Annotated in this window: 37 protein-coding genes and 1 pseudogene; 17 read left to right on the top strand and 21 right to left on the bottom strand. The window is 66.5% G+C overall.

Annotation, left to right across the window (positions count from 1 at the left end; genetic code table 11):
* Positions 1-23 precede the first annotated feature (23 nt).
* The 16 genes from ABD283_RS12470 to ABD283_RS12395 all read right to left on the bottom strand — a co-directional run bounded on the left by ABD283_RS12470 (position 24) and on the right by ABD283_RS12395 (position 15,625).
* Positions 24-1,469, bottom strand: a complete 1,446-nt coding sequence (locus tag ABD283_RS12470; RefSeq protein ID WP_344225322.1) for an SCO6880 family protein — start codon at positions 1,467-1,469, stop codon at positions 24-26.
* A 6-nt stretch (positions 1,470-1,475) separates the two neighbouring features.
* The gene (locus tag ABD283_RS12465) at positions 1,476-2,900 is read right to left on the bottom strand and encodes a conjugal transfer protein TrbL (protein ID WP_344225321.1); all 1,425 of its coding nucleotides are present in this window, start codon (positions 2,898-2,900) and stop codon (positions 1,476-1,478) included.
* 44 nt (positions 2,901-2,944) lie between these two features.
* Positions 2,945-3,286, bottom strand: a complete 342-nt coding sequence (locus tag ABD283_RS12460) for a DUF6112 family protein (RefSeq protein WP_344225320.1) — start codon at positions 3,284-3,286, stop codon at positions 2,945-2,947.
* A gap of 108 nt (positions 3,287-3,394) precedes the next feature.
* Entirely contained in the window at positions 3,395-3,661 is a 267-nt protein-coding gene (locus ABD283_RS12455) for a DUF6112 family protein (RefSeq protein ID WP_344225319.1), read from the bottom strand.
* A gap of 6 nt (positions 3,662-3,667) precedes the next feature.
* Positions 3,668-5,332: a M23 family metallopeptidase gene (locus ABD283_RS12450; RefSeq protein WP_344225318.1), complete on the bottom strand. Its 1,665-nt coding sequence runs from the start codon at positions 5,330-5,332 to the stop codon at positions 3,668-3,670.
* A 14-nt stretch (positions 5,333-5,346) separates the two neighbouring features.
* Complete coding sequence (locus ABD283_RS12445) at positions 5,347-6,036, bottom strand: hypothetical protein (RefSeq protein ID WP_344225317.1); 690 nt, start codon at positions 6,034-6,036, stop codon at positions 5,347-5,349.
* A 50-nt stretch (positions 6,037-6,086) separates the two neighbouring features.
* Positions 6,087-7,103, bottom strand: coding sequence for a ParB N-terminal domain-containing protein (locus ABD283_RS12440; RefSeq protein WP_344225316.1), 1,017 nt, complete (start codon positions 7,101-7,103; stop codon positions 6,087-6,089).
* The gene (locus ABD283_RS12435) at positions 7,100-8,026 is read right to left on the bottom strand and encodes a hypothetical protein (protein ID WP_344225315.1); all 927 of its coding nucleotides are present in this window, start codon (positions 8,024-8,026) and stop codon (positions 7,100-7,102) included. The genes ABD283_RS12440 and ABD283_RS12435 overlap by 4 nt, the downstream gene beginning before the upstream one ends.
* A 95-nt stretch (positions 8,027-8,121) precedes the next feature.
* Positions 8,122-8,571 (bottom strand): hypothetical protein, encoded by a 450-nt coding sequence (locus ABD283_RS12430; RefSeq protein WP_344225314.1) that lies wholly within the window; start codon positions 8,569-8,571, stop codon positions 8,122-8,124.
* Positions 8,568-9,353, bottom strand: coding sequence for a DUF2637 domain-containing protein (locus ABD283_RS12425; RefSeq protein WP_344225313.1), 786 nt, complete (start codon positions 9,351-9,353; stop codon positions 8,568-8,570). The genes ABD283_RS12430 and ABD283_RS12425 overlap by 4 nt, the downstream gene beginning before the upstream one ends.
* Positions 9,353-10,318, bottom strand: a complete 966-nt coding sequence (locus ABD283_RS12420; protein ID WP_344225312.1) for a bifunctional DNA primase/polymerase — start codon at positions 10,316-10,318, stop codon at positions 9,353-9,355. The genes ABD283_RS12425 and ABD283_RS12420 overlap by 1 nt, the downstream gene beginning before the upstream one ends.
* The gene (locus ABD283_RS12415; protein ID WP_344225311.1) at positions 10,318-11,427 is read right to left on the bottom strand and encodes an ArdC-like ssDNA-binding domain-containing protein; all 1,110 of its coding nucleotides are present in this window, start codon (positions 11,425-11,427) and stop codon (positions 10,318-10,320) included. Before ABD283_RS12415 ends, ABD283_RS12420 begins: the two co-directional genes overlap by 1 nt.
* Before the next feature lie 250 nt (positions 11,428-11,677).
* Positions 11,678-12,592, bottom strand: a complete 915-nt coding sequence (locus ABD283_RS12410) for a helix-turn-helix domain-containing protein (protein ID WP_344225310.1) — start codon at positions 12,590-12,592, stop codon at positions 11,678-11,680.
* A 389-nt stretch (positions 12,593-12,981) separates the two neighbouring features.
* Entirely contained in the window at positions 12,982-13,818 is an 837-nt protein-coding gene (locus ABD283_RS12405; protein WP_344225309.1) for an SDR family oxidoreductase, read from the bottom strand.
* A 30-nt stretch (positions 13,819-13,848) separates the two neighbouring features.
* Complete coding sequence (locus tag ABD283_RS12400) at positions 13,849-14,640, bottom strand: ABC transporter permease (protein WP_344225308.1); 792 nt, start codon at positions 14,638-14,640, stop codon at positions 13,849-13,851.
* A 1-nt stretch (position 14,641) separates the two neighbouring features.
* Positions 14,642-15,625, bottom strand: a complete 984-nt coding sequence (locus tag ABD283_RS12395) for an ATP-binding cassette domain-containing protein (protein WP_344225307.1) — start codon at positions 15,623-15,625, stop codon at positions 14,642-14,644.
* A gap of 119 nt (positions 15,626-15,744) precedes the next feature.
* On the opposite strand from ABD283_RS12395, the gene ABD283_RS12390 reads away from it, so the two are divergent.
* From ABD283_RS12390 to mobF (ABD283_RS12380), 3 genes and pseudogenes are all read left to right on the top strand, one after another.
* On the top strand, positions 15,745-16,764 hold the full coding sequence (locus ABD283_RS12390; protein WP_344225306.1) for a helix-turn-helix transcriptional regulator: 1,020 nt from the start codon (positions 15,745-15,747) through the stop codon (positions 16,762-16,764).
* A 41-nt stretch (positions 16,765-16,805) separates the two neighbouring features.
* Complete coding sequence (locus ABD283_RS12385; protein ID WP_344225305.1) at positions 16,806-17,936, top strand: winged helix DNA-binding domain-containing protein; 1,131 nt, start codon at positions 16,806-16,808, stop codon at positions 17,934-17,936.
* A gap of 578 nt (positions 17,937-18,514) precedes the next feature.
* A pseudogene (gene mobF, locus ABD283_RS12380) lies at positions 18,515-20,188 on the top strand (MobF family relaxase); the annotation flags it as partial.
* 17 nt (positions 20,189-20,205) lie between these two features.
* Here mobF (ABD283_RS12380) and ABD283_RS12375 read toward each other — a convergent pair.
* The 4 genes from ABD283_RS12375 to ABD283_RS12360 all read right to left on the bottom strand — a co-directional run bounded on the left by ABD283_RS12375 (position 20,206) and on the right by ABD283_RS12360 (position 26,088).
* Positions 20,206-20,823, bottom strand: coding sequence for a M23 family metallopeptidase (locus ABD283_RS12375; protein WP_119932700.1), 618 nt, complete (start codon positions 20,821-20,823; stop codon positions 20,206-20,208).
* A gap of 94 nt (positions 20,824-20,917) precedes the next feature.
* The gene (locus tag ABD283_RS12370; RefSeq protein ID WP_259874953.1) at positions 20,918-21,778 is read right to left on the bottom strand and encodes an RCC1 domain-containing protein; all 861 of its coding nucleotides are present in this window, start codon (positions 21,776-21,778) and stop codon (positions 20,918-20,920) included.
* 39 nt (positions 21,779-21,817) lie between these two features.
* Positions 21,818-25,273: a MobF family relaxase gene (gene mobF / locus ABD283_RS12365; protein ID WP_344225304.1), complete on the bottom strand. Its 3,456-nt coding sequence runs from the start codon at positions 25,271-25,273 to the stop codon at positions 21,818-21,820.
* Between the two features lie 158 nt (positions 25,274-25,431).
* The gene (locus ABD283_RS12360; protein ID WP_344225303.1) at positions 25,432-26,088 is read right to left on the bottom strand and encodes a MerR family transcriptional regulator; all 657 of its coding nucleotides are present in this window, start codon (positions 26,086-26,088) and stop codon (positions 25,432-25,434) included.
* 103 nt (positions 26,089-26,191) lie between these two features.
* Between ABD283_RS12360 and ABD283_RS12355 the strand changes: the two genes are divergently transcribed.
* The 3 genes from ABD283_RS12355 (at position 26,192) to ABD283_RS12345 (ending at position 28,639) form a co-directional block, all read left to right on the top strand.
* The gene (locus tag ABD283_RS12355) at positions 26,192-27,082 is read left to right on the top strand and encodes an SDR family oxidoreductase (RefSeq protein WP_136651690.1); all 891 of its coding nucleotides are present in this window, start codon (positions 26,192-26,194) and stop codon (positions 27,080-27,082) included.
* A complete protein-coding gene (locus ABD283_RS12350; protein WP_068483897.1) occupies positions 27,079-27,516 on the top strand; it encodes an anthrone oxygenase family protein in 438 nt (145 codons plus the stop codon). The genes ABD283_RS12355 and ABD283_RS12350 overlap by 4 nt, the downstream gene beginning before the upstream one ends.
* A gap of 265 nt (positions 27,517-27,781) precedes the next feature.
* A complete protein-coding gene (locus ABD283_RS12345) occupies positions 27,782-28,639 on the top strand; it encodes an exopolyphosphatase (RefSeq protein ID WP_259874848.1) in 858 nt (285 codons plus the stop codon).
* 364 nt (positions 28,640-29,003) lie between these two features.
* Here ABD283_RS12345 and ABD283_RS12340 read toward each other — a convergent pair whose 3' ends face one another.
* On the bottom strand, positions 29,004-30,488 hold the full coding sequence (locus ABD283_RS12340; protein ID WP_344225302.1) for a recombinase family protein: 1,485 nt from the start codon (positions 30,486-30,488) through the stop codon (positions 29,004-29,006).
* A 113-nt stretch (positions 30,489-30,601) separates the two neighbouring features.
* Here ABD283_RS12340 and ABD283_RS12335 point away from each other — a divergent pair, with 113 nt between their 5' ends.
* The 11 genes from ABD283_RS12335 (at position 30,602) to ABD283_RS12285 (ending at position 43,279) form a co-directional block, all read left to right on the top strand.
* Positions 30,602-32,416 (top strand): ATP-dependent DNA helicase, encoded by a 1,815-nt coding sequence (locus tag ABD283_RS12335; protein ID WP_344225301.1) that lies wholly within the window; start codon positions 30,602-30,604, stop codon positions 32,414-32,416.
* Positions 32,417-32,603: 187 nt separating this feature from the next.
* Complete coding sequence (locus tag ABD283_RS12330; protein WP_344225323.1) at positions 32,604-33,173, top strand: sigma-70 family RNA polymerase sigma factor; 570 nt, start codon at positions 32,604-32,606, stop codon at positions 33,171-33,173.
* Complete coding sequence (locus tag ABD283_RS12325) at positions 33,166-33,831, top strand: hypothetical protein (protein WP_344225300.1); 666 nt, start codon at positions 33,166-33,168, stop codon at positions 33,829-33,831. Before ABD283_RS12330 ends, ABD283_RS12325 begins: the two co-directional genes overlap by 8 nt.
* Before the next feature lie 7 nt (positions 33,832-33,838).
* On the top strand, positions 33,839-34,855 hold the full coding sequence (locus ABD283_RS12320; protein WP_344225299.1) for an ImmA/IrrE family metallo-endopeptidase: 1,017 nt from the start codon (positions 33,839-33,841) through the stop codon (positions 34,853-34,855).
* A gap of 86 nt (positions 34,856-34,941) precedes the next feature.
* Positions 34,942-35,097 (top strand): hypothetical protein, encoded by a 156-nt coding sequence (locus ABD283_RS12315; protein ID WP_338197714.1) that lies wholly within the window; start codon positions 34,942-34,944, stop codon positions 35,095-35,097.
* Between the two features lie 61 nt (positions 35,098-35,158).
* Positions 35,159-35,428 (top strand): hypothetical protein, encoded by a 270-nt coding sequence (locus tag ABD283_RS12310; RefSeq protein WP_344225298.1) that lies wholly within the window; start codon positions 35,159-35,161, stop codon positions 35,426-35,428.
* A gap of 122 nt (positions 35,429-35,550) precedes the next feature.
* Positions 35,551-36,666 (top strand): CBASS cGAMP-activated phospholipase, encoded by a 1,116-nt coding sequence (locus ABD283_RS12305; protein ID WP_344225297.1) that lies wholly within the window; start codon positions 35,551-35,553, stop codon positions 36,664-36,666.
* Positions 36,653-37,648, top strand: a complete 996-nt coding sequence (locus tag ABD283_RS12300; protein WP_344225296.1) for an SMODS domain-containing nucleotidyltransferase — start codon at positions 36,653-36,655, stop codon at positions 37,646-37,648. Before ABD283_RS12305 ends, ABD283_RS12300 begins: the two co-directional genes overlap by 14 nt.
* A gap of 86 nt (positions 37,649-37,734) precedes the next feature.
* Positions 37,735-39,399 (top strand): ThiF family adenylyltransferase, encoded by a 1,665-nt coding sequence (locus ABD283_RS12295; protein ID WP_344225295.1) that lies wholly within the window; start codon positions 37,735-37,737, stop codon positions 39,397-39,399.
* A 153-nt stretch (positions 39,400-39,552) separates the two neighbouring features.
* Positions 39,553-39,927: a sulfate permease gene (locus ABD283_RS12290; protein WP_344225294.1), complete on the top strand. Its 375-nt coding sequence runs from the start codon at positions 39,553-39,555 to the stop codon at positions 39,925-39,927.
* A gap of 40 nt (positions 39,928-39,967) precedes the next feature.
* Positions 39,968-43,279 carry a hypothetical protein gene (locus ABD283_RS12285; protein ID WP_344225293.1) on the top strand — a complete coding sequence of 1,104 codons (3,312 nt, stop codon included), beginning with the start codon at positions 39,968-39,970 and terminating at the stop codon, positions 43,277-43,279.
* Positions 43,280-43,284: the final 5 nt, after the last annotated feature.

Below are 43,284 nucleotides of genomic sequence, written 5' to 3'. Positions count from 1 at the left end.
GGACGGTTCGAAAGAACCACTCACTAATGAGAACCGCCGGACCCCACACACCGTTTAACGGACAGACCCTCGCAGGAGGCCTGAATGGCGGCCTGTTCCATCGCTGCCACCCCCGCCTCGAGTTCCTCGACCGTGGGGGCGGATACCGAGATGAGGCCCGTGTAGCGCAGGACACCGTGTCCTGCGGTGAGGTCGGCCTCCTGCTGGAGCACGTCCTGGTACTCGGCGGTCTGGGAGGCGTCTTCGATCTGCCCGATCTTCGCCCGCTGAGCCTGATCGGAGATGTGCTCGACCTTCTTCTTACGAATATCCCTGGCGGCCTGATCGGAGCGCATCGGGGTGCAGATCAGCGAAAAGCTCCGTTGGATGCCGGTGGAGAGCAGCACTGGCGATAGGAAGCCGGGATAGACCAGCGAGCGGGGCCACTCGGAGACCCAGAGCACGGCGTGGTGGGCGGAGTCGGTGCGTAGGCGGGTCCAGGATTCGTTGACCGCGACAGGTCCGGCGGTGGCGAGGGATTGGCCGAGTTCGCCGTGGCGTTCCAGGGTGGCGGCGATCGCCGGATCATAGGCCGACCGGAGGATGACAGCGATCTCGCCGGGACTCAGCCATCCCGAGGGCGTCAGGTCAGCGGACCGGAGCGCGGCGACGAGGGTGGACATTTCTTGGCGCAGGACGGCGGCGGCGCCGCGGATGCCGCCGCCGGCGGTTCTGATCTGCCGTGCGGCGTTCTTCATGTCTAGCGACAGGCTCAGGGTCGTGGCGTGGCGTTCGCCGGCGGGTCCGGCGCGGTCGATCAGCTCGGCGTAGGTGGTCGCAGCCCAGGTGTCATCGGCGGTGCCGTGAGCGGCCCACCACTCCGCGAGTCCGGTGCCGGAGTCCGGCAGCGTCCGTTCCAAGACTTGGAGGGTGGCGATCCGGCCGGAGCGGCACACGGTGGCCAGGACGCGGCCCCAGGAGGTGACCCGTCGTTCCTGCTCACCCGGGTCGAGGAGCACGAACGCGGGATGGCTCACCTCGCAGACCACGGTGAGCGTCTGGGCATGGGGGTCATGGATCATCCCCGCGTTCGTTTCGGGGTCGGTGTACTCCCGCAGTCGCGCCATGTCACCGGGCAGCGCGAGGGTGCCCACAGGGCGGGGTGTGACGACACGCCGGCGATACAGGAGTTGCCCGCCGGTCGAACCCCAGAGCCACCAGAACGCGACTGGCAGCCATTCGACCGCGGGCCGGCCGGCGATGGGTATCCACGTCAGCGCGGCGGCGATCACCCAGATGGGAGCGGTGTAGGCGAGCAGGACGCCGCCCCCGGCATAGAGGGCTCCGACGATGGACAGGACGCCGGTGGCGAGGGTGATGAGCTGCGACAGGGACAGCCCCAACAACACCCCGCGGCGGGTGAGGCGGGAGAACTTCACCGGCACCAGCTCCGCCGAGGCGACAGCGCTCTCGTTCTGTTTGGTAGGCACGAGGGTTCACTCCTTCCCGGTGGGTTTGGGGGCCGGCGGTGGGGGCTGCTTCGGTGGACGCGCCTCCGACTGCGACGGTCCGCCGGTGGGTGTCTTCGGTGCCGGCGTCGATGGCGGGGGCGCCTGCACGGACGGCGAGGTGCTGCCGGTCTGGCCGGCGGAGTCGGCGGCGGCCTCGCCCTGGTTGCCGCGCGCCGTGCCGGCCTTGGGCCCGGCGGTCGCGGCGTCCTTGGCGACCTTCGCCGCCACCACGGCCGCAGCGGCGGGACCCGCAGCCGCAGCACCTGCGCCCGCGCCGGCTCCACCGCTTGCCCCGGCGCCGCCGCTCGCGGCTGCCTTCCCACCACCGGCCCCGGCCGACCCACCACCGCTGGATGCCTGCGGCTTCGGGTTCTTCGGCTCCGGTGGCTTCTTCCCACTACCGCCGTTGCCGCCTCCACCGGACTTGCTGTCGTCACCGCCGTCGAGGACCTTCTTCGGCTCCGCACCGCCTTGCGGCTTCGAGGGGGTGGGGACGGGCCGGTTGAGGGCGTTCTTCGCGTCCTGCTCGGAGCCGATGGCGTGGTACATGTCGAACCCGACGAAGCTGAGGAACTTGTAGGTCATGTAGGGGGCGAAGGCGGCCATCGCCATCAGCACGATCCCGGCGATCGGGTCCGCCACCGAGGACAGGTCGCCGTCGATCGGTGCCGACACCTGCGTGATGGCGACGAGGAACATCACGACCAGGACGAGCTTGGAGACGATCAGGGCGATGACGAACATCGCCCACTTGCTGATCCACCCCTTCGTCGCATCCCACGAGGCGCCGGAGAACGCGAGCGGTGCGAGGACAATCGCGACCAGCAGTAAGGCCTTGCGCACCAGCAGGGACAACCAGACGATCGCGGCTGCGCTGATCGCGAGACCGGCGAGGAAGATCGTGATGATCGCCCCGACGCCGGGGGCGGCGATGTTGATGCCCACCAGCCCGGCAGCGAGGAGGGTGATCTTGTCGCCCATCGACTCGGTGGTCTCCCCGGCGGCCTGGATGACCCCGATGCAGAGCTGGTCCACGATCTCCAGCAGCAGCGCGGTGAGGGTGATGACCACGAACGAGCCGAGCACAGATTTCGCCAGCCCGAGCGCGGCTCTGGAAAGGGCGGTGGGGTCGCGGCGGATGAGTCCGGTGATGAGTTGGAGGCAGAAGAACAGCAGCATCACGAACACGGCGATGCCGAACAGGATGTTGTAGACCGCCACGTACTCGTCGCTGGTGACGTCGACGAGGGTGGTGGTGTCGAACACCGTCCAGACGGCCTCGAACAGCCAGCCGGCGGCGGCGCCCATCGCTCCGGCGAGCCAGTCGAACGGGGCGGAGACCAGGCTGGCGGCGGCTTCGCCGGCGGTGTCGCAGACGGTCGAGACGAGGGGGATATCGCACACACCCACCGCAGATCACTCCCTAACGCAGAGTCGAAGGTTGGTGAGTGGGGTCAGACCTGCTGGCCGACGTCCCAGAAGAAGTTGATCAACGTGACGCTGGCGCCGCAGATGACGGCGGCGCCGCAGCTCACGAGGACGCCGATCTTCCCCCTGCCGGCCAGGTGGGGGTTGGAGGAGTTGGCGCCGAAGCCCCACACGATCGCGGAGATGATCAGGGCGAGGACGGAGAGGATGAGGCCGATCGTCATGACGGCGCCGACGATGGTGCGGAGCTGGCTGATGCCGGGCAGGCCGGTGTCGTTGGGGTCGATGTTGATGTCCATCGGCAGCACGGCCGGCAACGTGGTGGCGGCTGCGGTGGTGGTTTCGGTGAACAGGCTCAGGACGGTCATGACGGGGTGCTCCTTCGGGGCGTCGGCGAGACAGGGTTCTCGTCGATCAGGTGCACTGCCCGCCCCACACAGTCGGAGCCGATGAGGGGTCCGCTGGTGGGGCGTGGTTCAGAGTTGCTGGCCGAGGTCGATCAGCCAGTTCAGCCAGGCCACACCGGCGCCGGCCAGGACTGCGGCACCCAGGGCGGTCCAGGCGCCGATCCTTGCTTTGGTGGCGGCGGCGTGGTGGCCGTTGGCGGTCGACAGCGCCCACACGATGGCGCAGACGATGAGCATGAGCACGGCGATGATGAGCACGAAGGTCAGCAGCGCGCCGATGACCTCGCGTAGGTCACCGATGCCTTCCAGGCCGTCGAAGTCGGGGAACACGTCCATGTCCGATCAGCTCCCGGCCCGCACGGTGACATGCAGGTGCTCGAAGTGTCCGCCGGTCACATCGTCGGGGTCGTGCATGCCGCCGCCGTCGTATGGCCGCCACCCTTCGGCGTCGCGGGCGAGGGACCAGATCAGGCCGTCCCAGATCAGATACTCCACGCCCAGGGTTTCGGCGTGGTCCTTCATCCAGTTCGTGACCTCCCAGCCCAGTTCGCGCTGCTCGGCCGTCGGCTGCTCGCCGATGGCGTTGCCGAACGTTCCGTCACAGGCACGCCCAACCGGGTGTTCGGAGACGGTGCCGGGGCGGGGTGAGTAGCAGGCCCAGGAGGTGTCGGGGAACGCGGCGGTGGTCTGGGCGTAGAGGTGCAGCATCCGTGCGGTGATCTGCCCATCCGAGGTCGGGTCGTCAACCATGCGGTCGGGGTCGCCGTCGAGGGGGTCCGGTTCACCGCCGGGCGTACCGCCGCTGGGATCGCAGTCGCCGCTGGGTGCGCCGGTCTCTGGTTCGGGCAGGTCGGCGGCGTTATGGGTGTTGAGCCAGGCGGCGGGGTCGGTGTGCTCGCCGTTCGTGCCGCCGAGGCGGACCTCGAAATGCAGATGCGGACCGGTCGAGTTGCCGGAGCTCCCGGTGTCGCCGATGTGCTGACCCGCCGTCACGGTATCTCCGGCTTGGACGTGGATGCCGTGCTCCCACATGTGCGCATACGCCGTCGCCACCGTGGCGCCGCCGATCTGATGCTCGATGACGATCAGACCGCCGTAGCCGCCGGAGAACTCCGCCCCCGTCACGGTCCCATCCGCAGCGGCCAGGAGCGGGGTGCCGTCGGGTGCGGCGAAGTCGGTGCCGGTGTGGAAGGAGTCCTCGCCGGTGATCGGATGCACCCGTGGGCCGTACTCGCTGGTGAGCACCCAGGTGCCCTCGGGCATCGGGAACACCACCCGCGACGTGCCAGCCGCCACCGGCTGCGCAGCCGGGACAACAGCATCGCCAGCGGACGCGCCCGCGCCAGCAGTCGTTGTGGTGAGGTTGGACAGGATGATTTCGGCGACGGGCTCGTAGTTGCGGTACCGGTCCGGGTAGGCGGAGACTTCGACGGCTTGGGCGGCCTCGCCCTTGTCCATCTCCTCCCATCCGGGAATGTCCAGCAGCCCCCGGGGTGAGGGGTGGTTGGGTCCGGTCGTTCCGCCGAAGAACGCCTCAACTTGATAGGCGGGGTCCATCAGCTCCGCGACCGTGCCCCACCCGGACTGGGGGCGCATCTGAAACAGGCCCAGGGAGTCGTGGTCGGAGCCGTCGCCGTCGTTGGGGTAGTCCGCGGACTCGGGGTAGGCGCTGGTGTTGGACAGCATCCGCAGCGTGGACTCGGTCAGCGCCGTCATGAGCGCGATCACCAGCCCGTCACGGGTGATCCCGTCGATGCTGTTGCCGGTCTCGATGATCGTGGCCGCGTGGGTGAGCTGGGTCCGGTTCAGCGTGAACGTCTCACCATTCGCGGTGGTGACCTCCAGTTCGTCGGGGACGTCGCCCACGGTGACGTTCGAGCCGCCAGGGATGGTGCAGGAGCCGGTGGCGCTCAGAGCCGGGTTCATCACCACCCCGATTCCGATCAACACCAGCGAGGGGGCGAGGAGGACCAGAGCGAGGGCAGCGGTGGCGAGCTTCTTCAACACGACATGTCACCGACCTATCGGAGGGGGTTGTCGAGCTGGGACAGCCGCAGCAGGTGACAGGTGTCGTAGGTCGGGCCGCAGACCACGAACACCGTGAACTCCACCGAGTGTTCGGAGGTCACCTGCTCGTCGTTCCACAGGCCCTCGCGGTGGCGGGTGCCGTTGATCGTGACCGCGACCGTGCCGTCCGCAAGTTGGCCGGGCTGGGCCTGCTCCACCGCCGTGTCCCAGGCGTCGGGGACGAACGTGTTGTCGATGGTGAGGTGCTGGGCGGTGGCGTACTGGCGCAGCTCCAGCCAGGCGTCCCGGCTCGGGAGGTAGGCGGCGATGTCGGAGGTGAGCCCGGCCTGCTCCGCGCCGGTGGGGTCGCCGACGTCGAGGACCACGCTGGTGTAGTCCAAGGGCGTGAAACCCGAGGCGGTGTCCCACTCGAACAGCACGGTGGCGACGTTGCGGGCGAAGGTCTCCGGATCATCCGAGGCCCGCACGACCGGCAGCCGCGGCGTGGCCGTGGGCACCGGATCGGACGGTGCGGTGACACTCGGCTCAGGGCGGCCACCATCACCGTCCCTGCCCTGACTGGGCGGACCGACCAGGAGGCCGTAGACGCCCACACCGGCCAGTACGAGGACGATGATCGCCGCGGTGAGGGCGGCGATGAGCCGGCGGCGGGTCCGGGGTTCGGAGAGGTCGGGAGTCTTCATACCCGCCAGGTGCACCCCCGCCACCCAGCGAAATAGAGGGAGGGTGGCCGTCAGAGGGCGCGTAGATGGGCGCGGGCCGGCACCGGCTCATCGTCAGCGGTGTCGCGGTGGCGCAGGGCGCGCAGTTCGTCGGCGAAGCGGCTGGTTCCCTCAACGGTGGTCAGGAAGGACTCGATCTGCTCATCGCTCAGCTCGGCGGCAAGGTGCTCGGCGTCGTAATGGGTCCACCACTGCTCCAGCTCACCCCAGGTGAGCACGAACGCCCGCACCGGGTACTGGGCGGGCTCACCCTCGTTGTCGGTGACCGGTCGGGGCCGAGGCGGGCGCTTACCAGTTTTCGTCTGCTTGGCGCGGGCGAGGGCGTCGGCGGCGAGCCGATGCAGGTCGGTCTCACGTTCCGCCTGCGCGCTCTGGGCGGCGGCGCGGATCGCCTCAAAGATCGGATGCACGGGGGCCCCGGCATCGATGCCCTCCAACTCAGCGCTTACCTGCGCCCGGAGCGCGGCGGGCTGGGCGGGGTCTTCGGCGATCTTCTGGAGGTAGCCGATCTTCTCCAGCGTCGTGTGCGAGGCGCCACCGGGGATCATCTCTGCCGCCTGCTCGCGTGTCCTACCAGCAGGTCCGAGCGACGGGGGTGCAAATTTTGCACGCCCGTCAGTACCGGGCTGATTCTCCGAGCTGAACTGGGTCGCCTGCGCGCGCCGCGCGGCCTCCTCGGCCATCAGTGTCTTCAGCTCGCGATACAGAGCGGCGGCCTCGGTCTGGGTCAGCGGCTTGTGGAGCACGTTGTCGTCCTGCTCGGCCAGCAGGTGTCCGAGGCGGTCGGAGATGCCCGAGCGGACCCAGACGTTGACCTTGCGCCAGCCGAGCTTCTTGATCGCCGCCAACCGGCGCGCCCCGCACACCAGCACTCCGTCGGGGGTGATCGTGATGGGCTGCAACAGCCCGTCCCGCTCGATCGAGCCGGCGAGTTCGTCGATGTTGCCGAACGCGGTTCGGTGCCGGCGCCCGACTCGGATCGAGTCGACGGTGCGCTCCAGCTCGATGTATCCCGCCGGTGCGGTCACGACCGATCACCACCGGCGTCGTCGTGGTGGCTGGGTGCGGCGAGGGAGATGGTCAGGATGAGGTCGTCGTCCCGCAGCAGCACCGACAGGGTCTCGCCGATCAGCAGCCGCAGCAGCACACCCCGCCCTGCGGTCGTGGCGGCATAGGCCGGGTGCGGCTTGCCCAGCAGTGCCCGCAGCAGCGCGGTCCACGAGGAACGTGGGATGTCCAGCAGGGCGCGGGCGTGCTTGTCCCGCCGCAGTGCCTCGTAGGCGGCCTGGCGGGTGCCGGTCTTGGTCAGCGCCCCGCAGACATGCTCTACCCCAGCCCGAGCGGTGGCAGGGTCCCAGCCCAGCAGCGTGAACAGCGCGATGGCGTCCTTGGCCGCGGACCCGGCGGACACGCACGCCTGGTCCGACCCGCGCCCGCCACCATCGGAGCCCGCCCCGGCGGCGTCCGTCTCCGCGTCGGCGTCATCGTGGCTGTGGGGGTCGGTGATGTGGAAGGCCGGGTGATATTCGGTCAGCGGGTTTTCCCGGTCGGAGAACCGCTCCGGGTCGTGGAACGCCGAGACGTGCGGGCGGCGGGCTTGGTGGACCGAGCAGAGCAGCCCTTGTGCGCGTTCTTCGAAGATGCAGGTGATCCGCACCGCGTGCGTGATGACCGCCCACGGGTCACGTGCTTCTCGGGCGGCGCGGGTGATCATCACCTTGAACGCGGCCGATGCGGCCTCCCACGGGTCCAGGCCATGCTTGCGGGCGAGGGGTTCGCACTTGGTCGCGGTGTAGGCCATCAGCTCCGCGGCCACCGGATCATGGCTCCATGCCCCCGGCTCGGCTTTGTGAAACCGGTGCAGCAGGGCGCGTAGCCCGTCGCTGGTGGTGAAGTCCTCCCCGCCCTCGCCGTCAGCGATGTGCGAGCGGGTGGGTGTTGTTGTGGTCATGGTCTGGCACCTCCTGGCAGGTAGGTGCACGCGCGTCCCCACACCACCGGCAGCGACGGCGACGGCGACGATCTGGCGGGGGTGTGCATGTCAGATCACCCCAGCCCGATCCCCGAACGGCTCACCCACGACTGGTGCCGGCTGCCACGGCCGAACTCCGAGGCATCGGGCAGTCGCCGCGCCCGCTCGCTGATCGCTTTGCCGGCCTTGCCGAGACCGCGGCCGCTTGCCCGCGTGACGTGGCTGGTGAGGTTGCGGGTGCGGCGCGCGAGTTCGACCTCGAAGTCGATACCCCGCCCCGCGACTGTCGCGGACTGGCGGGCGAGCAGATCGGTGGGTCGCACCCACTCCACACCCCGCGCCTGCCGCGCACCATCCGCGATCGTGGCCTTGTCGGGACGGTTGCGGTGGGCGACCTTGGCGGCCTGCATCGCCTCCGGCGTCCTCGCCCTCTCCGGGTCCTCCGGGACCGAGTGGTCCTTGGTCGGCTCGGGTGCGTTCTGCCGGCGCTCGTGCTGATCGCGGGTTGGGTCTGTGGTGCTCATGGTGTCTTCGCCTCCTCGACGGTCTGCTTGTCGGGAAGGTGCGCGGGCGTGAACCAGCGCCCGACCGTGGACGGGTGCACGCCGAGGTCGCGGGCGATGCGCTTGTTCGACCACCCCTGCTCACGCAGCCTCGCGGCACGCTCACGCCGATCCGAGCTTGTGGCGCCGGCCCGCGTGTGCCGGGTACTTTCGACCACCGGCGGCGGGGCAACTGGCGCGCTGACCCCATCTGCGGCGCTCTCCACCGGCGCTGACGGAGCCGGGAGCAGACTCGCTTCCGGCGCTTCGACGGGCACGGCCGGCTGCCTCGGATGCTCCACTGGCGCGACCCGGTCACGGGCGACCATGCCCGTGGCGGTGTGGGGGTCGGTGGCCGTCGGGAGTGGTCGGGTGAGGATGACGGTCAGGTGGGTGATCGCCAGCAGCACCACTGGCGGCACCGCTGCCACCGATGCGGCCAACACACCAGGTACGTCGGCGTCGGCGGCGACCACGGCGTGGATCGCGTTGGCGGTCACCGACACCGCGGCGCCGCCGATCAGCAGCACCCACGGATACCACGCCGTCCTCTGCCCGGCGAGGGCGACGACGGCGACGGTGGCGACGACGATGATGCCGTCCACGATCAGCGGCCACGCCCACGCCTGCCCCGCACCCACACCGGACCTCGCGGCCAGGTCCGCCAACGCGGTGAAGGACAGCCAGAACGCGCCGGCGGCGATAAACACCGTCCCCGACACCGCCGTCACCACCGCCCACCGGCGACCCGTCCCCGTGGTCATCACAGCCCCCTCGCCCTCGATGGCCCGGTTGACCGGCGGGTGGGGTCGCGGTTGAACCAGCCGTCTGCGGCCAGCGGCGAGGCACCCTGCACCGGCGATGACCCATCGCGTGCGCCGCGTCGGGCGGGGGTGGGGTGGACGGTGCGGTAGGCGGAGCGGACCGTGGTGGCGACCTCGCGCTCGGCGAGCCCGGCGTGCCCGGCGGCCGCGGTCAGCACGTCCAGCGCATCCGAGGCCGGGAGCCCGTTCTCCGCGAGCCGGCACGCCGCCCAGAACAGGCCGCGGTTCCGCTCACCTTCGCCACGGGCCGCAACCCACGCCGCCAGCCGGGACACATCGACATCGCGATCCAGACCGGGAGACGTGGCGCGGCTGGGGGTCGGGCGGGGGTCGAGGAAGTCCCGCAGCCGCTGCGCATCCAGGGTGCTGGCGGGGCCGGTGTTCACCGCCTCGACCCGGTACCAGGTCGTAGCTCCTTGGACGGAGCGGGTCGAGGGCGGGACGATGATGTAGCCGCCGTCACCACGGAAGTCGATCCCCGCACGGGCCGCCTGCCACGACCGCTGCTCCGTCCCGAGTCTCGCCGGATAATAGGCATGCATGCCGCCGGTGGGAGTGCGGACCAGCAGCTCCCACCGCTCCACCAGCCCGGCGCGGTGGGCGCGGTCGAAGCTGGTCCGGCCGTCGACCGGGCAGTGCACATCGACATCCACCACGACCGCGCCCGAGGCGGGGCCGGTCGGGACGCCGATGTTCGCGCCCGGGGACTGCCGCCACCACGCCTCGACCTGCTCCAGGTCCGTGGTGGCGTCGTGGAACCCGTGTCCGGTGGCCGGCCGCTTCCCCCACGGGGAGCAGGGGAAGACCGGAACCCCCGCGGACGCGAACTCTCGTGCGGCGGCCGAGAGTGGCCACGCCGCGTTCATCCGAAGCAATACCGAGGAGACGGCGCAGTGCTCGGCCATCACAGCCCCCGCCCCTCGGCCGCCGGCACCGGTACGGGTCTGGCGGTCGGTTCCAGCGATGGAGTCGTCCGCCGCGGCGATGCCGGCTCCGCTGTCGGCGACGCTTGCGCTTGTGCGGGTGCCTCGCGCTGGGCGGCGTCGCGGTCCAGACCTGGCGGGGTGCCGTCACCGACCTGCGCGGTTTCGAGCTGGTCCAGGATCGTCAGGGTGGTCTTGCGGACCCGCTCCCCGGTGGCCTTGACCACCTCGACCGGCTCTTTGCCGTCGACGCGGGCCGCCCAGGTGGAGACGTACGGGATCGTGTACCCGGATGTGTCCATCCCGTGGGCCGCGCCGACCATCAGCGCGACGGACTCGGCTTCGACCTCGCCGATGCCGCGATGCTGACGTGCCTCCTCGGCGTCGGGACCGTGCAGGAGGACGTGGCCGAGTTCGTGGGCGAGGGTCTTGACCTGCGCGGCGGAGTCCATGTTCTCCCGCACCGCCACCGTGTTCGCGGTGTAGTCGGTCATCCCGTTCGCGCCGCGGATCATCCCCTCGTGCGGCACCCGCAGCACCGAGAACCCGCGCTCCTCGACCTGTGCCGCGAGGCCGTCCCACAGCCCGGCGGGCGCTTCGCCTTCCAGCAGCCGCGGTGCCGGTGGTTCGGGGATCGGGTCGCCGGTGGTCTGGCTCGCGTCCCACACATAAGCCGGTCGGACGCCGACCATCTTGGAGCGCACCACCTCGCCGGCACGTGGCTTCTCGCCCTTCCCGAGACGGCGCCAGGAGCGCGCGTCCGCGGGGTTGGCCGAGGCGAACCGGCCGGTCACGGGAGCGAGAATCTGATAGCCGGGCTGGCCCTTCTCCACCTGCCGGCCGAGCTGTTGCCACTGCTTGTAGCCGGCCACGTACGACGGAAACGGCTCCGGCACCCGCCCTTGCTCGAACGCTTCCGCGTGGGCCACCCAGATCAGCAGCGTGTTGTTGAAGCTCCTCGACCGGAACCGCGCCGCGAACGCCAGTGCCCGCGCCCAATCCGGCCCTGACACGAGCTGTTGCACGGCGCCGGTCAGGCGCTCGTGCAACTCGTCGAGCTTCGCTTCGCGTGCTTCCTGCCTCGTCGCCATTGCTCTGGCCTCCTCCCGGCATAGACCGCGCCCAGCAGAGGGGGCGGTGCACGAACGAGGTGCGCCAGGAGAACCAGCGGGTCCGTCGAGACGGCCAGCGAATTACGAGATCGGTAGGTTGGCCGTCAGGAGAGCTCGTGGTGCGCCTGACGTAGGACATACCGGCCTACCGGGAATCTCCAACCCGGTGGTGCTCGGTGCCGGGATGCTCCCGATATCCCGATCGTGATGATCAGATCGGGAGCGGCGTTCAGCTCGCGCGAAGGGTTAGTTGCCGGTACCGGGTGGGGGTGAGTCCGACGTACTTGCGGAACTGCTGGGCGGCGTGTCCACGGCTGCGCCAACCGACCTCCCGCATCGCGGTCTCGATCGGCAGATCGGTCTCCCGCAGAGACCTGGCAAGGTGCTCGGCGCGAAGCATGGTCAGATACGCCAAGGGTGTCTTGCCGTAGGCATCGGTGAACACCCGGCTGAGTTGCGAGGGTGACAGATGCACCCTCGCGGCCAGGGCGTCGAGGGTCCACTGCTCCGCGGGCGCCTGATGCAGCAGCTCGGCGGCCCGGCGAGCTTCGGCACGCAACGGCGCGAACTGGCGATGCCGTGGCAGCGTGGGCCGGATATGCGCACGCTGCGACGACCGTGTCCGCACCGGCGAGACCTTCACGAACGGGGCGATCACGTGGGCGATACTGAACCACACGGCCTGCATCCGGTAGAAGTTCCGGGCGAAGCCACCCTCGATGCTGCGCTCGACCAGCTCATCCAGCCACGGCATCAGCATCCCCGAACGCTCCTCACCAAGGCGGAGAATCTGCGCCGGCTCGGAGTAGACCGTCTCGGCGAGCCCCTGGGCTTCGAGCCGATCCTGCAACAGCCCGGCGTGCTGCCAGAAAACCTGATCGATCACGTAGTCGGTGTCCAGGTAGATCGTTGTGACGGTGATATGCCCCTCGGGCTTCGAGCCGCACAGCACATTCGCACCGAGAATCACCGCGTCGCCGACGTTGACGGGCTTCTGCCCGAACTCGCTGAACAGAATCGCCGAGCCCGACCTGACGACGATCACCTTCACACAGTCGTAGGCCACCGGACCGACCGGCGAATGAACGGTCCGCGTTCGCGCGAGGATCGGCTGATGATCGTTCGACCTCGACGGCATGGGCATCTCTGTGACGCGATGAGGTCGCTAAGGCCGGCCGAAGCGGCACGCGATCGCCTCGTGTGTTCGGTTCAGTTCGGCTTCGAGTCGCCGGACGGTGTCCGGTGACAGATCGCCACGCTTCGCACACACGGCGACTCCGTTGTTCACGTGCCGGACGAACTCGGGCGCAGCACTCTGCGCCGTTGAGAGTCGAGCGCCTTCGCCTTCCAGTTCTTCGCGTCGAGCCTCAGCAGACACTCGCCGCGATGTCGCCGTGGGCAGTGCGGTGTCTTCACGCCCGCAGTCGGTGATCGTGTACACGAACTCGCGTCCTTGCCTTGCGCCGGTGCCTAGTGGTGCTCCGTGGTCGGTGCGCGCTCAAGCGCGAGCGGCGCACCGACCAAGCTCATCGCTCAGACATCAGCGTGTTCTGCCCCAAAGCTCCCTGCGTGCTCTTCGACCCACGTTCGGAATGTAAGGGCCTGATGCCCGGTCACACGGCGTACGGTGTCTTGCGGTGTCTTCGCGGCTTTGGGCGGATCTGTCTTCATCTGCGTCATGAAGGCGATGTCGTCGTCCGAAAAGCCGTACGACCGCCACTGTTCCTGCACGTCCTCGGTGCTAAGCGGAACGAGCTCAACGCTCTGGCCGGTGACACTCTCGACAGTCACGATGCGTTCACGGACAGTGAGTGCCTCCGGGCCGGTGATCCACAGAGTCTCCTCGTGGTAGCCGCCGTTCACGAGGACGTGGGCGGCGACGCGGGCGATGTCGGACTCGTGGACGACGGTGCTGGGTACGTCGACGAAGCCTTCCTCGATGCGTCCGGCGCGGAACCCCTCGACCCATTCGAGCATGTTGGCCATGAACTCGACCGGAGCGAGCGCAGCCCACTCGAGCGAGCTGGCAGCGACGGCCTGCTCGATCGGCGATGCTTCGGTGTCGCCGGTGAGCAGGGTGACTCTGGTGGCACCCGCCTCCTGGAGACGAGCGACGATTACCTCGCCCTCGGTGATTGGGGCGAAGTCATCGCCCGCGAAGGTGATGAGGTGCGCGGCAGTCACGCCCTCAAACGCTGCGTCAAGAGTCGCGGGGTCTCGCAGGTCGCCCTGCACGACTTCGACGCCGTCGGGAAACGAGGCGTTGGCCGGGTTGCGGGTGAGGCAACGGACGGTCGCGCCCAGGTCAAGCAAGTGGCGGACGATATGACGTCCGACCGTTCCGGTGGCGCCGGTGATGAGAATGATCATGAGATCCTCCAAATGGGTTCGGTGAGATGGTTAGCGGTTGTGCGAATTCACATACGAGCGGGTGGCCAGCGGCACGAAGATCAGTATCAGCAGCAGGCTCCAGATGACGCCTGCGATCACGGGGTATTGCAGCGGTAGGACGTCGCTGATGGGGGCCGCGTCGGGCACGTTTCCGAAGAGTTCGCGCACGCCGGTGACGACGGCAGAGACGGGGTTCCATTCAGCCGCGATTCGCATCGGTGTCGGCATGCCCTCGGTGGGCACGAAGGCCGTGGAGATGAACGCCAGCGGCAGCAGGATAAGCATCGACACGTTCGAGAGCACTTCCGGGGAGCGCGCCTTCAGGCCGATCCATGCGGAGACCCAGGAGAGTGCGTAGGCGAAGAGCAGCAGCAGCCCGAATCCGGCAGCGGCCTCAAGCGGCCCGGACCGGATGCGCCATCCCATCGCGAGGCCAACGAGCGTCAACAGGACGATGACGATGAGGTTCATCACCAGGTCGCTGTTGGCACGAGCGGTGACGACGGCGACAGGCCTGACGGGGAGGGAGCGGAAGCGGTCCATCATGCCCTGCTTGTTGTCCATCGCAAGTCCGATGCCGGTGTTCGTCGATGTCATCAGCATGGTCTGCGCAAGGATTCCGACGAGCAGGTACTCCCGGTAGGCGCTTCCGCTCATCTCCATCGCGCTGCCGAAGACGAACGCGAACAGCAGGGCGAACGCCACGGGAGCGGCAGTCGCGAAGACCACAATGTCGGGATTGCGCAGGCTCTTGAGGATGTTGCGATGGGTCAACGCTCCAAGCGTGTTTACCGTGGTCATCTCACTCACTCCTCTCTGTGACCCGAACATCGTCGGCGGCACTGTTGGAATCCCGTGTGAGGGCGAAGAACACGTCATCGAGAGTCGGCTGTTGTACCGAGATCCCGTCGATCGCTACACCGGCTTCAGTCAGTGCGTTGACGCACGGCACGAGCTTCCGTGCGGCATCGTGCGTTCGGAAGATCAGATGCCCGTCACTGGCAGTGATGTTGGCGTTGCTGTCGTTCAGCAGCGTCTGTACCGAGCGCACCGCCGTGCGCTCGTCCTGCTCGGGTGAGGCGAGTTCCACCTGGACGCGATCACCACCGAGACGGCCTTTCAGCTCGTCGGGTGTGCCGAAAGCGACCTGTCTCCCTTCGGCGATGACGAGCACCTGATCGGCGAGGACGTCGGCCTCTTCGAGGTACTGCGTGGTCAGCAGCAGCGTCATGCCACCAGCGACAAGCTCCTGGATCATCTGCCATAGGCCCTGCCTGCTTGTCGGATCCAAGCCAGTCGTCGGTTCGTCCAATACCAACACCCTGGGATCACCGACGAGGGCACACGCGAGGTCGACCCGCCGGCGCATGCCTCCCGAGTGCTGACCGACGCGCTTACGCGCATAGGTGCCCATATCGAATGCGTCGATGAGCTGGTCAGCTCGACGCCGTGCATCTGATTTCGAATGCCCGTAGAGACGCCCGACGAGCACGAGGTTCTCGGCCGTGGAGAGATCTTCGTCAACGGCCGCGTACTGGCCGGAGAATCCAGTGAACTGCTTCACCTCGTCGGCGTTTTGAATCACCGACCGGCCAAAGATCCTCGCCTGCCCGCTATCGAGGCGGTAGAGCCCCGTCACCGCTTTCACCGCAGTGGTCTTACCTGACCCGTTGGGGCCGAGTACTCCGAGCACGGTGCCCTCGTCTACGGTGAAACTGAGATCGTCGAGCACGGTCTGCTCACCGAAACGCTTCACCAAGCGTTCTGCTTCTATCGCTACAGTCACCGGTACTCCTGTTCTCCGAGGGGCTGGTTCTGCGGGACACGGGATCGTGTTCCGGCACTGAATCCATCCTGGAACACCTTGTGGCCACTATGTGTCCACAAGATCGGTAGACTGGATGCGTGACGACAAGCACCCGCATCTTGGAGCTCCTCGGCCTCTTACAGACCCGCCGCCACTGGAGCGGCGAAGAGCTGTCCGCGCGGCTCGGCGTGAGTCAGCGCACGCTGCGTCGAGACGTCGACGGGCTCCAGGAGCTCGGCTATCCGGTCATCACCACCCGAGGCACCGGCGGCGGCTACCAACTCGGCGCTGGGGCAGCTCTGCCGCCGTTGGTGCTCAACGAGGACGAAGCCGCTGCGACCGTCATGGGTCTCAAGTACGTGGCGACGGGCAATCACGCAGTACCGGCGGACGCCGCAATCAGCGCGATGGCTAAGATCATCCAAGTCCTCCCCGCACGCATCAGAGGCAGGATCTCCAGCCTGGCGACCGTTGCCGCAGAGCCCGGCACTGAAGGTGCGACTATTACCGATGTCAGTGCGCTCACCACAGTCGCGCTGGCCTGCCGAGACTCGGATACCGTCACTTTCACGTATGAAAGCAATCGCTCCTCACGAAGTCTCCGAACGGTTCAGCCCCATAAGATCGTCGCCGTCGAGAACCGGCTTTATCTCGTCGCCTGGGATCTCGGCCGCGGGGATTGGCGCACGTTCCGCGTCGACCGCATCACCGACCCACGACGGACGGGTAAGCGCTTCGCCCCGCGAAATTTGCCGGTCGACGATCCGGTCGACTACGTCCGCTCTCAGCTCGGCTCGATGCCGACAAAGTATCGAGTGCACGCGACAGTGCACGCGCCCACTGAACGCGTCCGCGAGGAGATCGCCCACTACGGCGTGGTTGAACCGCGAGACGACGATTTCTGCGACCTCTACATTGCCGCCGAATCACTGGACTGGGCTGCGTTCTGCTTGTGCGCCATTGATGCTCCCTTCCTCGTGCACGGGCCACAAGAGGCCGTCCAACATCTACGCCAATGGGCAGATCGGCTCCGCCGCGCCTCCGTGCCATATGGCACCCAAGAGGAAAGCGCCCCCTGGAGGCAAGGCAAGCGAGGCCGCGAGCGTTCAGGGATCTGACCCTCTAGAGACTTCGAAAACCAAAAGGAGCATCACCGTAGATGACTGATCGTCAACCCGTGCGGCTTCAACCTGTTAGTACGGAGGAGCTTTCCTATCTGACGCTGCACAGGCAGCACCTCCTCACGCCCGCTCCCCTATCGCCCCGAGAACTGACCCAGCATCTCATAGGGCTTCAAGCGCAGAACCCGTGGTCGTGGTACGCCGGATTCTTCAGACGAACTGAGGACGTGGTTCCCGAAGTAGTGAGCCGGCACCTCGGGGATCGCAGCCTGGTAAGAATGTCCGCAATGCGAGCAACGATCCACCTCATGACTCCCGCAGACGCTGCTTCGCTCCGCTTCCATACGCAGGCCGTTCACCAACGCACGCTGAAATCCAGCTTTGGCCGCGACCTCAAAGACGTGAACCTCGATGACGTCACCAACGACGCGCAGGCACTCCTCGGGGAACGGCCCCAAACACTGAAAGAACTCGGCGCAGCACTCAACCGCAAATGGCCCGACACCAAACCAAGCTCGCTGGCGATGATCCCACGGTTCATGCTTCCACTGGTGCAGATCCCTCCACGCGGACAATGGGGGCAGAGCGGGGCGATCGCCTACACGACGCTCGACACGTGGGTCGGCCAGCGGGTTGAACCGCAGCACTCCATCGAGCAGATCATTTTGAGGTACCTTGCCGCATTCGGCCCGGCAACGATCATGGACTTCCAGGCCTGGTCGGGCCTCACCAAGTGCAAACCGCACTTCGACAACCTCAACAAACGTCTCATCCAGGCACGAACGGAAGGGGGGCAAGTGCTCTACGACCTCAGCGAGATTGAGCGACCTACTCCTCATGCTGAAGAGACTCTCCCCGTCCGATTCCTCTACGACTATGACAATCTTTTACTGGCCTACAAGGATCGCAGCCGATTTATCACCCCCGCTTATAGCGAGATGCAGCGGCGGTTCGACGGAACCACCCTCCAAGCCATTCTGGTCAACGGCAAGACCGTTGGCATGTGGACGCACCAAACCCATGACCAGTCGTCGCTGCTGGAAGCGCGTTTTTGCGAACACCTGTCGAGTGCCGTTCTTGAATCCGTGGAGAACGAAGCTAGCGAGCTCGCTCGATGGTTCTCACCCGGAACTGACGTAGCCGTCAGGATCGAAGAACCAGAATCATAGATTTGCGGTAATGGATGAAGCAAGGCTCCCTCAGGCCAGAGCAGTGGTGCTAGGTCAAGGCAGGTCGGTGATGAGGGGCCGCATGTCGCGGTAGCGGCTCGGCGTCATCCCGGTGTGCTCGGTGAGAGCCTCCATCACCCGCGATCGGCACCGCCACCCGACCCCGTCGGCCTGCGGCGGTCACGGTGATGGAGGTCTCGCGCAGCAGCCCCGTCGTCTCCTGCACCTGCAGCATTGGCGGAGCGAGGAGTGTGGGGCATGGGAGCTCCGGCAGGTCGGTGACCCTGCTCTCGAACCTCGTTCCGGGTTCTTCGTCAGGCTGTTCACCTGTCAGGTGCTCGACGCTCAGCAACCAGCGTCGACCCGTCCATCCCCAGCGCATTCGAGTCCATCGGCACCGACCTTCGCGCCCGCTGGTCACCCTTCCGGAGTCGTTCCTACCCATCTCATTCCTCCTCGCTTCTGAGCTACCACGCGTCTTGCAGGTCGAGGTATGTCAACCAAAGTTGACGGCGCGTTCGCGCGGTCGTCGCCCGCTCACCTGACCGTCGAAAGGCGGTGGCGTGGTGACGGTCTCGATGCGCGTGATGTCGGCGGGCGATGGCTACAAGTACCTGCTGCGCACGGTCGCGGCCGCGGACGGCGATCGCGAACTGTCAACACCGCTCACGAGGTATTACGCGGAGGCGGGCACACCACCGGGCCAATGGCTCGGCTCCGGCGTCGCCTCACTCGACAGGGGGCAGCTCGCGGTGGGGGATCGGGTGTCGGAGGCCCAGCTCCAGCTCTTGATGGGCATGGGCCGTGACCCGATCACCGGCGACCCGCTGGGGCACGCGTTCCCCGCTTACAAGTCGGTGCCGGAGCGGATCGAGGCCCGGATCGCCGACCTCGACCCGGACCTGAGTCCGGGTGCCAAGGGTGAGGCGGTCGCGCGGATCGAGGCCGAGGAGAGCGAACGCGGCAGACGGCGGGCGGTGGCCGGGTTCGACTTCACCTTCTCGATCCCGAAGTCCGCCTCCGCGTTGTGGGCGGTCGCCGACGCCGGCACCCAAGCCCTGATCGGGGAGGCGCATCATGCGGCGGTTGCGGAGGTGGTTGCGTTCATGGAGCGCGAGGTTGCAGCCACCCGCACGGGCGCAACCGCCGGGGACGGGGCCGTTGCGCAGGTCGATGTCACCGGGCTGGTGGCGACGGCGTTCGATCACTTCGACTCCCGCGCCGGCGACCCCCACCTGCACACCCACGTCGTCATCAGCAACAAGGTCCAGACCGCGTTCGACGGCAAATGGCGATCCCTGGATGGGCGGCCGATGCACGCCGCCGTAGTCGCCCTGTCGGAGTTGCATGAGGCGGTGTTCGCCGACCACATGACCCGAACCTTCGGCGTCGAGTGGCAGGCCCGCGACATGGGCCGAGACCGCAACCCGGCATGGGCGATCAGCACCATGCCGGAGGAGCTGGTCCAGGAGTTCTCCACTCGCGCCCGCCACATCGACGCCGAGAAGAACAAACTCATCGCGGAGTACGTCGCCAAGCACGGCCGCCAACCCTCCACCGCCACGATCATCAAACTCCGCGCCCAAGCCACCCTGACCACACGCCCGGAGAAGGAAGTGCGGTCGCTGGCCGACCTGACCGCCGAGTGGCGCACCCGCGCCACCGGGGTGCTCGGCCACGACGCCACTACATGGGCACGTGAGGTGACCGAGAACGACAAGCCGCTGCTGCTGCGCGCCGATGACGTGCCGCTGGATGCGATCGCCGATCTCGGGCAGAGCGTGGTCGAGGTGGTGGGTGAGAAGCGGTCCACGTGGCGGCGGTGGAACCTCATGGCCGAGGCGTCCCGGCAGACGATGGGTTGGCGCTTTGCCACCACGCACGACCGCGAAGCGGTCGTCGAGATGGTCGCCGACGCCGCCGAACAAGCCTCGCTCCGGTTGACGCCGCCCGACCTCGCCACTTCGCCGGCCGCGTTCCGGCGGGTGGACGGCACCAGCGTGTTCCGGCCCAAGCACTCCACCGTGTTCTCCTCCGAGCTGCTCCTGGCCGCCGAAGACCGACTGCTCGACCGCTCCCGCGCCACGACCGGGCCGACCGTGCCGCTGGCGACGGTTGAGAAGATCACCGGCCGTCCTGATGCGGAGGGTCGGATGCTCGGCGAGGATCAGGCCGACGCGCTGATGAAGATCGCTGTCTCCGGCCGTGTCCTTGATGTGCTGGTCGGCCCGGCCGGGGCCGGGAATACCACATGTTGTGTTTGACACCACTAATCGCTGATGTCGATGACCGCTCCGTTGCGCGGGAGGGTGCCCCTGAACGTGAGGGGCACGGCTGCGGCGCGCTCGATATCGGGGGTGGTGATCGCTTGGATGTGGACGTGCGGCTCGGTGCTGTTGCCGGAGTTCCCGCAGCGCGCGAGCCCGGTGCCTATCTGCACGCGCTGTCCCGTCCGGACTTTCAGGCTGCCTTGCTGGAGATGGCAGAGGGCGACCACGACACCATCGGACTCGATGAGTACGTGGTTACCGGCAAGTGCGATCCACCCTGCTCGGGCTCGGCGTTGCTGGGTGAGGGCATAGCCGATAGACGGTAGTCCGCGATATGCAGGGTGGTCGGGTTCGGTGTCGTGCGCGGAGACGACGATCCCTTCGACAGGCGTCAGGAGCATGCGGCCAAAGCCCGAGAACTTCTCTGCCGGTTCGGGTCGTATGAACGAACTGAACGTGATGGGTGCGGAGCGCCCGGCGCCATCGGCGGGAACGAAGTCGATGGCGTAGGACGTGGCCAGCAGCGCCGTGCCATGGCTGGGTACTCGGTTGGCGGGGCTGTTCTGGACGATCCAGCGGCCAGTGAACGGGTATTCCAGATCGATGGAAGCTGCCATGACATTCCTCCCGCTCGTGCACACTATTGTCCCACCACCGGTGTAGCGGCATAGGCGCAGGGGTCCGGTCTTGGTCGTCGTGTTCCTGTGGTTTCTAGTCTCTTTCAGGGCAGTGCAGGCCTATCCACGACGTGACGTCTCGCCTGCCGTCGGCGCTGTTTCCTGCGCTGACGAGGGCACCATCAGCGCACAGGCCGAGGGTATGGGCGGAGCCTGCTGCGACTGCGATGATGTTGTCCCAGCCCTCGACATCGCACTGCCCGTGGCTGTTATCCCCAACGGCCAGAACCCGGCCGGAAGCGGTCACGCCCACTGTGTGGCGACTCCCGGCGGCCACCGCGACGACCTCCTCCCACCGGCTGACGTTGCCCGCTCCTGTGGCCGGTGCCGCAGTAGTGAGTACTCGCCCGTCGTGTCTCAACCCGACCGTGTGGAGGTAACCTGCCGCAATCGCCGTGAGGTTCCGCCAGTGCCCAACAGCGCATTGCCCTCGTCGGTTGTTACCGACCGCTACGGCTGAACCGTCCTCACATAGGCCGACCGAATGCCAGTCGCCGCACGAGACTGCCACGATGTCTCGCCAGGATCGCACATCGCACGCGCCCTCGCTGATGCGTCCGGTAGCCAGCACCGTGCCATCCGAGGCGACACCGAGGGTGCGTCGCCAACCCGCCGCTACCGCTGCGATGTCTCGCCATCCTCCGACTTCGCACTGCTGGTCGTCGTTCCATCCAGTCGCCAGCACTGTGCCGTCTGAGCGAAGACCGATGGTGTGCGATTTGCCCGTGTTCGTGGCGGTATGGACGTTGCCCGCTGCTACCGCGATCACGTCTTCCCAGCGGTCGACATCGCATTCACCAGCTCTGCCATCACCAACGGCGACCACGGTGCCATCCTGTCGCAGCGCAACTGAGTGCCGTCGGCCTGCCGCCAGTACCGGTCCGCATCCCCGCACTGCTGTCTCCACATAATCAGGATAGGTGCACGAACACGGCTACAGCCCGCGTGCCGGCCCCTCGCGACGGGGGTCGTGGCGGTAAGGATCAAGCGCAAACGGGTCATGGACCTGCCGCGCCCGTTCCGCTGCTCGTTGTCGAGCGTGCTCCTGATCGGCACGCTTGGCTTCGATGCGTCGGGCGGCGTCGGTGATGGGGAGACCGCGCAGTTCGTCGGCTTCAGCACGGGTCGTGGCGGCTCGCGCTCGGGCGTCGCGGGCGTCGCGGTGGGGGGTCGCTATCCGCATGCCGAGATGGTCACGACGTGCTCGCTCCGCCCCGTACTCGCTGACCAGCAACGCCAGCCGCTCCTGCTCGTGCCGCCCGAGTGTCGCTTTCCGGTCGGCGGTGGCGGCCTCGAGGGTTTGGGCGGCGTCGGTCACGCGCGGATCGGTCTCGGCGCGCTTAGCGGCGACTCGGGCTGCCCATTCCGGGAGACGGTCAGAGCCGCTCGGCGTGGTGCCCCATTCGGTGGTGACCTGTCCGCGCAACGTCTGAGTGTGTTCGGTTGCGGTGCGGTGCTCGGCGCGGGCTTTGCGTCGGCCAAACCTGCCCACGGTGGCGAGTCGGGCGCGTGCGGTGGCTTCACCCTCGACAGCACTGAGATAGGTCGCACCGTCGTGTGCGGCTTGAGCGGTGAGCGGTCCAGCGACCTCGGCGCGCACTCGTGCGGCCTCGTCTTCGGCCTTGCGGAGCACGGCAGTGCTCTTATCGTCCCCCGCTCGATGAGCGGTGCGTTGGGCGTCGAGGCGTGCGGCGATCTGCTCCCACCGCTCCGCCTGTCTCCGGGCGCGCTCGGTTTCCTGGTCAAGGCGGACGAGTTCAGCGGTGACAAGCTTGGCCGGGCCGTCACTGACGAGACCGCGCACTGCTTCGACGGCTTGGGTGGTGGCGTGGTCGAGGCCCCGGTCTGCCCGGTCGCGTTCCATCGCCTCAATGAACCGAATCTTGGCGTCGTCCATGTTCTCGGCGACGATGTGGAGCCGGTTGGTGTCGCGGCCTCGGGTCATGCCGACGTACACGCCCGCCGCGCTCGTCGCGTTACTGAGCAGCGTGTGGGAGCCGTCAACGGTTGCGCCTTGGACGCCGTACGCGGTCGCGGCGTAGGACAGGTGCGCGTGCTCGGCCACGTACTCGGGTGGAAGCGCGACGGTGCGCAGGTGCTTGCGGTCGCTGCCGACCTCGTGGGCATACACCGTGCCCTCGTCGGTGACGTGCTGCACGGTCCACTGTTGCCGGTTCGCCACACCCAGGGTGCTGTCGTTGCGGCGGGTCTGGATGAGGTCACCGGCACCGATGCTCAAGCCGTCGCTGCCGGTCGCCGTCGTGGTGTCGTCTACCTCGCCACGCTCGACCCTCCCGGCGCGGATGCGCTCGTTCACCGCAGCGGCTTCTTCGTTGGTGGCGACGGTGATTGCCTCCCCGTCACGGGCGTGGGCGGTGATATGCTCGCGGGCCGCGTCCTCGACGGCGTGCAGGATGACGAGGCCCAGGGTGGCGAGTCGGTCGAACACGTCACCGGGGTTCTCCCGGTCGCGCATGGCGAGGGTGAGGGCTGCGTAGTCGGGGTCGGTGAACCGATGGAGTTCGGTCATGTCGTAGGTGCGGCCCCTGATCTGTTCGGCCATGTCGAGCACACCGCCCCGGCCGACCGCGGGGAGTTGGGCGCGGTCACCGATGAGCGCGACGGTGGCGCCTTCTTCTTGGGTGATGGTGAGGAGGGCGTGGGCAGTGTCTTGGTCGAGCATCCCGGCCTCGTCCACAATCACCCGTGTGCCGCGATCCAGTCGCGCGTCTTCGGGTGGCCCGGTATAGGTGCCTCCGGTTGCGGGATCGGTGTCGCCGGGGTTCAGGCGTGTCCACACGCCGTCACGGTTCCACCGCCACCCGTGCGCGTGCACCAGCGCCGCAATCGATGTCGCGGGTACGCCGAGTTCGTCGTGCGCGACCTGCGCCGCCCGCAACGTCGGTGCAACCACCCGCGACGCCCTGCCGTGTCCGGCGGCGACGGTGATCGCGGTGCGCAGCATGGTCGTCTTCCCGCTGCCCGCCGCACCCTCCACGATCACCAGCGGATCGGTAGAAGCCACCGCCGCTGCCGCAACGGTCTGTCCGGCATCGAGTCCGGTGGCGTGCGCCACGCGGGTCACGTCCGGGTGTTCCGGCTCCCGATCCGGCACAGCGGTGGTGATCTGGTCGCGTAGCGCGGTCTCGGCGGCGACGACGCTGAGGCTGGTCAGATGCGCGACATGCTCCGGCGTGAGTGCGCCCGGCGGCAGAACAGAGAAGCAATCCGAGACAGCAAGCCCGGTCGCCAGACCGATGAACTCCCGCAACTCAGCGGGCGTCGCCCGCGCGCCCGCCTCGGTGATGACCCTCGTGACGTGCTCGGCCACGGTGTGCCGCGTCCACGTTGACGCTCCTGCGGCGCTCCGGTCCAGCGCGCGACTGGCGACCTCCTGCACCGACAGGTCATCCAGCGATACCGGCGCGGGCGTCTCCCGCCGATGCAAGCGGGCCGGGTCGTATCCGGCCTCGGTGAGTTCGTTCACCCACCACTGCTCATCTTTGAGGTCGGCAGGCTTCTTACCGGGACGCTGATATGCCCACGCGGCATCCTGCAACCGTGCTGTGAGTGCCGGGCCAGGAGTCTCGCCGGGATGCTCCGCCTGCCACTCGGCGACCATGCGGTCCAGGTTGCGTCTGATCTGCGCCGACCGCTTCGACATGACCGCGTTGAACGGTTCCAGCTCGGTCACCTCACCGGATACCGGGTCGAGGGTCAGACCGTGCTCCGCGAGCGTCTGCGCGAGTTCGGGGTGCGCGGCGATGACCGCGGTGCCGAGGGCGCGGATCGCTCCTTGCTGCTTGAACAGGGCCGCGGTGGTCAGTGCCCGCCACTTCCCGGCCGCCCACACCCGGGTGCAGATCTGGAAGTGGATATGCCGGTGCGGATCACCCGCCCGCGAGGTCTTGTGCGTGATCGCGACGGTCTGCATGTGCTCGACCGGGAGGACTTCCTGCGCGCCGCGCGGCCCCGCCAGGGTGACCGAGTGCTGGCCAAGGAACCGTTGAATCTCTGTCGCCGCGTCACGCTGCGCCATATCCAACGCCTCCGATACCGCCGGGTGGAGGGCGGCGGCGACCGACAGGGACTTGGGGGCATTGATCGTCATCTCCGCGAACAACGGCGACCCCTTCCGCACGTCGCCGGGCTTCCGCGGCGTGCCCATCGACTCCCCGGTGTCCGGGTTGATCCAGTCCACCCACCCCTCGTACTCGTCCGCCGACAGCGACCGGGCAAAGGTGAGCTCGCCGGTGGAGTCGATCACGGCGTACTCCGCTACGGCGTCTTCTGCGCCGAGGTAGTACTCGTCGGCGCGGGACCGGTCGGCCTCGACATAGCGGCGGGCGGCAGCACCGCTGCCGCGGAACAGGATCACGCCGCCCTTCATCTTGGCCCTCCCTCATGAGTGGTCTCATGAGGGAGGTGTGCACCACGGCCCCGCCGTAAAATGCGTGCATCCAGAGAAGTAGCGGGGCTGGATCCAGAGAAGTAGGGGGTCTGGCTCTAGCGATGGCAGGGCAGGTGATCCGTGTCGAGCGATGAGCGCTATGCGCGAGCTTGACGTGTGGGAGTGTCGTGCCTGGTGGTTTCGATCTTCTGGTTGAGCTGGTTGGCGTAGTGCTGTTGGGCAAGGAGCACGAGGGAGTCCAGGAGTGGGCGGCGAAGCACGCTGCCCAGGACGACACCGCGGATCATCGTTTCGAGGTTCTCGGCCTCAGCGACGGCCCGGACGTCGATGCGTCCAACCGCGTCCGCGGCGTCGGCGTACTCATCGAGACGATCCAGAAGAAGGGTGAGGTCTTCGGCCTGCAGCTCAGCTATCGCCTGAACCGCTGCGGCGTGCGCGGGCGACCCCTCCTGGCATCGCCAACCGCGCGCGGTGACGAGCTCCGAGAGTAGCTGTAACGCAGCATCCTCGCCTGGGACGGCTCCAACGTCGCCAACGAGTGCGTCTTGGGTGACGCCCATCGCATCGAGGACGGAAGACTCAATGCTGACCGCCTGCACGACCTCCCGAACCTTGTCGAGCGGAAGCCCGGCAACCTTCACGAGCGCGCGGATCAGTCGGAGGCGTTCGAGATGGGCATCGTCGTATCTGGCCTGATTCACGCTCGTCCGTCGCCCCGGCTGCAACAGCCCTTCGCGCAAGTAGTACTTGATCGTGGGCACGCTGAGCCCTGACCGCCGTGACAGCTCCGCCATCCGCATCTCCACGTTGCACCTCGTTCCCATCGCGCTGGCGCTTTCAGATGGATAATACTAGTATCCATAAATAGATAATCACACTATCCATGAGGAGGCGGGGATGGCACGCATCGCTGTCATAGGAGCAACCGGGTACCTCGGTGGGTACGCCCTTACCCGCCTGCTGGCAGACGGCCACACAGTGCGCGCGATCGTGCGGTCGCCAGAGAAGGCATCGCTACCAAAGGGTGTCGAGACCGTGCGGGGTGACGTCACGGCCCCCGACACGTTGGTGGCCGCGTTCACCGACGTTGATGGCGTGCTGCTGACCCTCAACGGTGGGAGCGACCCTGAGCGGGCGCGACACATCGAGGAAGACGGCGTTGCGAACGTTGCCGCCGCCGCTGAAGCGGCTGGGGTGCGGCGCGTGGTGCTGATCTCCGGCATGTTCGCACAGCCCGCCTATGCCGACTATCCCTGGGAACACTCCAAGGCCCGTGGCGAGCAACTCTTGATGGCCAGCCCGGTGGCATCCACCGTGTTCCGTGTCGGGTTCATCAATGAAACGCTCGCGAAGTTCATCCGAGGCGGCCGCCCGGTACTCATCGGCAACCAACCGCACCCGATCCACCCCGTCGCCGCTGACGACATCATGGCGGCTGCCTCCCGCGCGTTCGAGATGCCCGAAACCGCGAACAAGGTCTACGACGTGGCCGGGGAGCAGACGATGACATTGCGGGAGGCGACCGCCGCATACGCGGGCGCAATATCCGGCAAGCCCGTTGCATCGAACGCGGTGCGGGTCATGCCGCTCGGATTCATGCGCGCCATCAATCGCCTATTCCTGAAGGGCGAGATGACCAGACCCCTGGGCATCCTCGACAGCATTGACCGCCACGGCGACGTGACCGACACCACCGCGTGGTTCCAGGACTTCGGCACCCCTCCCACCCCGTTCGCCAGATGGATCGCGCTACAGCGCGACAACGCCGCCGAAAGGTCAACATCATGAACTGGCTGGAGACTGCCACCATCCTCGTCACCGGATTCGTCGGGTCAGCCGAGTTCGCCTCTGTCGCACTCGTGCACCCCGTGATCCGAAAACTCGCTCCCGACGACCAGCTCACCTTCGAGAAAGGGCTGCTCAAGACCTACGGACGCATCATGCCCATCGGCATGACCGCCGCCACCGTCCTCGCGATCACCGTCGCAATCCCGACGCCCTCGGCCTGGCTGATCTCCGCCGCCGTCGCCCTCGGGATCGCGCTCATCGTCACCATCTTCGGCAACGTGCCCATCAACTTCCGCACCGGACGCATCAAACAGGACACCGCACCCGAAGGCTTCATCGCAATGCGCCGCCGTTGGGATGTCTTCCAGATCACCCGAGGATCGCTTCAGCTCCTCGGGTTCATCCTCGTCACCATCGGACTCGCCGCCGTCTAGCAACTTCCCTCACCAGAAAGCACACGAACGGCATGAACAGAACAACGCCCGAGCGCCGCGAACTGAGCCACGGCTGCGCCCCCGGAGCACAAGGTATCCACCCCAGGTAATTCCTCCGTCGCCATCTCAACGGTCAGCCGAGAGTTTCGAAATGGCACTGGGATAAGTCGAACAGTAATGCTGACGAGCGGCGGGCATAGGGGCGCGTTGGTGAGCGTCCTGGTCTGGCTCCTGGTGGGCCACCTCCTTCACGGGAGGTACCACCGTGGCCGAACACACCCCGCCCGCCGCCGACGACGCTGCGGAGCCAGGCAGCCGAGGATTCGAGACGCCCGAAGGGCTACGCGCCCTGCTCCTCCGCCTGCACGAGTCTGGGCCTGGGGCGTGGCAGGGTGATCGGGAGGCGGCGGATCTGATGCGCTACACCGCCGAGCGGTATCGACGGCTGGCCAGGAAACACAACCTCGACCCGTGGCATATCGCGTCGGCGGCGTTCGAGGTCATGCTCGCCCCCTCGACGCGGAACGCAGGGAACCCGTGGGCCGTGGTCACCCGCGCCGTGCAGATCACCTGCGGCGTCGAGGCTCGGGCTGCTGGGCTGTTGGTGGCGACGAGCAAGGCCCGCCGCACGCCCAGGATCGCCGGATTCCATGATGCCGTGCGGTTCGCGGACCGAGAGGGCCTGGCCGACTACCATCCTGCGTTCGCGGTCGCTCCCGACGATGATGATCCAGAGTCCGGTGAGGATGACGGGCCGGTCGCTGCCGTGCTGTCGGAGGTGGTGGGACTGTTCGTGTTGGAGGGCTGGGATGCCGCGCTCGTGGCCGACTGCGTGGAGCATGTGGCCTATCGGCTGGCTGACCTGTCTTCGCGGTCCCGTGCGGTGGAGGTGCTGCGCCGCGACCGCACCGTGCCGGTCGTGCTGGGTCTGCCGCCACGGTCCTGGACTGCGCTGCTGCGGATCGTACTGGGCCATCCCGCGGCGAAGCACACCGGCACCCCGACCGGCGACGGCATACTGCTGCGCCTGCTCAACGGTGAACCGCCGGACTCACTCCGCGACGACAACGCGCTGACAGACGCCATACGCGCCGCCCACCCCAACCCGACGCCTGAACGGTGAACCTCCTCGGTGGCGCGGCCCGGCCTCCGGGTGGCATCGACCGGGTGGCGCTACTCGCGACAACATCTACATATAGCGTTTGCATCGCTTCATTCGCACTAGATATTGTGGTTGATGCTGCGTACCTGTCTGGCATGGCAACCACAGCAGCACACAGCACCCCAAGGCTTCCCCGGCACCCTCGGCTCGTGAGCGGCAGAGCCGGGTTCCGAGCGGTCTGCCGCCGGGGTTTGACCCGGTGGTGTGGACGCGCGAGGCGTGCGAGCGTTCCGGGGTGCCGGTCGGTGTGACCGATCCGGTCGCCCTGGCGAAGCTCCGCGTCCTCACTCGCCCCGAGCGATGACCTCGCGCGTGCCGTGTTGGTTCAGGCTTTGAAGGTGAGTTCGACGCGTTCGGGTCGGAACCTCGCCCCGGTCTTGCCGGGCTGTGCGGGTTTGACGATGAGGGTGTCGATCAGTGCGGCGATGATCGCTCGTTTCTGCGGGATCGACCACTCGGTTTCCCACGCCTCTCGTAGTGCCTGCTCGTCGCCGATGGGGATACCCTTCAACGCGGACGACTTCGCGTTACGTCCCAGGACGAGTTCTGCGTTGTTGATTGCCGCGGTGGCGGCGGTCTTCGCGGCGTGGAGCTCGGTGCGGGAGAGCAGCCCGGCTCCGTAGTCGCGGGCCATGTCCTCCATCCGCTGACGGGCGGCGGTGATCTGCTCCATCGCCGCGGTGATCCCGGCGTCCTCGCCCGGCGCGGCGGTCGGCAGCGTGGTCGCGGCTAGGCGCGCGATCATCGCTTCGCTTACCAGGGTTTCGATGCCGTGCGCGGACACGACGAGCCCGCCCCGCTCGGGCCTGCCGGGCAGGGGCAGGCAACGGTAGAAGCGGCGCTTCCCGATAGACGTCTCGCCTCGGTGCAACCCCGACGACACGAGCGTGTTCCCGCACTTCGCGCAGGAAATCAGCCCGGCGAGCAGGCTTTTGGAGGAGCGGCCCACGCGCCGGTCGGGATGGTTGAACACCGCCCGGATACGCATCGTCTCTTCCGGGGTGATGATCGCCTCCCAGTTCCCCGGCCCCAGGATCGCCCGATCGCGCCGTTCCCACGTCGCCGTCGTCTTGGATGCTGGTTCGTAGGCGCGCTGCCCCGAGATGCGCGCGGAGCACAGGATCGAGCCGACGGTGCTCTCGTGCCACACGTTCAACCGGCTCTTGCCTTTCGACGGCGGTGTTGGTCCGTCGTCGCGGTTGAGCCACCTGGTGATCTGCCGCACCGACTGCCCTGCGAGGAACCGGTCGGCCATCTCGCGGATGACGGCGGCTTCTTCGGGGATGAGGACGCCGCCGATGCCGTACCCGTACTTTGCCCCGCCGTGCCAGTCGCCGCGCTCGGCTTTCTGCTGGTTCGCCCGGCGGATGCGGTCGGCTTTGTGGCCGGATTCGTAGGAGGCGATCGCGACGAGCTGACGGGCCATGAGCCTGCCTTCGTGGGTGTTCAGGTCGAACGCGCCGCCCTTGACCGTCTCGATCCGGATCGGATGCGTCTCCACGAGGTCGATGAGGTCTTCCAGTTCGCGGGGGCGACGGTAGAGGCGGTCCACATGCCATGCCACAATCCGCGACGGCCCCAGCTTCACGCGTTCGAGTAGGTCGAGGTAGCCGGGGCGTTTCTTGCCCGAGTAGGCCGAGATGTCGTTGTCCATGAAGATCGCCGGGTCGCTGATCCCGAGCCGCGCGCACAGCTCCAGGCAGTCCTGGCGTTGCCGCTCGACCCCGGCCTCCGCACCGGTACGATCCTCGGAGATGCGCAGGTACACCACCACCTGCTCCATGCCACTGCTTGCTGCTGTGCCGTCCATGACGACCTCCCTCGTTGCCTGGTAGGTACGCCGGTCAAACCCGACACGTCGACAAGACGACGGCAATGTCCGCGCTGCGCCGGACGTGGGAGAAGGAACAAGGCGCCGGGTCCGTGGTCGGGCTCGCACCGTCCGCGGTGGCCGCGCAGGTCCTCGCTGACGACCTCGGGATCGCCACGGAGAACACCGCGAAGTGGTGGCAGAACCACCTCCTCCACGGCGAGGACTTCAAGGCGGGTCAGCTCGTCATCATCGACGAAGCCTCCCTCGCCGGCACCCTGTCCTTGGATCGGATCACGCACCTGGCCGAACGGGCCGACGCGAAGGTGCTCCTGGTAGGCGACTACGCCCAGCTCCAGTCCGTGGACGCCGGCGGCGCCTTCGGACTTCTCGTCGGTGACCGGGACGATGCACCCGAGCTGGTCGACGTGCACCGGTTCACCCACGCCTGGGAGAAGACCGCCTCTCTCGCACTCCGTCACGGTCGCACGCAGGTGATCGACACCTACTTCGACCACAACCGCCTCAGCGACGGTGACGCCGAGGCGATGACCGACGCCGCCTACACCGCATGGCGCGCCGACCGGAACCAAGGTTTGGTGTCGGTGCTGGTCGCCGAGACCCGCGACCACGTGGCCGCCCTCAACCAGCGCGCTCGTGCCGATCTGATCCTCGACGGCACCTTGAAGCCAGGTCGGGAGGTCGAGCTGAACGACGGCACCACCGCCGGGATCGGGGACACGATCATCACCCGCCGAAACGACCGCCGCCTACGCAACGGGAAGACGTGGGTGCGCAACGGCGACACCTGGACCATCACCGGCGTCCGCGACGACGGCTCAGTCACCATCCGCAAGACCGGCCGCCGGTTCGGCGGCTCCATCGTCCTCCCCACCGCCTACGTGGCCGATCACGCCGATCTGGGCTACGCGGTCACCGCCCACAGGGCGCAAGGCGTCACCGTCGACACCGCGCACGTGCTGGTGGAGCCGACCACCACGCGGGAGAACCTCTACGTCGCGATGACCCGCGGCAAGCACTCCAACCGCGCCTACGTGATCCTCGACCGGCCAGACGAGCACGCCGAGCCGCATCCGGGCGACAACCCCGACGCCACCGGCCGGTCCGTCTTGTTCGGCGTGCTCCAGCACGTCGGTGCGGAGTTGTCCGCGCACGAGACCATCACTGCCGAACAGGAGCAGTGGGGGTCGATCGCCCAGCTCGCCGCCGAGTACGAGACCATCGCCGCCGCAGCCCAACGCGACCGCTGGGCCACCCTCATCCGCGCCTCCGGGCTGACTACCGAACAAGCCGACGCCGCGATCGAGTCCGAGGCGTTCGGGGCACTCACCGCCGAACTGCGCCGCGCCGAGGCCAACCACCACAACCTCGACACCTTGCTCCCGCGCCTGGTCGCTGCGCGCGGGTTCGCCGATGCCGACGACATCGCCTCCGTGCTGCACTACCGGGTGGCCCGTGCCACCGCACGCCCAGCCGGCTCGGGCCGCACCCGCAAGGCACCGCGCCTGATCGCCGGACTGATCCCGTCCGCGGACGGCCGGATGACCCGCGACATGCGCCACGCGCTCGATGAGCGACGCGAGCTGATCGAGACCCGCACCGACGCCGTGCTCGACACCGCCCGCGACGCCGCGGAGCCCTGGACGGTGCCACTCGGTGACCCGCCGCCCGACCCGCGCAAGACAGCGGCGTGGCGACGGCACGCCCGCACCGTCGCCGCCTACCGCGACCGCTACGGCATCACCGAAGACACACCCCTCGGACAGGAACCGGAGGACACGGGGCAGAAGATCGACTTCGCCCGCGCAAGAAGTGCGCTCGCACGGTCACGTGCGATTGCGCGGCAGCGCCCGACCGCTGCCGAGCGACGACCTGTCGAGCACGCTGCCCCCGACCGGCGCCTGTGACGCGACCCTGCCCGGGTCGCACGCAAGATCCGACACGTCTAGATGCGTCGCAGAACTGACTGCAAGCGAGACAATCGTCAGGAGGGCGGTCCAGGTCTGCATCAGGATGGCCTAACTGCGTCAGGTGCTATCTCGACTACGAGGTGAGGAGGACGAGGCCGATGATGAGACAGCCTCGCTGGTGCCGATGCTGGGGCGAGGGGCCGAGGCGGCAGCGATGACCAACATGCCGCCAGACCTCGGTGCTCTCTACCTCCGCCATCGAGACGCTATGCACAAGGTTGCGGCCTCAGTGCTGCGCGAGGCTGGTCGCGCCTCTGAGGCGGAAGACGCGGTGCAGGACGCGATCGTCTCCATCATGGCTTCGCCTCCGGAGAATGTGCGGAACTGGGAAGCATTTCTGGTGACCGCGGCGAAGCGAAAGGCTCTGGATCGAATCAGATCAGCAGAGGTACGGCACGCCGGGCCCGAGTTCGTCGAAGCCGTCCATGACCGTGCCGATGACTCTGACCTCGCGGAAGACATTGCGGAAGCCATCGACCAACAAGAACGGGCTGGTCATGCGTGGGACAGTCTCGCGATATTGGACGAACGCCATCGAAAGGCGGTGTGGGAGACCGCGGCGTTGGGGAGGCTGCGATCTGAGGTAGCAGCCGAGATGAACGTGAGTCCGGCGCGTGTGAGCCAGATGTCGACACGATCGCTAGCGCTCCTTCGAGAGGAAATGCAGAGAAAGGAGGAAGGGAAAAATGAATGACGACGAACGCGACAAGCTTGTCGCCGAGCTGCTCGAACGACCCCAAGAGCGCGAACTGATCCTGCGTGACGTCGAGCTGAACGACCGAGAGCGCGTAGAACTTGATGGCATCGTTGAGACGGCGGATGCACTCTGGCTCGCCGCCCAAGGCGCGCCCGCACTTGAAGATGACCCCGTGGCAGCAATGCTGGGTCTACTCCCTGACAGCGAATGTCGTCTCGACTCTGCCGCATTGTCTCGTGTAAGAAAGCGTGCGCGACTGAGCGTCAGTGACGTTGCCGCACGCTTGCATGAGCGAGGGTGGCAGTTCGACAAGAGCGATGTTTTCAGGTGGGAGACTCGTACAGCGGCAGACGTACCTCCCGCCGTGGTACAGGCAATCGCTGACATCTTCGGAGCACGGGTAGACGACCTGATCTCAGCTCCGTCATCGGCTTCTCTGCCCGATCATGTAGGCGCTGTACGCGCGCATCCGCTGTTTGAACAGCTCGTCGCGCGCTGGTCGCAGGCCCGACGAGTGTCACGTGCCGTGGCTGCTGCGACGCTCGAAAGCCGGATGCTTGCGACCGTGCATCGCGGGGAGCACCCGGACACAGAGCAACTGTTGCGCTCGCTTGACGCCCTTGTCGCCTCTGTCGAGCAAGCCGATCGAGGGTGAGACCCGCATGAACCTGGAAGGTTGTGTAGACCAGGCACTGTCCCTGCTGACGGATGATGTTCGAGCCCGTTTCGCCGGGGACCCGGTTAGCGTCCTCCGCGACGACCTTGAGCTGACTGTCAGAGCCGTCGAACACCTGGCTAGCTCCCGTGACGACGGTGGCGCGTGTGATGGCGTCTCGTTCCTCCAAGATGGGGTGATCCTGTATGCGCCCACGCCAGCGAGTCGGCGTGAGAACTTCACACTCGCCCACGAACTCGGGCATTGGCTCGCCGAGAGCGCCCCGGACATCTATGACTGGATAGCCGACCAGGACGAGCCCGGCCGCCTTCTCGAAACCGTCTGTGACCGGATCGCCCAGCGATTGCTCTTGCCCGAGTCTGCGGCAACAGCGGTCATCGCTAACGGACCGATCAGAGCGCAGCACCTGATCGACCTCTATAACGCCTCCCAGGCCAGCCGGCCGGTGTGCGCGATCGCTCTCGCCAAGCACCTGCCCGGCTTGGGGGCCATCGCGATCATCGACCGCTACACCGGCACCGTCACTCACGGCAGCGTCAAGCCCGACCCCGAGCAAGGCTGGCCCACCGTTTTCCCTTGGCGTGACCAGAAGCTCACCGAAGGCCACCCCCTACTCGGCCTGGCACCAGGAGCATCCGCGGCTCGGCGCCTTTCCTGGCGCACACCCTGGGGCACGCAAGCAGACTTCTACGTCGACGCAATCGGGGACGACAAGCGCGTCATGGCCGTGTTCTGCGACCGAGACATCTGGGAGGTCGAGCAGTTTCATGCGCCCATCCAGCGCGACTTCGACACACGCCCCCTGCTCACAGGGTCATGCTGCGGGACCAGTTTCGAGCGCCGAGGGTACCCCTGCTCGGACTGTGGCCAGCCGTTCTGTCCTCGTTGCGGCGACTGCCGCTGTCAGCGAGATGCCAAGCGCGCACTGACCTGCACCGAGTGCTTCCTTCAGTTCCAGCCACACCTCGTCGTCGACGGCCTCTGCGTGGACTGCCGTTCCTGACGCTAACTCCACACAGCCCTATCTCGACTACTCAGTGAGAGCCCCCGCGGACGCGGACCCGGGCTGTCGGGACGGAGGTGAAGGAGATGGCCAAGAACACCGGACGAGGACACCGCGTCGGTGCCGTGAAGAGCCGCAGCGAGTTCAAGCGCGGCACCACATGGTTCAAGCGCGACACCGGCACTGGCCGGATTCTCAACGGCAGCCCCAAACAGCACAAGGGCGTCCGCAACGAGAAGTAGCCGCTTGGCCGGCGGCGCCTCGGTGTCGCCGGCCTAACCCATAACACATCAGGAGATGAACATGAGCGCACTGCTCATCAGCTATGACCTCAACAAACCTGGACAGAAGTACGAGGACCTCTACGAGAAAATCAAGGCGCTTGGTACTTGGTGGCACTATCTCGACTCAACTTGGATCGTCGTCTCGTCACTCAGCCCGAGCCAAGCCTTCGACCAACTCAAGCCCGCGCTGGACGACTCCGACAGAGTGCTCGTCGTTGACATCTCGGGCGACAGCTACTCGGGCTGGCTCCCGCAGAAGTCTTGGGATTGGCTCCGTAAGCATGTATAGGCGGGGAAGCCAACAAGCCGCTCCTGCGGAGCCGACTGCTCGGCGAGCAACGGCATGAGTACGACCAGTACGGCTCCGTCTCACGCCTCGATGGTGTCGGTGTGGCAGCGTAGAGTAGTTACATGGGTGTAGTTCCTGCAAGTTCGACCGATCCCGGAGGCGAGATGCCGGCCGGTCAGGCCGCCGCGTCCGGACGGCAGGGCCATCCATCCACGACTATCGAGCCAAGCACCCCATCCGTCGATCGCTTCCAGATCCTCGCCCTCGATGGCGGCGGAGCCAAGGCACTGTTCACCGCCCACGTGCTCGCGCGCCTTGAACAAGACCTCGACGTCAGCATCAAGGACTCCTTCGACATGATCGCAGGCACATCGGCCGGCGGGATCGTCGCACTCGCGCTCGGTGCCGGTCTCACCCCGAGCGAGATCGTCGGGCACTACGAAGAACTGGTCGAGGCGGTCTTCCCGGCCGCGCGTCGTCGACTGTGGCGGCGGCCTCGCCAACTCACTGCACCCATCTACGACGCCGACGCGCTGCGCACCGCCTTGACGAAGGTGCTCGGCGAAGCGCGGTTGGGAGACAGCACGAAGCGGTTGGTCATCCCGGCGTGGGACGTGCAACGAGGCTCCGTGCACATCTTCAAGACGCCCCACCACACACGGCTCGCCCGAGACTGGCGCATCCCGATGGTCGACATCGCAATGGCGACCTCGGCGGCGCCGCTCTACTTCCCTGCCGCGCGTGTCGATGGACACCGCCTCATCGACGGCGGCGTGTGGGCGAACAACCCCTCCGTCGTCGCGATCGCCGAGGCCGTGAGCATGCTCGACGCACCGCTCGCCTCGATCAGGGTGCTCAACGTCGGCACCATCGACCAGCTCACGAACCACCCCAAGCGCCTCGACCACGGCGGGCTGTTCAACTGGGCGAAGCCGATCGCGCCACTGATCCTCACCGCCGGTAGCCGTGGCGGACAGGGCATCGCTGAGCATCTGATCGGTAAGGCCGCTTACACCAGGTTCGATGCTCTCGTGCCGGGCGGACTGTACGCACTCGACGCGGCAGACCCGAGCGATGTCGCCGGCCTCGCCGCCTCCGTGAGCCGCGAGCTCAGCCCCATCTACACCGCGCGGTTCGCAGATCATCGCGCGGCCGACTACACACCGTTGATCGGAGACCGACACCGCGGCAACCCGACCAGCACATCGACCACGGAGGCCTCCGATGAAGCTCACTGACTACTTCAACGTCCTGCTCAAGGACACCGTCAACCTCGGCCAGGTGAAGCTCGACTCGCTTGACTCTCGCGTCGAGGCGGTCTACAAGGCGTTGAAGGCCGACGAGCAGATCGGACACCTGGTCCTCGGCAAGACGCCCCAGGGCTCGTGGGCGCACAAGACCATCATCAACCCGGTGGGCAGCAACGAGTTCGACGCGGACTTCATGCTCGACATGAGCGAGAACGCGGACTGGTCCGACGATCCGAAGAAGTACATCGAGGAGGTCTACGCGGCTCTGCACCGGCACAGCACCTACGGCAACATGCCGCACTCACGCAAGTGCCGTTGCGTCCGAGTCGTCTACGCGAACTCCATGCACCTCGACATCGTGCCGCACCTCAACCTCGCCGATGGCCGCGAAGTCATCGTCAACCGCGACGACAACGACTGGGAGCAGACCGACCCCCAGGGCTTCACAGACTGGATGAGGGACAAGGACACGCTCGCGAAGGGCAACCTCCGCAAGGTCATCCGGCTGATGAAGTACCTGCGCGACCACAAGAACTCCTTCACCGGGACCCGGTCGATCCTCCTGACCACACTGCTCGGCGAGCAGGTCACCGAGTTGCGCACGCTGCTCGACCCCGGCTACTACAGCGACGTCCCGACCACCCTCCTGCACCTCGTGAAGGACCTCGACGCCTGGCTCCAAGCACGCCCGACCAAGCCCTCCATTCCAGACCCGTCCGGGTCCGGGGTCACCTTCGACCATCGCTGGGAGCAGTCCACCTACAGCTACTTCCGAGACCGCATCCATGTCCACGCCGCCGAAATCGAGGAGGCTTACGAGGAGGAGGACAAGGAGCGCAGCATCGAGCTGTGGCAGGGCATCTTCGGTGACGGCTTCAAGGCTCCGGCTACCTCGTCCAGCAGCGCGAAGTTCCCGGCAGCAGCTCCCGCGGCCACTTCCACCGTGGGGCGGTCTGGCCGCGCGGGATGAGCCGCCGCAACCGGGCCCCACTGTCGGCCTGGCAGAAGCATCTCGTTGACGAGCTGAGGTCACTCGCGAGGGACCACCCCCGCGACGTGCGGATAGCACAGCAGCCCCAGGTAGGCACCGACGGCGACGCCACCCTCCGACTCCGGCTCCACACTGCCGACATTCCTCACCGCCCCGGCGGGCTGGAACTTGGAGACGACGAAGAGTTCGTCGTCAAGATTCGCCCCTCGCTGTTCGCGCCCCCGAGCGCCGAGGTTGACCACACCCGCTTCCTCGGTTTCCCGCACGTCCTCCAAGGCCAGCGGCTCTGCATCTATTTCGACCCCTCCCGCGAGTGGCAGCCGACCGCCGGAATGGCCGGATTTCTCAGCCGACTGTGGGACTGGCTCACCGACGCCGCCGGCGGAGCATTCGATCCCTCGACCGCGATGTACCACGCTGTCGGAGGAGTGCTCCACCACGCCGACGACACACCCACCATCGTCGTCCGCGAACCTGGGCCGCCGAAGCGGCAGCAGATCGCCCGGCTCGTCGCCCGCTCACCGCACCGCTACGACCTCACCTACTCGACCGACCACGACGGACACCGCACACCCGTCTTCACCCTCGCGAGCGACCTCCCCTTCGGCGCGGCATCCACCTTCGCGCTGTTCCTGACGCTCCTGGACGACCCCCGTCTCGACCGCGCCGAAGGACGACCACCACAGGTTGCACCGCAGTCACCCGCATTCCTCACATCACTCCTCGCCAGCGCTCTACGAAACCCTGACGGCACCGAGCAGTACTTCGTGCTCGCCGTGCCGCACCCCGCAGGCGGACCGCACCATCTTCTCGGTGGACGCCTCCCCGCAACTACCGCCGACGCCCTGCGACACCTCGCCAAGAAGCACGGCACCGCGGTCAACCTCGACCCCGGAATCATCAACGCCGACATCCCCATCGAATGGTGCAACATGTCTGACGAACGGCGAGAGGTCACGACCCGGCGCGACGACAGCCGTCCCGTCAACGGCTTCCAAGGAAAGACCGTTCACATCTGGGGCTGCGGCGGACTGGGCTCATGGCTCGCCGAGTTCATCGCACGCGCCGGAGCCGGCACCATCACTGTCTGCGACCCCGGCATCATCACCGGCGGACTCCTCGTCCGACAGAACTACACCGAAGCCGACATCGGCCAGACGAAAGCCGATGCCCTCGCCACCCGTCTCCGCGCGATCAGCGACGACCTCACCGTCACCGTCGCAGAAGGAAGCGTCCCCGATTCAGCTGTCTCTCTTGCCGCGGACCTCATCATCGACGCCACCGTCAGCCACAGCATCACCACCTACCTGGACACCTTCGCAGGCGAAGACCGCAAGGCCCTCATCGCACAGGTCGCCACCGACGCCAGGACGGGATCACTCGGTATCGCCAACATCTGCGCGCCTGGTGCCGTCTGTACGCCGTCTGAGCTTGACGACCAGGTAGGCCGCTCAGTGGTGGCCGATGGCGGGTTGGAGCTGTATCACCCGCTCTGGGAGGACGCAGCCGAAGGCGACGAATTGATCCCCACCAGAGGATGCTCCGTACCCACGTTCCACGGCTCGGCCGCGGACCTCGCTGCCGTCGCCGCGACACTCGTCAACATGATCGGCCTGCACCTCCAACAGGCAGAGGCGCCCGTTTCAGGAACCCACCTCATCGCCCTGCCACACGCACCAGCCGGGCCACGGCATCGCTTCCTTCCCGCAGCGTCGAACACTCGCACATGAGATAGCACTGGGTTATGCCTGTCGGTGCGCCGGCGTACAGTGGGAGGCGAGGCAGGTCCTCTTCGATTGCGGGTCCTTCGGGACGGCCCAGCTTGGGCGCTCATACACGTACTGCCTCCTCGACGGAGAGACACGTGTGACGAGAGGCCCGCCATGATCCGCCTGATCTGGACGCTCAGCGCCCACACTCGCTACTACCTGCGCCGCTACATGCCCACCAACCGGCTGCTCGACGCGATCCGACACCGACGCAACCTGAAGTGGGGCATTCCCGCGATGCTCCTCGCGATTCCGTACCTGCTCATCGCCGCCACCTGCTCCGAACTCGCGCAGAACGACGGTGCCGGGTGGCTGCACCTGGTGGTGCTGTGGTCCTTATGGAACTCGTTGAAACTGATCTGGATCGGCCCGGTCAGCGTCGTCGTGCTCATCGGCGCACGCATGCAGGAGTGGAAGGCGCGCCGCGACGCCGAACGATACGGCTATGACGACGAGGCGGAAGACGCTGTGGAGCGGGCGTACGTGTGAGCTCACCGTGAACGTCGGCGGTATCTGGGACAATGACGTGGTGGCCAAGAAGAAGCCGAAGCGCGGGAAGCCAGGACAGCGGCGTCCCTCACGCGCTGCCGCGGCCACCACGCTCCACGCTGAGGCGGATGATTCCGCGCGCGTCATTGATGAGTGGAGCGGAACGAGAAGCGGCGCCTGGGCTAGCAGAGGTTTTGACTTCCAGCACACGGTCGCGGCCTGGCTTGCTGCCCGGCTGATTGCTAGCGATCTTCAAGCTCAAACGCTCGTTCCCGAAGGGCTCGAAGACATCACGATTGAGTCTGACACTTCTCGGCATGTCCAGGTCAAGTCAAGAGGCGAGCACTTAGGAGCGTTCCCTGTGGGGAAGGCAAGTGTCGACGTCGTTAACGCCTGGCTCCGACACCGTAAACGTGGTGGTGATTTGGACAGTCTCACCGTCGTTTTCGAGCGTGGCGTTGAAGGAGAAACTGAACTCGGAGAGTTCGATCGACCGCTCTGTGAATCGCTCGGACAAGATTCTAGACTTCGGGAAAGAATCACTGCCACGGCGAAGAAGCGCGGCCTTGGCGAGAGGGATATTCAGGAGCTGTTTGATCGCACGGTTGTATTTGGAGTCTCCTGGTCCTATCTAGATGAGAGCAGCAGAACTTTGCTGGGAACAGCTTTCGAAAGGTTACGGCCAGCGGTCCTTGACTACCTGGCACGTGAGCTCCGCACCATCACGGCCGAGACAGCCAGATTGAATGCACCAGTCGATTACAGCGACAGGCAGTCTCTCGACCGAAACGAGCTAATAGATCGGAGCCAGAGCTTCATAGAGCAAGTTGACTTCGACGCGCTCGAAGCGGCAATCACCTTCGGTCTCTGTTCACCTGTTTCTCTCACCGAAGAGCTTCACGATGATCACTTCTATGAGGGTGTTGCGACACAGCCAGGACATGTTGCGGCAGGTCTGGTCGTGCCCCGTGCCGGCCTCATCGGTGAAGCGGTGACGGGAATACAGGAGACCTCATCCGTTATCTTGACCGGACCATCTGGTGTGGGCAAGAGCGCTCTGCTTTGGTCGATCCCGCATGCTCTCCCGGGCGTCCTGTGGTTTCGCGTGAACCGGTTGTCTCCCCCTGACGTCCCCGAGGTGCTGAGGCTGTGTCGTTCGTACCGGGTTTCCGACGCGAACCCCATCGGTCTCCTCATCGACGCAGCCGGCGCAGGACAGTTCAGCGGGTGGTCTCAGCTACGTGAGGAAGCCGCAGCGACACCCGGCCTGTTCATCATCACGACCGCCCGGCACGAAGACCTCATCTCACTTGGCGACCTTTCGGGGTGCGCCACGATCACCGTGGCGTTGGACGAAAACGCCGCCGAGACGATCTTCGAGGGTCTACGGGATCGAGACTCAACAGACTCGCCCCATTGGAAAGAAGCATTCGAACAATCCGGAGGGCTCACCCTTGAGTTCACGCACTTGCTCACTCGTGGAGAACGCCTAAGCGCTGTCATCGGCAACCAGGTGCGCCGCCGCATCTCTGAGCAAAGAAACGTCGAACTCGACCTGTTGAGCCTCTCCGCGACCGCAGACCGCTGGTCGGCAACATTACCTGTCGATAAAGCCGCAGAAGCCTGCGGAGTGACTCAGATCGAACTCCGGGAACCCCTCGCACGCTTAGCAGAAGAGCATCTGTTGGTCGAGCGCAACGGAACGATATCCGGCGTACATCAACTGCGATCAACCGCCATTTCCGAGGCAATCCACAACCAACCGCCACCAACCCGTGACCATACGATCAGTCGTCTCCTCCCTATTCTCGCTCCTGAACAAGTCAGACGGTTCATCCCGAATGTGCTCAGGGACGAGCCAAGACTGGACCAGCTGATTCACGACTCCGCCTTACGCGAAGGCAGGGACGCCGTGAAGCTCGCGGCCTATCTACGAGGTTTGCGCCTCTATGACTTCTACGAAAGGGCGGTTAAGTGGACTGACATAGCCGAGCAGCATGGAGTTCCACCCGCGAATCAGCCTGTTGCTCAGCTCTGTGCCATTACTGGAACTGTTCTTCCTGACTTTTTTCCGGAGGAGTTCAACCGTGCCATCGCGGACATGGCAGCATCTCCCGAATCTTCGCGAGGATCGACGCTGGCCGCAGCGATCGGTGCTCGGCGACTCGCCGAAATGCTTGTCGAAGCAGACGATATCGACCTCGCGAACGAGCTGCTGTTCGAACTCCAAGGAAGCTCGCTTGACATCACCGCGGAATCTCAATCCGCGCTTCTGAACTCCAGTCCTCTCGGAGACGCCATGCAAGGCGCGTCGATCACACAAGTCGCAAGTATCCTGACGACGGCCAACGCACTGGATCCCGACCTCGCTCAGACCCTTATTCGCTCATGCGGTGGAGATCCCGCGATCGAAACCAAGATCAGGAACGCTGACCCGTGGATCCTCGACCTCCGAATCAATGAATCTAGCGGCGAAGCGGTCGCCTACGCCCGTGTCCTTCATATCTCCGATGCAACGCATGGCGACCCACACGACCGAGTGATCGCGCTCGGACGACTCCTCCTGCGTTGCTTCCCCAGAACCACGCACGTCGACGTCAAGTTGGTGCTCCCGGGGGGTTACGACTACCAAATTGGCGAGCATCAGTTTGGTTCCACTAATCTCCGCCGAGAATACGACCACTCTGAACTGACCGTGGCTTGGAACCAAGAACGCATGCGAGTCACCAACACAGTCCTCGGAGCCACCGATACCGAGCGTCTCTCTGCCGCACTTCCGCTCATTGAGGCTGCTTCTCGACTTACACGCGTGGTCGGAAACGCGTTGACCGCTGCGGATGTACGAGGCCTCGACACTAACCAGCTTGCGGAGCAAATAAATACTCTTGGCGAAGACGCCAACCAGATCGGCCCGCGCCTCAACGGGCGTCAACGGGTGCTTGACGTCAATGGGGATCAAGGGTCTGCACCCTTGACCGTAGATCCGCTCTCGGGCCTCGTGACGGACCTCACCGGCAATGTGTTCCCACGGCTCACAAAACTGGACAACCCCGCGGCGTTCGCGGCGCACCTCAGCGACCATGTGATTGCAAAGTCGCTTCACCGGGCGATGGAAGAACCGTGGCACCTGCTGGGCTACGACACGTTCCCGGACAACCTGAGATCACTGGAAACCGATCTACATCGTCTCCTCGCTGTCGTCGCCGCGCTTGCCGCAGACTCATCTGCGAACCTGGCTCTCGTGCGTGCGGCGCGCGCTGGACGGCGGGAGGGTGCACTTGGCAGAGCGGGACTGTCAGAAGAACGGTGTGTGAGGGTCCGGCCTGATCCGAGAGGAGACGGCCGTGGCTGACACGA

The sequence above is a fragment of the Kocuria atrinae genome (assembly GCF_039531425.1).
GTDB classification, from domain to species: Bacteria; Actinomycetota; Actinomycetes; order Actinomycetales; family Micrococcaceae; genus Kocuria; species Kocuria atrinae.
Note: the sequence above shows the minus strand (reverse complement) of the source record. Positions and strands in the feature narration are given on the sequence as shown.

What these genes read in the sequence shown, in the direction of transcription:
- ABD283_RS12355 (WP_136651690.1), top strand. Translation starts at nt 26,192, where the DNA reads ATGGCACGCATCGCTGTCATAGGAGCAACCGGGTACCTCGGTGGGTAC.
- ABD283_RS12315 (WP_338197714.1), top strand. Translation starts at nt 34,942, where the DNA reads ATGGCCAAGAACACCGGACGAGGACACCGCGTCGGTGCCGTGAAGAGC.
- ABD283_RS12415 (WP_344225311.1), bottom strand. Translation starts at nt 11,427, where the DNA reads ATGGCGACGAGGCAGGAAGCACGCGAAGCGAAGCTCGACGAGTTGCAC.
- mobF (WP_344225304.1), bottom strand. Translation starts at nt 25,273, where the DNA reads ATGAAGGGCGGCGTGATCCTGTTCCGCGGCAGCGGTGCTGCCGCCCGC.
- ABD283_RS12420 (WP_344225312.1), bottom strand. Translation starts at nt 10,318, where the DNA reads ATGGCCGAGCACTGCGCCGTCTCCTCGGTATTGCTTCGGATGAACGCG.
- ABD283_RS12460 (WP_344225320.1), bottom strand. Translation starts at nt 3,286, where the DNA reads ATGACCGTCCTGAGCCTGTTCACCGAAACCACCACCGCAGCCGCCACC.
- ABD283_RS12360 (WP_344225303.1), bottom strand. Translation starts at nt 26,088, where the DNA reads ATGGCGGAGCTGTCACGGCGGTCAGGGCTCAGCGTGCCCACGATCAAG.
- ABD283_RS12325 (WP_344225300.1), top strand. Translation starts at nt 33,166, where the DNA reads ATGAATGACGACGAACGCGACAAGCTTGTCGCCGAGCTGCTCGAACGA.
- ABD283_RS12425 (WP_344225313.1), bottom strand. Translation starts at nt 9,353, where the DNA reads ATGACCACGGGGACGGGTCGCCGGTGGGCGGTGGTGACGGCGGTGTCG.
- ABD283_RS12445 (WP_344225317.1), bottom strand. Translation starts at nt 6,036, where the DNA reads ATGAAGACTCCCGACCTCTCCGAACCCCGGACCCGCCGCCGGCTCATC.
- ABD283_RS12455 (WP_344225319.1), bottom strand. Translation starts at nt 3,661, where the DNA reads ATGGACGTGTTCCCCGACTTCGACGGCCTGGAAGGCATCGGTGACCTA.
- ABD283_RS12385 (WP_344225305.1), top strand. Translation starts at nt 16,806, where the DNA reads ATGACTGATCGTCAACCCGTGCGGCTTCAACCTGTTAGTACGGAGGAG.
- ABD283_RS12330 (WP_344225323.1), top strand. Translation starts at nt 32,604, where the DNA reads ATGCTGGGGCGAGGGGCCGAGGCGGCAGCGATGACCAACATGCCGCCA.
- ABD283_RS12340 (WP_344225302.1), bottom strand. Translation starts at nt 30,488, where the DNA reads ATGGACGGCACAGCAGCAAGCAGTGGCATGGAGCAGGTGGTGGTGTAC.
- ABD283_RS12410 (WP_344225310.1), bottom strand. Translation starts at nt 12,592, where the DNA reads ATGCCCATGCCGTCGAGGTCGAACGATCATCAGCCGATCCTCGCGCGA.
- ABD283_RS12435 (WP_344225315.1), bottom strand. Translation starts at nt 8,026, where the DNA reads ATGACCACAACAACACCCACCCGCTCGCACATCGCTGACGGCGAGGGC.
- ABD283_RS12310 (WP_344225298.1), top strand. Translation starts at nt 35,159, where the DNA reads ATGAGCGCACTGCTCATCAGCTATGACCTCAACAAACCTGGACAGAAG.
- ABD283_RS12300 (WP_344225296.1), top strand. Translation starts at nt 36,653, where the DNA reads ATGAAGCTCACTGACTACTTCAACGTCCTGCTCAAGGACACCGTCAAC.
- ABD283_RS12350 (WP_068483897.1), top strand. Translation starts at nt 27,079, where the DNA reads ATGAACTGGCTGGAGACTGCCACCATCCTCGTCACCGGATTCGTCGGG.
- ABD283_RS12400 (WP_344225308.1), bottom strand. Translation starts at nt 14,640, where the DNA reads ATGACCACGGTAAACACGCTTGGAGCGTTGACCCATCGCAACATCCTC.
- ABD283_RS12405 (WP_344225309.1), bottom strand. Translation starts at nt 13,818, where the DNA reads ATGATCATTCTCATCACCGGCGCCACCGGAACGGTCGGACGTCATATC.
- ABD283_RS12430 (WP_344225314.1), bottom strand. Translation starts at nt 8,571, where the DNA reads ATGAGCACCACAGACCCAACCCGCGATCAGCACGAGCGCCGGCAGAAC.
- ABD283_RS12290 (WP_344225294.1), top strand. Translation starts at nt 39,553, where the DNA reads ATGATCCGCCTGATCTGGACGCTCAGCGCCCACACTCGCTACTACCTG.
- ABD283_RS12305 (WP_344225297.1), top strand. Translation starts at nt 35,551, where the DNA reads ATGGGTGTAGTTCCTGCAAGTTCGACCGATCCCGGAGGCGAGATGCCG.
- ABD283_RS12320 (WP_344225299.1), top strand. Translation starts at nt 33,839, where the DNA reads ATGAACCTGGAAGGTTGTGTAGACCAGGCACTGTCCCTGCTGACGGAT.
- ABD283_RS12375 (WP_119932700.1), bottom strand. Translation starts at nt 20,823, where the DNA reads ATGGCAGCTTCCATCGATCTGGAATACCCGTTCACTGGCCGCTGGATC.